Annotated in this window: 57 protein-coding genes (2 of these 57 cut by a window edge); 35 read left to right on the forward strand and 22 right to left on the reverse strand. The window is 71.6% G+C overall.

What is annotated here, in order from left to right; translation table 11 throughout:
- On the forward strand, window positions 1–488 hold the 3' portion of the coding sequence (locus ACWEIJ_RS14715) for a class II glutamine amidotransferase (protein WP_449837669.1). 352 nt of this gene lie to the left of the window's left edge; 488 of the gene's 840 nt are visible here — the last part of the coding sequence; its start codon lies beyond the left edge, outside the window; its stop codon occupies window positions 486–488.
- Here the strand turns inward: ACWEIJ_RS14715 and ACWEIJ_RS14720 are convergent.
- Window positions 469–1,278 carry an SDR family NAD(P)-dependent oxidoreductase gene (locus tag ACWEIJ_RS14720; RefSeq protein ID WP_449837670.1) on the reverse strand — a complete coding sequence of 270 codons (810 nt, stop codon included), beginning with the start codon at window positions 1,276–1,278 and terminating at the stop codon, window positions 469–471. The genes ACWEIJ_RS14715 and ACWEIJ_RS14720 overlap by 20 nt on opposite strands.
- Window positions 1,279–1,373: 95 nt before the next feature.
- Here ACWEIJ_RS14720 and ACWEIJ_RS14725 point away from each other — a divergent pair, with 95 nt between their 5' ends.
- Window positions 1,374–1,790 (forward strand): MarR family winged helix-turn-helix transcriptional regulator, encoded by a 417-nt coding sequence (locus ACWEIJ_RS14725; protein ID WP_449837671.1) that lies wholly within the window; start codon window positions 1,374–1,376, stop codon window positions 1,788–1,790.
- On the opposite strand, the gene ACWEIJ_RS14730 is transcribed toward ACWEIJ_RS14725, so the two are convergent.
- The gene (locus ACWEIJ_RS14730) at window positions 1,760–2,716 is read right to left on the reverse strand and encodes an AraC family transcriptional regulator (protein ID WP_449837672.1); all 957 of its coding nucleotides are present in this window, start codon (window positions 2,714–2,716) and stop codon (window positions 1,760–1,762) included. The genes ACWEIJ_RS14725 and ACWEIJ_RS14730 overlap by 31 nt on opposite strands.
- Before the next feature lie 212 nt (window positions 2,717–2,928).
- Between ACWEIJ_RS14730 and fabG the strand changes: the two genes are divergently transcribed.
- A complete protein-coding gene (gene fabG / locus ACWEIJ_RS14735; protein ID WP_449837673.1) occupies window positions 2,929–3,633 on the forward strand; it encodes a 3-oxoacyl-ACP reductase FabG in 705 nt (234 codons plus the stop codon).
- Window positions 3,633–4,259 (forward strand): LuxR C-terminal-related transcriptional regulator, encoded by a 627-nt coding sequence (locus ACWEIJ_RS14740; RefSeq protein WP_449837674.1) that lies wholly within the window; start codon window positions 3,633–3,635, stop codon window positions 4,257–4,259. Before fabG ends, ACWEIJ_RS14740 begins: the two co-directional genes overlap by 1 nt.
- A gap of 360 nt (window positions 4,260–4,619) precedes the next feature.
- Here ACWEIJ_RS14740 and ACWEIJ_RS14745 read toward each other — a convergent pair whose 3' ends face one another.
- Window positions 4,620–5,864 (reverse strand): beta-ketoacyl-[acyl-carrier-protein] synthase family protein, encoded by a 1,245-nt coding sequence (locus ACWEIJ_RS14745; RefSeq protein ID WP_449837777.1) that lies wholly within the window; start codon window positions 5,862–5,864, stop codon window positions 4,620–4,622.
- Window positions 5,865–6,045: 181 nt separating this feature from the next.
- On the opposite strand from ACWEIJ_RS14745, the gene ACWEIJ_RS14750 reads away from it, so the two are divergent.
- Window positions 6,046–7,731, forward strand: a complete 1,686-nt coding sequence (locus ACWEIJ_RS14750; protein WP_449837675.1) for a fatty acyl-AMP ligase — start codon at window positions 6,046–6,048, stop codon at window positions 7,729–7,731.
- On the forward strand, window positions 7,728–9,479 hold the full coding sequence (locus tag ACWEIJ_RS14755; RefSeq protein ID WP_449837676.1) for a fatty acyl-AMP ligase: 1,752 nt from the start codon (window positions 7,728–7,730) through the stop codon (window positions 9,477–9,479). The genes ACWEIJ_RS14750 and ACWEIJ_RS14755 overlap by 4 nt, the downstream gene beginning before the upstream one ends.
- Window positions 9,480–9,552: 73 nt before the next feature.
- Here the strand turns inward: ACWEIJ_RS14755 and ACWEIJ_RS14760 are convergent, their stop codons facing one another.
- Window positions 9,553–10,122, reverse strand: coding sequence for a hypothetical protein (locus ACWEIJ_RS14760; RefSeq protein ID WP_449837677.1), 570 nt, complete (start codon window positions 10,120–10,122; stop codon window positions 9,553–9,555).
- Between the two features lie 255 nt (window positions 10,123–10,377).
- Here ACWEIJ_RS14760 and ACWEIJ_RS14765 point away from each other — a divergent pair, with 255 nt between their 5' ends.
- A complete protein-coding gene (locus ACWEIJ_RS14765; protein WP_449837678.1) occupies window positions 10,378–11,583 on the forward strand; it encodes an extracellular catalytic domain type 2 short-chain-length polyhydroxyalkanoate depolymerase in 1,206 nt (401 codons plus the stop codon).
- On the opposite strand, the gene ACWEIJ_RS14770 is transcribed toward ACWEIJ_RS14765, so the two are convergent.
- Together ACWEIJ_RS14770 and ACWEIJ_RS14775 are read right to left on the reverse strand one after the other, a co-directional pair.
- Window positions 11,565–11,975 carry an SRPBCC family protein gene (locus tag ACWEIJ_RS14770; RefSeq protein ID WP_449837679.1) on the reverse strand — a complete coding sequence of 137 codons (411 nt, stop codon included), beginning with the start codon at window positions 11,973–11,975 and terminating at the stop codon, window positions 11,565–11,567. The two genes, ACWEIJ_RS14765 and ACWEIJ_RS14770, sit on opposite strands and share 19 nt — an antisense overlap.
- The gene (locus ACWEIJ_RS14775) at window positions 11,972–13,048 is read right to left on the reverse strand and encodes a VanZ family protein (RefSeq protein WP_449837680.1); all 1,077 of its coding nucleotides are present in this window, start codon (window positions 13,046–13,048) and stop codon (window positions 11,972–11,974) included. The genes ACWEIJ_RS14770 and ACWEIJ_RS14775 overlap by 4 nt, the downstream gene beginning before the upstream one ends.
- Window positions 13,049–13,236: 188 nt before the next feature.
- Between ACWEIJ_RS14775 and ACWEIJ_RS14780 the strand changes: the two genes are divergently transcribed.
- From ACWEIJ_RS14780 to ACWEIJ_RS14790, 3 genes are read left to right on the forward strand one after another with little or no spacing between them, the layout of a single operon-like run.
- Entirely contained in the window at window positions 13,237–14,064 is an 828-nt protein-coding gene (locus ACWEIJ_RS14780; RefSeq protein ID WP_449837681.1) for a CPBP family glutamic-type intramembrane protease, read from the forward strand.
- Window positions 14,061–15,233: a sensor histidine kinase gene (locus ACWEIJ_RS14785; RefSeq protein WP_449837682.1), complete on the forward strand. Its 1,173-nt coding sequence runs from the start codon at window positions 14,061–14,063 to the stop codon at window positions 15,231–15,233. Before ACWEIJ_RS14780 ends, ACWEIJ_RS14785 begins: the two co-directional genes overlap by 4 nt.
- The gene (locus tag ACWEIJ_RS14790) at window positions 15,230–15,880 is read left to right on the forward strand and encodes a response regulator (protein ID WP_449837683.1); all 651 of its coding nucleotides are present in this window, start codon (window positions 15,230–15,232) and stop codon (window positions 15,878–15,880) included. Before ACWEIJ_RS14785 ends, ACWEIJ_RS14790 begins: the two co-directional genes overlap by 4 nt.
- 1 nt (window position 15,881) lies before the next feature.
- Here ACWEIJ_RS14790 and ACWEIJ_RS14795 read toward each other — a convergent pair whose 3' ends face one another.
- The 3 genes from ACWEIJ_RS14795 to ACWEIJ_RS14805 are packed head-to-tail and all read right to left on the reverse strand — an operon-like array spanning window position 15,882 to window position 18,031.
- Window positions 15,882–16,736, reverse strand: coding sequence for a PaaX family transcriptional regulator (locus ACWEIJ_RS14795; RefSeq protein WP_449837778.1), 855 nt, complete (start codon window positions 16,734–16,736; stop codon window positions 15,882–15,884).
- Entirely contained in the window at window positions 16,733–17,584 is an 852-nt protein-coding gene (locus ACWEIJ_RS14800) for a fumarylacetoacetate hydrolase family protein (protein ID WP_449837684.1), read from the reverse strand. Before ACWEIJ_RS14800 ends, ACWEIJ_RS14795 begins: the two co-directional genes overlap by 4 nt.
- 33 nt (window positions 17,585–17,617) lie before the next feature.
- On the reverse strand, window positions 17,618–18,031 hold the full coding sequence (locus ACWEIJ_RS14805) for a RidA family protein (RefSeq protein WP_449837685.1): 414 nt from the start codon (window positions 18,029–18,031) through the stop codon (window positions 17,618–17,620).
- Between the two features lie 40 nt (window positions 18,032–18,071).
- On the opposite strand from ACWEIJ_RS14805, the gene ACWEIJ_RS14810 reads away from it, so the two are divergent.
- The 4 genes from ACWEIJ_RS14810 to ACWEIJ_RS14825 are packed head-to-tail and all read left to right on the forward strand — an operon-like array spanning window position 18,072 to window position 23,404.
- Window positions 18,072–18,554 (forward strand): cupin domain-containing protein, encoded by a 483-nt coding sequence (locus ACWEIJ_RS14810; RefSeq protein ID WP_449837686.1) that lies wholly within the window; start codon window positions 18,072–18,074, stop codon window positions 18,552–18,554.
- The gene (locus ACWEIJ_RS14815) at window positions 18,551–19,438 is read left to right on the forward strand and encodes an acyl-CoA thioesterase (protein ID WP_449837687.1); all 888 of its coding nucleotides are present in this window, start codon (window positions 18,551–18,553) and stop codon (window positions 19,436–19,438) included. The genes ACWEIJ_RS14810 and ACWEIJ_RS14815 overlap by 4 nt, the downstream gene beginning before the upstream one ends.
- Before the next feature lie 25 nt (window positions 19,439–19,463).
- A complete protein-coding gene (locus ACWEIJ_RS14820) occupies window positions 19,464–21,047 on the forward strand; it encodes an AMP-binding protein (RefSeq protein WP_449837688.1) in 1,584 nt (527 codons plus the stop codon).
- A complete protein-coding gene (locus tag ACWEIJ_RS14825) occupies window positions 21,044–23,404 on the forward strand; it encodes a bifunctional salicylyl-CoA 5-hydroxylase/oxidoreductase (protein WP_449837689.1) in 2,361 nt (786 codons plus the stop codon). Before ACWEIJ_RS14820 ends, ACWEIJ_RS14825 begins: the two co-directional genes overlap by 4 nt.
- On the opposite strand, the gene hypF is transcribed toward ACWEIJ_RS14825, so the two are convergent.
- The 6 genes from hypF to ACWEIJ_RS14855 are packed head-to-tail and all read right to left on the reverse strand — an operon-like array spanning window position 23,394 to window position 30,069.
- On the reverse strand, window positions 23,394–25,601 hold the full coding sequence (hypF, locus tag ACWEIJ_RS14830; protein ID WP_449837690.1) for a carbamoyltransferase HypF: 2,208 nt from the start codon (window positions 25,599–25,601) through the stop codon (window positions 23,394–23,396). The genes ACWEIJ_RS14825 and hypF overlap by 11 nt on opposite strands.
- Window positions 25,598–26,230 carry a DUF6084 family protein gene (locus ACWEIJ_RS14835; protein ID WP_449837691.1) on the reverse strand — a complete coding sequence of 211 codons (633 nt, stop codon included), beginning with the start codon at window positions 26,228–26,230 and terminating at the stop codon, window positions 25,598–25,600. Before ACWEIJ_RS14835 ends, hypF begins: the two co-directional genes overlap by 4 nt.
- Complete coding sequence (locus ACWEIJ_RS14840) at window positions 26,227–26,847, reverse strand: DUF5947 family protein (RefSeq protein ID WP_449837692.1); 621 nt, start codon at window positions 26,845–26,847, stop codon at window positions 26,227–26,229. The genes ACWEIJ_RS14835 and ACWEIJ_RS14840 overlap by 4 nt, the downstream gene beginning before the upstream one ends.
- A complete protein-coding gene (locus ACWEIJ_RS14845) occupies window positions 26,844–27,323 on the reverse strand; it encodes a NifU family protein (protein WP_449837693.1) in 480 nt (159 codons plus the stop codon). Before ACWEIJ_RS14845 ends, ACWEIJ_RS14840 begins: the two co-directional genes overlap by 4 nt.
- Window positions 27,320–29,083, reverse strand: coding sequence for a nickel-dependent hydrogenase large subunit (locus ACWEIJ_RS14850; RefSeq protein WP_449837694.1), 1,764 nt, complete (start codon window positions 29,081–29,083; stop codon window positions 27,320–27,322). Before ACWEIJ_RS14850 ends, ACWEIJ_RS14845 begins: the two co-directional genes overlap by 4 nt.
- Window positions 29,080–30,069, reverse strand: a complete 990-nt coding sequence (locus tag ACWEIJ_RS14855) for an NADH-quinone oxidoreductase subunit B family protein (RefSeq protein WP_449837695.1) — start codon at window positions 30,067–30,069, stop codon at window positions 29,080–29,082. The genes ACWEIJ_RS14850 and ACWEIJ_RS14855 overlap by 4 nt, the downstream gene beginning before the upstream one ends.
- Window positions 30,070–30,245: 176 nt before the next feature.
- Between ACWEIJ_RS14855 and ACWEIJ_RS14860 the strand changes: the two genes are divergently transcribed.
- From ACWEIJ_RS14860 to hypB, 11 genes are all read left to right on the forward strand, one after another.
- Window positions 30,246–30,752 carry a helix-turn-helix domain-containing protein gene (locus ACWEIJ_RS14860; RefSeq protein WP_449837696.1) on the forward strand — a complete coding sequence of 169 codons (507 nt, stop codon included), beginning with the start codon at window positions 30,246–30,248 and terminating at the stop codon, window positions 30,750–30,752.
- Between the two features lie 191 nt (window positions 30,753–30,943).
- Window positions 30,944–31,462 (forward strand): D-sedoheptulose-7-phosphate isomerase, encoded by a 519-nt coding sequence (locus tag ACWEIJ_RS14865; RefSeq protein ID WP_449837697.1) that lies wholly within the window; start codon window positions 30,944–30,946, stop codon window positions 31,460–31,462.
- A complete protein-coding gene (locus ACWEIJ_RS14870; protein ID WP_449837698.1) occupies window positions 31,459–31,671 on the forward strand; it encodes a HypC/HybG/HupF family hydrogenase formation chaperone in 213 nt (70 codons plus the stop codon). The genes ACWEIJ_RS14865 and ACWEIJ_RS14870 overlap by 4 nt, the downstream gene beginning before the upstream one ends.
- The gene (locus tag ACWEIJ_RS14875) at window positions 31,668–32,300 is read left to right on the forward strand and encodes a D-sedoheptulose-7-phosphate isomerase (protein WP_449837699.1); all 633 of its coding nucleotides are present in this window, start codon (window positions 31,668–31,670) and stop codon (window positions 32,298–32,300) included. The genes ACWEIJ_RS14870 and ACWEIJ_RS14875 overlap by 4 nt, the downstream gene beginning before the upstream one ends.
- Window positions 32,301–32,433: 133 nt before the next feature.
- Window positions 32,434–33,636 (forward strand): hypothetical protein, encoded by a 1,203-nt coding sequence (locus ACWEIJ_RS14880; protein ID WP_449837700.1) that lies wholly within the window; start codon window positions 32,434–32,436, stop codon window positions 33,634–33,636.
- On the forward strand, window positions 33,633–34,103 hold the full coding sequence (locus ACWEIJ_RS14885) for a hydrogenase maturation protease (protein WP_449837701.1): 471 nt from the start codon (window positions 33,633–33,635) through the stop codon (window positions 34,101–34,103). Before ACWEIJ_RS14880 ends, ACWEIJ_RS14885 begins: the two co-directional genes overlap by 4 nt.
- 3 nt (window positions 34,104–34,106) lie before the next feature.
- Complete coding sequence (locus ACWEIJ_RS14890) at window positions 34,107–34,379, forward strand: HypC/HybG/HupF family hydrogenase formation chaperone (protein ID WP_449837702.1); 273 nt, start codon at window positions 34,107–34,109, stop codon at window positions 34,377–34,379.
- Window positions 34,380–34,390: 11 nt separating this feature from the next.
- Window positions 34,391–35,503 carry a hydrogenase formation protein HypD gene (hypD, locus tag ACWEIJ_RS14895; RefSeq protein WP_449837703.1) on the forward strand — a complete coding sequence of 371 codons (1,113 nt, stop codon included), beginning with the start codon at window positions 34,391–34,393 and terminating at the stop codon, window positions 35,501–35,503.
- Window positions 35,503–36,585 carry a hydrogenase expression/formation protein HypE gene (hypE, locus tag ACWEIJ_RS14900; protein WP_449837704.1) on the forward strand — a complete coding sequence of 361 codons (1,083 nt, stop codon included), beginning with the start codon at window positions 35,503–35,505 and terminating at the stop codon, window positions 36,583–36,585. The genes hypD and hypE overlap by 1 nt, the downstream gene beginning before the upstream one ends.
- A complete protein-coding gene (locus tag ACWEIJ_RS14905) occupies window positions 36,586–36,951 on the forward strand; it encodes a hydrogenase maturation nickel metallochaperone HypA/HybF (protein ID WP_449837705.1) in 366 nt (121 codons plus the stop codon). It begins immediately after the preceding gene.
- Window positions 36,921–37,592, forward strand: a complete 672-nt coding sequence (hypB, locus tag ACWEIJ_RS14910; protein ID WP_449837706.1) for a hydrogenase nickel incorporation protein HypB — start codon at window positions 36,921–36,923, stop codon at window positions 37,590–37,592. The genes ACWEIJ_RS14905 and hypB overlap by 31 nt, the downstream gene beginning before the upstream one ends.
- Here the strand turns inward: hypB and ACWEIJ_RS14915 are convergent.
- Window positions 37,589–38,578: an anti-sigma factor RsbA family regulatory protein gene (locus ACWEIJ_RS14915; RefSeq protein WP_449837707.1), complete on the reverse strand. Its 990-nt coding sequence runs from the start codon at window positions 38,576–38,578 to the stop codon at window positions 37,589–37,591. The two genes, hypB and ACWEIJ_RS14915, sit on opposite strands and share 4 nt — an antisense overlap.
- A 198-nt stretch (window positions 38,579–38,776) precedes the next feature.
- The gene (locus ACWEIJ_RS14920) at window positions 38,777–39,553 is read right to left on the reverse strand and encodes an SDR family NAD(P)-dependent oxidoreductase (RefSeq protein ID WP_449837708.1); all 777 of its coding nucleotides are present in this window, start codon (window positions 39,551–39,553) and stop codon (window positions 38,777–38,779) included.
- A gap of 86 nt (window positions 39,554–39,639) precedes the next feature.
- On the opposite strand from ACWEIJ_RS14920, the gene ACWEIJ_RS14925 reads away from it, so the two are divergent.
- Window positions 39,640–40,479: a helix-turn-helix transcriptional regulator gene (locus tag ACWEIJ_RS14925; RefSeq protein ID WP_449837709.1), complete on the forward strand. Its 840-nt coding sequence runs from the start codon at window positions 39,640–39,642 to the stop codon at window positions 40,477–40,479.
- Here ACWEIJ_RS14925 and ACWEIJ_RS14930 read toward each other — a convergent pair.
- Genes ACWEIJ_RS14930 through ACWEIJ_RS14940 form a run of 3 tightly spaced genes read right to left on the reverse strand, consistent with a single transcriptional unit; the run spans window position 40,398 to window position 44,853 of the window.
- A complete protein-coding gene (locus ACWEIJ_RS14930; RefSeq protein WP_449837710.1) occupies window positions 40,398–41,489 on the reverse strand; it encodes an acetate/propionate family kinase in 1,092 nt (363 codons plus the stop codon). The two genes, ACWEIJ_RS14925 and ACWEIJ_RS14930, sit on opposite strands and share 82 nt — an antisense overlap.
- Window positions 41,486–43,807 carry a phosphoketolase family protein gene (locus ACWEIJ_RS14935; RefSeq protein WP_449837711.1) on the reverse strand — a complete coding sequence of 774 codons (2,322 nt, stop codon included), beginning with the start codon at window positions 43,805–43,807 and terminating at the stop codon, window positions 41,486–41,488. Before ACWEIJ_RS14935 ends, ACWEIJ_RS14930 begins: the two co-directional genes overlap by 4 nt.
- Window positions 43,808–43,854: 47 nt before the next feature.
- Window positions 43,855–44,853: an Acg family FMN-binding oxidoreductase gene (locus ACWEIJ_RS14940; RefSeq protein ID WP_449837712.1), complete on the reverse strand. Its 999-nt coding sequence runs from the start codon at window positions 44,851–44,853 to the stop codon at window positions 43,855–43,857.
- 140 nt (window positions 44,854–44,993) lie between these two features.
- Here ACWEIJ_RS14940 and ACWEIJ_RS14945 point away from each other — a divergent pair, with 140 nt between their 5' ends.
- Window positions 44,994–46,658: a GAF domain-containing protein gene (locus tag ACWEIJ_RS14945; protein WP_449837713.1), complete on the forward strand. Its 1,665-nt coding sequence runs from the start codon at window positions 44,994–44,996 to the stop codon at window positions 46,656–46,658.
- 2 nt (window positions 46,659–46,660) lie between these two features.
- On the opposite strand, the gene ACWEIJ_RS14950 is transcribed toward ACWEIJ_RS14945, so the two are convergent.
- On the reverse strand, window positions 46,661–47,317 hold the full coding sequence (locus tag ACWEIJ_RS14950; RefSeq protein WP_449837714.1) for a response regulator: 657 nt from the start codon (window positions 47,315–47,317) through the stop codon (window positions 46,661–46,663).
- 158 nt (window positions 47,318–47,475) lie between these two features.
- Between ACWEIJ_RS14950 and ACWEIJ_RS14955 the strand changes: the two genes are divergently transcribed.
- Window positions 47,476–48,162: a hypothetical protein gene (locus ACWEIJ_RS14955; protein ID WP_449837715.1), complete on the forward strand. Its 687-nt coding sequence runs from the start codon at window positions 47,476–47,478 to the stop codon at window positions 48,160–48,162.
- 216 nt (window positions 48,163–48,378) lie between these two features.
- Here ACWEIJ_RS14955 and ACWEIJ_RS14960 read toward each other — a convergent pair whose 3' ends face one another.
- Complete coding sequence (locus tag ACWEIJ_RS14960; RefSeq protein ID WP_449837716.1) at window positions 48,379–48,822, reverse strand: universal stress protein; 444 nt, start codon at window positions 48,820–48,822, stop codon at window positions 48,379–48,381.
- A 147-nt stretch (window positions 48,823–48,969) separates the two neighbouring features.
- Between ACWEIJ_RS14960 and ACWEIJ_RS14965 the strand changes: the two genes are divergently transcribed.
- The 7 genes from ACWEIJ_RS14965 to ACWEIJ_RS14995 all read left to right on the forward strand — a co-directional run.
- Window positions 48,970–49,167: a DUF1918 domain-containing protein gene (locus tag ACWEIJ_RS14965; RefSeq protein WP_449837717.1), complete on the forward strand. Its 198-nt coding sequence runs from the start codon at window positions 48,970–48,972 to the stop codon at window positions 49,165–49,167.
- Window positions 49,168–49,171: 4 nt separating this feature from the next.
- Entirely contained in the window at window positions 49,172–50,368 is a 1,197-nt protein-coding gene (locus ACWEIJ_RS14970) for an MgtC/SapB family protein (RefSeq protein WP_449837718.1), read from the forward strand.
- A gap of 78 nt (window positions 50,369–50,446) precedes the next feature.
- Entirely contained in the window at window positions 50,447–50,881 is a 435-nt protein-coding gene (locus tag ACWEIJ_RS14975) for a universal stress protein (RefSeq protein ID WP_449837719.1), read from the forward strand.
- The gene (locus ACWEIJ_RS14980; RefSeq protein WP_449837720.1) at window positions 50,878–53,457 is read left to right on the forward strand and encodes a bifunctional acetate--CoA ligase family protein/GNAT family N-acetyltransferase; all 2,580 of its coding nucleotides are present in this window, start codon (window positions 50,878–50,880) and stop codon (window positions 53,455–53,457) included. Before ACWEIJ_RS14975 ends, ACWEIJ_RS14980 begins: the two co-directional genes overlap by 4 nt.
- 13 nt (window positions 53,458–53,470) lie before the next feature.
- Entirely contained in the window at window positions 53,471–53,923 is a 453-nt protein-coding gene (locus tag ACWEIJ_RS14985; RefSeq protein ID WP_449837721.1) for a universal stress protein, read from the forward strand.
- Window positions 53,920–54,315 (forward strand): CBS domain-containing protein, encoded by a 396-nt coding sequence (locus ACWEIJ_RS14990; RefSeq protein WP_449837722.1) that lies wholly within the window; start codon window positions 53,920–53,922, stop codon window positions 54,313–54,315. Before ACWEIJ_RS14985 ends, ACWEIJ_RS14990 begins: the two co-directional genes overlap by 4 nt.
- Window positions 54,296–54,664 carry the 5' portion of a cation-translocating P-type ATPase gene (locus ACWEIJ_RS14995; protein WP_449837723.1) on the forward strand. The gene runs 2,151 nt beyond the window's last position, so only the first 369 of its 2,520 coding nucleotides appear in the window; it begins with the start codon at window positions 54,296–54,298; the stop codon falls past the right edge of the window. Before ACWEIJ_RS14990 ends, ACWEIJ_RS14995 begins: the two co-directional genes overlap by 20 nt.

Genomic DNA, 54,664 nt, shown 5'->3' on the forward strand with positions numbered 1-54,664 from the left:
TCCCGTTGGTGCGCAGGGAGCTCGCGTTGCGCGTGGACCCGTCGCTCTACGCCGGGATCGAGGGGTCGACGGACTCCGAGATCCTCTTCCACCTGGCCCTGACGTTCGGCCTGGAGACCGACCCGCCGGCGGCGGTGGCCCGCGCGGTCGGCTGCGTCGAGGAGGCGGGCGCGGAACAGGGGATCGTGCATCCGCTCCAGATGACCGTCGCGACGACCGACGGCGAGACCACCTGGGCGTTCCGCTACTCCAGCCAGGGCCGGTCGCGGAGTCTCTTCCACAGCAGGGACGTCACGACGCTGCAGGAGCAGTACCCGGACAACCCGACGCTGCACTCGCTGTCCGCGGGCACGCGGCTGGTGGTGTCGGAACCGCTGGGCGACCTGCACGGCGCGTGGCGCGAGGTGCCCGAGTCGTCCTGCGTGGCGATCAGCGGCGAGGACGAGGAGATCCGCGCGTTCGAACCGGTCAGAGCCAGCCGGTGGTGAGCTTCTGCACGGCGGTGCCGTCGGTGTCCGCGAGCTTGGTGGCGACGAACGCGCGGGCCGAGTCGGAGGTCTGCAGACGGAACGGCGGCCGCTCCTCGGTGAGCGCGCTGATGATCGTCGCGGCGGCTTCGGCCGAGGTCTGCGCGCCGCTGAACGCCGACGCGGTGCGGTTGAGGTAAGCCTGCAGCAACGCGCCGTACGGGCCGGCCGCCTCGATCGCCGACTCGCGGTCGACGCCGACGTTCGAGACGAACTCGCTGGCCACGGCACCGGGCTCGACGACGGACACGGTCACGCCCTGCTGGGCGGCGACCGGGGCGAGGGACTCCATCATGCCCTCGACGGCGAACTTCGCGGCGCAGTAGGCCTCGTTGAACGGCTGGCCGAACACTCCGCCGACGCTGCTGACCGTGACGACCCTGCCCTTGGCGGCACGCAGGTGCGGCATCGCGGCCTTGGTCATCGCGACCACGCCGAAGTAGTTCACCTCCATGACCTTGCGGTAGTTCTCGATCGAGTCGGTCTCGACGGTGCCGAGGTGCCCGGCGCCCGCGTTGTTGACCAGGGCGTCGAGCCGGCCGTAGTCGCGCACGACGCTCTCGACGACCTCGGCCACCGACGCGGGGTCGGTGACGTCGAGCCGCCGGACGTCCATGTCCTTGAGCCGATCGTCCGCACGGGAGGTGTCGCGCATCGTCGCCACCACGCGGTAACCGGCCTGCTGGGCCTGGACCGCGGCGGCGAGGCCGATGCCGGAGGACGTGCCGGTGATCAGGACAACGGGAGACATGGTGCTCCTTGATTCATGGGGTGGATAGTTATTGACATGAACTAGTTTGCCAGACGATGGTTCATGTCGTCAACTATTTCCGGTAGGCTGGTGGCATGGACGCGCTCACAGCCGAGGTGATCGGGCTCATCGCGCGGATCGTCCAGCGCTACACCAAGGAGTACGAGCAGGCCGCCTCGTCGCTGGAGCTGACGTCGATCCAGGCGAAGGTGCTGGTCGCGCTCGACGAACCGAAGCCGATGCACCAGATCGCCGAGAAGCTGGGCTCGGAGCGGTCGAACGTGACCGGGATCATCGACCGGCTGGAGGCGCGCGGGCTCGTCGAGCGCCGGCCGGGGGAGACCGACCGCCGCGTCAAGTACATCGTGCGCACCGGACTGGGCCAGGAGCTCACGGTGAAGTTCCAGCGGCAGCTGAGGTTCGCCGCCGACCCGCTGGCCAGTTTCGGCACCGCGGACAAGAAGCAGCTGCGCGACCTGCTTCAGCGCATGCTGGGCGAAGACCTCGCGTAGGCGGCCGGGGTGGTGCCCGTCCACCTGCGGAACGCGCGGATGAACGCGGCCGCGTCCGCGTAGTCCAGGCGCAGCGCGACCTGCTCGACGGTCAGCTGGTGCAGCGTGATGAGCTCGATCGCCCTGACCCGCCTGGCCTCGTCGACGAGCTGCCGCAACGACGTCCCCTCCTCGGCGAGGTGGCGGCGCAGCGTCCGGGTCGACAGGTGCAGGCGCGCGGCGATCTCACCGGCGTCGGTCACGCCCTCCGCGATGATCTTCCGCACGTTCTGCGCGACGCACGGGGAGCAGCGTTCGAGCAGCAGCGACCGGCACGCGCGTTCGCAGGCCGTCATGGTGAGCGGATCCGCCTGCGGCAGCGGGAGGTCCAGCACGGCGGCGTCGGTGACGATCGCGTTGTGCGGCGCGCCGAACCTCACCGGTGCGCCGAGCGCGCGTCCGTAGTCGACGGACGTGGGATCGCCGCGCAGCTCCACGCGCATCGACGGCGGCGGCCGGTCCAGGATGGTGCGCAGCATGCCCGCCGTGACGGCGATCTCCCGTTCGACGAGAAAGGGCCGCAGCCCCGCCAGGTCCTGTCCGTCCTCCACGACCAGCTGGGCCTCGTCGCCGCGCATCCGCAGGCTCAGTCCGGTCACCGCGTAGGTGAGCGGCAGGTAGCGCAGGCCGAACTCGACGGCGGCCCGCACCGTCGGGCAGGTCAGCAGCGCGAAACCCCAGACCCCGTAGGCGCGCAACGAAAGCCGCTCGCCGACCGCGAGGCCGACACCGGGCGCGTGCCCGGTCGCGCGGACGAGGTTCGCCGCCACGGCCAGCTCCTGCGTGCCGCGCACCACCGCGTCCCCGGTCAGCATCTCGGGTGAGATCCCGGTGTCCTGCAAGCACTTCCGCGCGTCGACACCGTGCTCGGCGCCCACCTCCACCATGGCGCGCACCCCGGCCGTGCCGCGGTGGAACCGGACCGGTTGGCCGGAAAGGTCAACACGTCGGCCGCGATGGCCATCAGGCGACACCGTTGATCTCCCTAACGTCGAACCAGGTTGAGGGCGCCGGTGCCCGAGGCCGTTCCCACGATAGGGGCGGCCGGGTGACCGACTGGCGGCATCACCCGGACGCCGATGATCCAAAAGGAGCACCTATGACCCGCACGGTTCTGGTGACAGGCGGCAACCGGGGCATCGGCAGGTCCGTCGCCGAGGCGTTCCTCGGCAACGGCGCGAAGGTGGCGGTGACGCACCGCGGCGGCGACTGCCCGGACGGCGCGTTCGGCGTGAAGTGCGACGTGAGGGACCGCGAGCAGGTCGACGCGGCGTTCACCGCGGTGGAGGCGGAGCTGGGCCCGGTGGAAGTGCTGGTGGCCAACGCCGGCGTCACCGACAGCACGCTCATCACCCGCATGACCGAGGACACGTTCACGTCGGTCGTGGACACGAACCTCACCGGCGCGTGGCGGTGCGCCCGTCGTGCCGCCACGGGGATGGTGCGCGCCCGGCGCGGCCGGATGATCTTCATGTCGTCGGTGGTCGGCATGTACGGCAGCGCGGGCCTGACGAACTACGCGGCCAGCAAGGCGGGCCTGATCGGTCTCGCCCGCTCGCTGGCCCGCGAGCTGGGCAGCCGCGGCGTCACGGCGAACGTCGTCGCGCCCGGCTACGTCAACACCGACATGACCGCGACCCTGCCCGAGCACTACGGCAAGCAGTACCGCGACGCGATCCCGTTGCGCCGCTTCGCCGAACCGGACGAGGTGGCGGCCACGGTGCTGTGGCTCGCCAGCGACGACGCCCGGTACGTGACGGGCGCGGTGATCCCGGTCGACGGCGGGCTCGGGATGGGGCACTGATGTCGTCCGTCCTGCTGATCGACGACGAGGTGCTGGTCCGCCGAGGGTTCCGGCACGCGCTGGAGGAGGCCGGCGACCTCGTGGTGGTGGGGGAGGCCTCGCACGTGGCCGAGGGACTGCGGCTCGCCCAGCGCCACCGGCCGCGGGTGGTGATCACCTCGGACGTCGCGGAGCTGGCGCGGCTGCGGGCCTGTGCCGGTGGAGTCATCGCGCTGGCCGGGGAGGGGAGTGACGCGCAGCTGCACCAGGTGCTGACCGATGGCGCCCGCGGGTTCCTGTTGAAGCGGGCCAGTCACGAGGAGCTGCTGGCGGCGGTGCGGGCGGTGGCGCGGGGGCACGCGTATCTGTGTGCCGAGGTGACGGGGCGGCTGCTCGACCGGTTCGACATCCTGCCCCCGCCCGAGGAGGTGGACCGCGGGCTGGGGCTGTTGAGCGAGAGGGAACGGCAGGTGCTCGCGCGCATGGCGCGGGGGCGCAGCAACGACGAGATCGCGCGCGAGCTCTACCTCACCTGTGCCACGGTCAAGTCCCACGTGTCGCACATCCTGGCGAAGCTCGGGCAGCCCAACCGGATGCACGCGGCGCTGTTCGCACAGCGGCTGGGACTGCTGAGCCGGACCGGGTGAAGCCGCTGAGCCGGGCGGGGTGAGCGTGGGCCACGCCGTTGTGGCCGCGCAACGCCTCGCTCCGCTCAGCCGGACCGAGTGAGCGAGAACCACGGCGTTGTGGCCGCGCAACGCCGTGCGGCGCGGAGCCGGACCGAGTGAGCGTGGGCCACGGCGTTGTCGCCGCGCAACGCCGTGCGGCGCGGAGCCGGGCGGCGCGAGCGTGGGCCACGGCGTTGTGGCCGCGCAACGCCGTGCGGCGCGGAGCCGGACCGAGTGAGCGTGGGCCACGACGTTGTGGCCGCGCAACGCCGTGCGGCGCGGAGCCGGACCGAGTGAGCGTGGGCCACGACGTTGTGGCCGCGCAACGCCTCGCTCCGCTCAGCCGGACCGGGTGAAGGCGAGCACCACGTTGTGGCCCCCGAACCCGAAGGAGTTGGAGATCGCCGCCCCGATCCGCGCGTGCCGCGGCCGGTCCGCGACGATCTCCAGCTTCACGTCGGAGTCCTGGTCGTCGAGGTTGCGCGTCGGCGGCACCACACCCTCCCGCACGGCGAGCACGGTGAAGATGGCCTCGACCGCGCCCGCGCCGCCGATCAGGTGGCCGGTCACCGACTTCGTCGCGGTGACCAGCGGGTGCGGGCCCAGGGCCTCCAGGACGGCGGCCGCCTCGACGCGGTCGCCGACCTGGGTTCCCGGTGCGTGCGCGTTGACGTGCGTGATGTCGTACGGGCTCAGGCCCGCCGAGCGCAGCGCGTGCCGGATGGCGCGGATCTGGCCGTCCGGCGACGGGGCGGTCATGTCGTGCGCGTCGGAGGTCATGCCGATGCCGGCGAGCTTCGCGGCGATCTTCGCCCCTCTCGCGCGGGCGAACGAGCCGCGTTCCAGCACGAGTGCGCCCGCTCCTTCCGCCATGACGAAGCCGTCGCGGGCCGAGTCGAACGGCCGGGACGCGCTTTCGGGGTCGGAATGCTTGCGGGACAACGCCCCCATCCGCGCGAACGCCGCGATGGACAACCTGCCCAGGCACGCCTCGGTGCCGCCCGCGACGACGATGTCCGCGAGACCGCGGCGCAGCAGCGCGGCACCGAGCGCGATCGCCTCCGCGCCGGACGCGCACGCGCTGGTCGGCGCGTGCGCCCCGCCCCGCGCGCCGAGATCCATGCTCACGGCGGCCGCGGGGCCGTTGGGCATGAGCATCGTGACGGTGAACGGGGAGACGCGGTCCGGGCCGAGCTCCTGGCAGCGTTCGTACTGCTCGACGAGCGTGCCGCCGCCGCCCAGTCCGGTGCCGAACACGACCGCCAGCCGTTCGGACTCCACCGCGGGCGCGCCCGCGTCCGCCCACGCCTGCCGGGCCGCGACGACGGCGAGCTGCTGGCAGCGGTCCATGCGGCGGCGGGCCACGCGGTCCAGGTACTGGCCGGGATCCTCGTGCGCCGGCGCGCCGATCCGCACCGGCAGGTCGGCCGACCACGGCGTGTCCAGCACGCGAGCGCCGGAACGACCGGCGAGCAGTCCGTCCCAAGTGGACTGCACGTCCCCGCCCTGGGGAGTGGACATGCCCAGTCCGGTCACGACGATCTCCTCCTCCCCGCCGGGTAGCGGGGGCAGCGACGGGTGCATCAGGGAGAAGTCGAGGAAGGTGCTCTCGTATGACATGCATCGAGAACACCACCGCGAACGCCGCCGCGGCAGCGGTCGCGCGACGGATCCGCGCCTCCGTCGCGCGACTGATCACAACGGAGCCGGATCTCCGTAACGTCCGCCCCGCAAGGGAAATCGGTGATGGCGGGGAGTGGTGCGCATGTCAGCGGAAGTGGCGGCCGACGTGGCCAACCTGGCGGACCTGTGCCGCAGGCAGGTGGCGTTGAGAGGAGAGGAACGCGCGTTCGTGTTCCTGGAGAGCGGGGTGGTCGAGTCGGCCACCATCACCTACGCGGAGCTCGACCGCCGGGCGCGGGCGATCGCCGTGCGGTTGCGGGAGCTGGCGTTGCCGGGATCACGCGCGCTGCTGTGCCATCCACCGGGGATCGAGTTCGTGGCGGCGTTCCTCGGATGCCTGTACGCGGGGATCATCGCCGTGCCAGCCCCCTCCGTGCGCCGGGCCACCGGCGACGCACGGCACAGCCGGTTGATCGCCATCGCCGACGACTGCCGGCCGGCGCTCCTGCTGTCCACGAAGGACACGATCGTGTCGATGCACGTGATCCTCGGCGACCGGCCGATCACGCCGCTCGCCACGGACGAGGTCGTCGACGGTTCCGACGAGTTCCGGGAGATGCACGAGTCGAACGAGGTCGCGTACCTGCAGTACACGTCCGGCACGACGGGCAGGCCCAAGGGGGTCGTCCTGACGCACGCGGGTGTGCTGCACAACCTCGCGCTGATCGTCCGCGGCGGCTCGCGGCCCGACGAGGACTTCGGGCGGGTCGCGCCGACCGTGTCGTGGCTGCCGGTGTTCCACGACATGGGGCTGATCGGCGGCGTGCTGCAACCGCTCTACCTCGGCCAGCTGTCCGTGCTGATGTCCGCGCAGTCCTTCGCGCGGGTGCCCGCCAACTGGTTGCGCGCGATCTCCCGGTACGGCGCGGAGATCGCGGCGGCGCCCAGCCTCGGCTACGAACTGTGCCTGCGCCGGGTCAGCGACGACCAGCGCGACGGCCTGGACCTCAGCCGCTGGCGCATCGCCGCGATCAGCGACGAACCGTTGCGCGCGGCCACGATCGACCGGTTCGCGGCGCGGTTCGCCCCGTGCGGGTTCCGCCGGGAGGCGTTCTTCCCCAGCTACGGCATGGCGGAGTCGACGGTGCTGGTCAGCGGCGGCCCGCTGGAGGGACAGCCGGTCGTGCGGCCGTTCGACACCAACGCGCTGGAACAGGGACGGGTCGCGCGGGCCAAGAGCGGTGCCGGCGCGCGCAGCCTGGTCGGCTGCGGCGAGCCCGATCCGTCGCTGGAGGTGGTCATCGTGGACCCGGAGACCCGCGAGCCCCTCGGCGACGACGAGGTCGGCGAGATCCTCGTGTCCGGGCCCAGCATCGGTGCGGGCTACTGGGCCGACCCCGCCGGCACCGAGCGGACGTTCGGCGCGCAGGTCGCGGGCCGGAAGTTCCTGCGCACCGGGAACCTGGGGTTCCTGTTCGAGGGCCAGCTCTTCGTCACCTGCCGGATCCCGGACCTGCTGGAGGTCGACGGCCGCCAGCTCTACCCGTACGACGTCGAGGCGACCGCGGTGGGCGGCCACCCGTCGTTGCGGGCGGCGTGCGCGGTGATGGACGGCGAGGACGTGGTGGTGCTCGCCGAGGTCGAGCACCGGTACCGCGCCACGCCGCGAGACGAGATCCGCAACGCCGTTTCGGCCGCGGTGCAGGCCGAACACGGGGTCGTGCTGGGCCGGGTCGTGCTGCTCTCGCCCGGCACCCTGCCGCTCACCACGAGCGGGAAGCTGCGCAGGGCCGCGTGCCGGACGCTGATGTTGGGAGACAGGGGATGAACCTCCGCGACGGAGTGCGGCTGCCGAAGGGTGTCGCCGGCGGCAGGCGCAAGTTCACCACGCTGGTCGAGCTGTGCCAGGCCCGTGCCGCGGCCGAGCCCGACATGAGGGCGTACACGTTCTACGCCGACGGACGCACCGAGTGGGACGCGCTGACGCTGTCCGACCTCGACCGCCGGGCGCGGGCGCTGGCGGTGCACCTCACGGCGCTCGCGCAACCGGGCACCCGCGCGTTGCTGTGCTTCGAACCCGGCCTGGACTTCCACATCGCGTTCCTCGGCTGCCTGTACGCGGGCCTGATCGCGGTGCCGGTCGCACCGCTCGACGGCACCCGCACCAGCGTGAAGGTGAGCCGCATCGAGTCGATCGTCGCGAGCTGCCGGCCGGACCTGCTGCTCTCCACCGGGCTCACGTTCGCCAAGTGCCTGCCGGTGATCGAGGAGTCGCTCCCGGACCTGGTGCGCCTCGCCGTCGATGAGATCGACCCGGGGCTGGCCGACCGGTGGACGCCGCCGTCCATCGGCATCAACTCGCCCGCGTACCTGCAGTACTCCTCGGGATCGACCGGCGAGCCCAAGGGCGTGACGCTGACCCACGGCAACGTGCTGCACAACCTCGCGTTGATCCACGACAACCTCTACCGCGCGTCCGACGAGGAGGGCCTGCCGCGTCCGACGAGCGTGTCGTGGCTGCCGTCGCACTACAACATGGGCCTGATCGGCGGCGTGCTGGATCCGTTGTACGCGGGGAGGTCCGCGCTGCTGTTCCCGGCCGGGGTCTTCGTGCGCAGCCCCATCAGCTGGCTGCGGCTGATCTCGCAGGTCGGCCGGGCGGACAGCTGCGCGCCGAACTTCGCGCTCGACCTGTGCGTGCGGCGCATCTCCGAGGTCCAGCTCACCGGCCTCGACCTGAGCGGCTGGGAGATGGCGCTGATCGGCGGCGAACCGGTCAGGGCGCAGACCCTGGACCGGTTCTGCGAGGTGTTCGCGCCCGCCGGGTTCCGCCGGGGCACGCTCGTACCGGGCTACGGCCTCGCGGAGTCGACCGTGATGGTCACCAGCGCGGTCGTGGGCGAGGGCCCGATGACCTTGCGCTGCGACGCCGAGGCGCTGACGCAGGGCCGCGCCCGCCCGGTCGACCCACCCGGCGGCAGGCGGCTGGTGAGCTGCGGTCCCGTCCCGTCGTCGATCACCGTGGTGGTGGCTGCGGAGTCCACTTTGGAGGAATGCGCGGAGGGTGAGGTGGGCGAGATCTTCGTGCAGGGCCCGAGCGTCGGCACCGGCTACTGGAACCGGCCCGACCAGGTGTTCCACGCCGAGCTGCCCGGCAGGCGCGGCCCGTTCCTGCGCACCGGCGACACGGGGTTCCGCTGGGACGGCGAGCTGTTCGTCACCGGCAGGGCCAAAGAGGTGATCATCGTGGCCGGCGCGAACCACCACCCGCACGACCTGGAGGCCACCGCGGAGACCGCACATCCGGCGGTGACCGGGTGCTGCGTGCTCGGGGTCGAGGACGGGCAACGGGAACGCGTCGTCGTGCTGGTGGAAGCGATCGGTGAGGTCGACGCCGACGAGGTGGCGATGGCGGTGCGCCGCACCGTCCACACCGGACACGGGGTGCGGGTGGACGACGTGGTGCTGCTCGCGCCGGGCACGTTGCCGCGCAGCGCCAGCGGGAAGCTGTTGCGGGGTGGGTGCCGGGAGGCCTACAGCGCGGGCAGGCTGGAGGGTCGGGTGCCGGGTGTGTGAGCTGTCTGGTCGCGGGCGGTGGAGGCGTGCGGCGTGGGCGGGGCTTTGGTGTCGGGTGCCGTGTGTGAGCCGGTCATGGACAGGGATGTCCAGGCGGCGGGTCGTCGTTCACCGCAGTGACGACGTTGGGCAGGTAGGTGCTGAACCGCGCGCGAACGTTGATGCGGAACATTTCCTGCGCGGCCCCCGGACTCGGGTAGTCCATGAGGTTGGTGGCCGCGGCGGCGTCCGACAGGAGGTCGCGCAGGCGTGTCTCGGACACCGCCGTGCCGGTGGCCGGATCCGGTCCGACCGTCAGCCAGGTCGGCTGCCAGTCGCTCGCGACGACGTTGTGCCGGTTGCCGATCCAGATCCGGCAGTTGTAGGCGACCCGGTACCCCGTGGTCCCGGCCGGGAGCGGGCGTGGCCCGTACATGCCGCGGGCGTCTATCCGGAACAAGGTCCTGGACGGCAACCCCAGCCCGGTGAGCGTGCGGTACACGCTGCGGGTGACGCCGACGTTGCGCTGCACCGAGATGTGGCCGGCGACGGCGCGGTTGCCCGCGGTAGCCTGAAGGCTCAGCAGTCCCCGTTCAGCGGGGGCGGCTGAGGGCAGGCGGTGTGCCCGCGGGCTGGGCTTCTCCTCCGGCAACCGTTCGCGCATGGCAGGCCTCCGCTGCCGAGGATGACGAGCGGTACCGGCACGCGTCAACGCCGATGAGTGCGGGTGACGATGCCCTTGCGGCCGCCCGAAAGGGCATCGTCCGGCGGTGTCCGCCATATTCGCGTCGACCGCTCAAGTCAATGGGGCGGTTCACCGTCGGCCGCGCGTGCGCGGTGGTGGCCGCACACGTGGTGCGGTCCATTGATCGGCTCCTAACCTCGGTGCCGTCCTGCCTGCGACGACGGAGGCGAGCACATGCGGTGGAGCAACGCGTTCCTGGCACTCGCGGCGGCCACGGGCCTGGCCGCCGCGTCCCTGTCGACGTCGGTCGCGGCGGTTCCGCCGCCGCAGACCGGCACGCTCGGCAAGCACGACATCACCGGCACCTACGTGAGCGGGGTGTCGTCGGGCGGCTACCTGGCCAACCAGCTGCACGTCGCCTATTCCAGCGTTTTCCAGGGCGCGGGCATCTTCTCCGCCGGTGCCTACGACTGCGCGCAGAACAACGTCAACACCGCCCTGTACGCGTGCATGGACACGTTCCAAGCCCGCAAGACGCCGGCCGAACTGGAGCAGCTGACCCGCAACCGCGCGGCGGCGGGCACCGTCGACCCGCCGCAGAACCTGTCCGGTGATCCCGTGTGGCTGTTCCACGGCACAGCCGACCAGACCGTGGACCGGGCGGTGAACGACGATCTCGCCACGTACTACCGCGACTTCGGCGCGCGCGTGGTCTACGACAACAGCAGTGCGGCCGGGCACGCGTGGGTCAGCCCGATCGGCCCGAACAGCTGCGGTGCCACGTCTTCGCCGTACATCAACAACTGCGGGACGGCCGATCCGGTGAAGGAGATGCTCACGCACCTGTTCGGTCAGGTGAACCCGGCCGCGGCCGGGGTGTCGGGCAGGCTCGTCCAGTTCGACCAGGGCCTGTACGTGCCCGGCGGGAACCCGGCGGCGGTCAGCATGGGGCGTGAGGGTTTCGCTTACGTGCCAAGGGCGTGCGACAGCGGGCCGTGCAAGCTGATGGTGACGCTGCACGGGTGCTACCAGTACTACGGCCTGGTCGGGAACGCGTTGCTGGACAAGAGCTATCTCAACGAGTACGCCGACACCAACAACATGATCGTGCTGTACCCGCAGGCCACCACGATGACGGGCAACCCGCGCGGCTGCTGGGACTGGTGGGGTTACCAGTCCGCCCAGTACCCGCTCAAGTCCGGTCCGCAGATGACCGCCATCGTGAACATGGTCAAGGCGCTGAGCACCGGAGGGCCGACCACGCCACCGGTTCCGGACTGCGTCACCGCGAGCAACTACGCCCACACCACCGCCGGTCGCGCCTACGCCTCGTTGGGGCAGACCTACGCGTTGGGCTCGAACCAGCCCCTTGGCCTGTGGAACACGTTCACGACCAGCAGCATCCGGCAGACCTCATCGAACTACTGGGTGAAGTGCTGATCGTCGGCGGTCGCGGCCCGGGCGAGCGCGGCGACGGTCTCCTCCAGGCCTCGCTGCACCTCGTCGCCCTGCGCCTCCCGCACGCTGTGCAGGCTCACCGTGATGCGCGACCGGTCCGGCGCCAGCTCCTCGATCTGCAGCTCGCCGTGGTAGTCGTCCGGACCCTCGGCACCCCATTCGAGGCGCCGCCGCCGCGGGTCCGGCCGCACCCACGCCTCGCCGTCCACGTGGTGGCCGTGCACCTCGGCCTCCACGTGCACCTGCTCGCCGCCCTCCGGCTCGGCGGCGGTCATCTGCGGGAAGTAGCGGGGGAGGTTCCTGGGCTCGGCCAGGAAACCGAACAGCGTGTCGGCCGCGATGTCGGCCTCGGCCGTGTGCGTGTAGGTCGTCATGGGACGCGGGGTACCCGATCGGCGGCCGCGGCGAACTGCGGGACGTCGCGCGTGCGGGCCGCGCGTTCGTGCCACCCGCGCTGGTCACGCCGGAACACCGGGTCGACGAACGCCCCGAGCGCGAAGAACGCCACCACGACCAGGTCCAGCCGGCCGAGATCGACCAGCGGTGACACGACGGTCGCGTAGGTCAGCAGGCCGGTCGCGCCGAGCAGTTCGCGCAACGCCAGCCGGGCCGGGTCGGCGCGGGAACCGTCCTCGGCGCGGATCCGGTAGCGCATCAACCACCCGCCGACCGTCCACCCGCCCGTGACGGCCGGCAGCACGACGCGCATCGCCGCCAGCACGCACAGGGCCCAGCGCGGATCGGAGTGCAGCACCAGCTTCGTGAACGAGAGCACCAGCACGAGCTCGGCGGCCAGGCCGAGCAGCCGGCGCGGCACCGTCACGGTCCCTTCCGGCGCGGTCGCGTCGTCGGACGACGGCACCCTGGGCACTACCAGCGCGGCGGGCGCGAGCATCCACCCCACCAGGGCGCCGGCGGTGTTCGAGATCAGGTCGTCCACGTCGGCGATCCGGTACGGGCACGGGTAGAAGCCGAGGTTTCCGGTGTACTGCACGACTTCGACGGCCAGCGAGAGACCGAACCCGATGGCGATCACGGCGAGCGGCCCCTTGCCGTACGCCTTGCGCAGCACCACACCGAGCGGGACGAACAACGCCACGTTGAACAGCTGCTGCAGGAACACCTGCGACCGCACCATCGCGGCGATGCCGTACCGCCCGTTGGCCGCCAGGTTGTTGTTCATGTCGGTGACCCACTGGAACGGGACCGTGGACAGCATCTGCTCGCCGTGGCACGTCCGGGCCGGGTCGTCGGGGAACGGGAGGAAGATCAGCGCCAGCGCAACGAGCCCGTAGGCCAGCAGCCCGTACAGCACGAACGCCCGACGCGGTTCCACGCGGCCGAACCGAAGGTAGTGCAACAAGACCAGCGGGATGAGCACCAACAGCCCGATACCCACGAACGCCAGGAATCCGGTCCGCGCGGAGTCCCAGTACGACGCCATCATGAGCGGTCCAGTGCCCGTTGGCGTCCCCTCCCCAAACCAGGTGAGGCGAAGATCCATCGGACGGACCACGCGGATGGCGCCGGTCGGTGTCCCCCGAGCGAGCTACCGGCAGATGTCCACCGCGTGGTGACGATTTCCCGCCGCGAAGCCCATAACTTTCAGCGCGACGTCTCACGGGAGGAATGATCATGCGCCTGTTGTGGCAGCTCGGTGCGGTTGTGCTGATGGCCTTCGCCGGTAGTGCGGCCGTCGGCCTGATGCAGTGGAACGCCCCGCTCACGCTGGTGGCCGGCCTGGCGGTGGCCGCGGCGTCGCTGCTCGTGTACGCGCGGGTGGTGCGGTGGACCGAACGGCGGGAACCGGCCGAAGTGGCCGTGCGGGGAGCGCGCGCCGCGTTCGGACGAGGGGTGCTGATCGGTGGCGGGATGTTCACCGCCGTGATCGCGACCATCGCGCTGTTCGGCGGCTACGAGGTTCATGGCTGGGGTTCCGCGGCAGGAGCGGTGGCGCTGCTCGGCTTCCAGGCCGCCGCCGTCGTCGCGGAGGAGCTGATGTTCCGCGGCGTGCTCTTCCGCCTGGCCGAACGCCGGCTCGGCACATGGGTGTCGCTCGCGCTCACCGGCCTGCTGTTCGGCGCGGCGCACCTGTTCAACCCGCACGCCACGGTGTGGAGCGCGCTCGCCATCGCGATCGCGGGCGGTTTCATGCTCGCCGCCGCCTACACCGCCACGCGCAACCTGTGGGTGCCGATCGGCGTGCACTTCGGCTGGAACTTCGTGCAGGGCGGCGTTTTCGGCGCCAGCGTCTCCGGCACGGACGCTCCGCGCGGCGTGCTGGACGGCGTGACGTCCGGCCCGCTGCTGATCGGCGGCGGCGAGTTCGGCCCGGAGGCGAGCGTGTTCTCGGTGCTGGCGGGCGTGGTGGTGACGATCGCGTTCCTGCGGCTGGCACGGCGCCGCGGCACCGTCGTGCCCTTCCGCCGCCGGTCCACCCCGACGGCTACGCTCACCGCGTGATCCGGCAGATCGCGGAGCTGTGGCGACGGTCGGGCGTCGTGGTCCGGGACGTCCCCATCGCGCTCGCACTGGCACTCGCCTCGCTGGTGCCCGCGCTGCAGCACCGCGGCACGCAGCTGGGCGACCTGCCGAGCCGCCCGATGGACACCCTCGCCGTGGCCGTGATCGCGCTGGAATGCCTGCCGCTGGTCGTGCGCCGGCGGTGGCCGCTCGTCAGCCTCGCCCTGGTGTCCGCCGGGTTCGCGGCCGACCAGCTCCTCGGCTACCACTCGGTCGCGGGCACCGCGCTGCCCATCGCACTGCTGAGCACGGGCCTGCACCTCGGCCACCACCGGCGCACCATCGCGGTGCTCGCCTCCGCCGCCTACGTGCCGCTGGCTCTCGCGCTCGACCGGCAGGGCTCCGGTGAGGGCGTGGCCGGGTTCGTGACCTTCTACCTGGCGCTGGCCGCCGCGTGGGTGATCGGGGCGTGGCTGCGGCTGTCCAGGTTCGCCGAGGAGGAGCGCCGCCGGCACGTGGCCGAGGCGACGCGCCTCGCGGAACGCACCCGCATCGCGCGAGAGCTGCACGACGTCGTCACCCACCACGTGACGGCGATGGTGGTGCAGGCGGAGGCGGCGCGGTACCTGACGTCCGCGCCGGACCGTCTCGACCAGACGCTGACGGCGATCACCGACACCGGCCGCAGGTCCATCGCGGACCTGCGGCACCTGCTGGATCTGCTGAACCCGGACCACGGCGTCGGTTCGCGCGTCCCTGCCGCCGCCGATGGGCACGTCGCGTCCGCCGGCGACCTCGGCGTGCAGCCGATCGGTGACCTGGCCACGCTGGTGGAGCAGACCAGGCAGGCCGGGCAACCCGTCGAGCTCGTCGAGGAGGGCGCGCCGGTGCCGAGCAGCGCGAAGGTGGTGGCGTACCGGGTGGTGCAGGAGGCGTTGACCAACGCCCTCAAACACGCGCATGGCAGGCCGACGACAGTGCACGTCCGGCACGGCGAAGGCGAGATCGTGGTGGAGATCCGCACCGAAGGCACGAGTTCGTTCGCCTCACCGGGTGGCAGCGGGCGGGGGCTCGACGGGCTGCGCGAGCGGGTCGCCCTGCTCGGCGGCGAGTTCCGCGCGGACCGGCGGGACCGCGCTTTCGTGGTGCGGGCGAGGATTCCGGCGTGACGACACGGGTGCTGGTCTGCGACGACCAGGCGCTGATCCGCACCGGGTTCGCGACGATCATCGACGCGCAGCCCGACCTCGAGGTGGTCGGCGAGTGCGGCGACGGGCGCGCGGCGGTCGACCTGGCGGCGCGGCTGCAGCCGGACGTGGTCGTGATGGACGTCCGGATGCCGGTGCTCGACGGCATCGAGGCCACCCGGCTGCTGGCGGGCGCCGGCGTCGCCAGTCCCGCGAAGGTGCTCGTGGTGACGACGTTCAACCTCGACGAGTACGTGTACGAGGCGTTGCGCGCGGGCGCCAGCGGGTTCCTGCTGAAGGACGCGCCGCCCACCCAGTTGCTGCACGGCATCCGCACGGTCGCGGCCGGCGCGGCGTTGCTCGCACCCGAGGTGACCCGGCAGCTCGTCGGCCGGTACGCCGAACGCATCCGGCCGGCCGGCGCACCGCGGGAGGCGCCGCTGACCGCGCGGGAGCTGGAGGTGCTGCGCCTCATCGCGGAAGGCCTGTCCAACAGCGAGATCGCGGCCGCGCTGGTGCTCAGCCACGAGACGGTCAAGACGTACGTGTCGCGCATCCTCACCAAGCTGGACCTGCGCGATCGCGTCCAGGCCGTCGTCTACGCCTTCCGGCACGGCCTGGTGGTCTGACTCAGCGCCCGTGGATCACCGTCAGCGCGTGCTCGCGCGCGGGGGCGCTCAACGTGCCGTTGAGCTCCTCGAACAACGCCTCGGCCGTCACGCCGTTCCACCCGGGCGGCAGCAACGACAGCGGTAGGCCGGGATCGCTGTAGGGCAGCCGCCGCCACTGGGTCAGCATCGGCACGTACAGCTGGAACGCCTGCTCCGGCGACCCCGTCGGGAGCGCTTCGAGCACGGGCCGATGGCGGCGCACGAAGTCCGCGTACAGGTCGGCCAGCTCGTCCAGGTCCCACCAGGACCGCACCTTCGACCGCAGGTCCCCGAACGCGAAGTGCTGCCCGGTGAAGATGTCCACGTACTCGGCCAGGCCGCGGCGTTCCAGGGTGCGGCGGGTCTCGGTGGCGAGGTTGCCCGGCGCCACCCACACACCCGGCGCGGCGGTGCCGAAACCGAGCTGGGTCAGGCTGGTGCGCAGCTCGTGGCGCTTCTCGCGTTCCGACTCCGGCACGGAGAACACGACCACGAGCCAGCCGTCCTCGGTGGTCGCGCGGCGGCGTTCGAAGATCCGCGCGTCGCCCTCGGCGAGCGTTTCCAGGGTCTGTTCGGACAGGGCGTAGCCGGCGGCGCCGTCGCGGCGGTCGCTGCGGACCACGCCGCGGCGCTTGAGGCGGGAGATCGAGGACCGGGCGGCCTGGCCCTCCACGCCGAGGTCCGCCATGAGCTGCACGACGGACGCGACGGAGAGCCAGTTGTCCTCGCCCCGCGCGTAGAGGCCGAAGATCGTGACGATGAGCGGGCCGAGCCGGTCGCGTCCGGCCGCCGGTTCTGTGGTCAGCGCGACGTTCAGTGCCCTGCTCCTTGTCAGCCGAGATCGGTCAGGGTGACAGTGTTGCGCAGCTCGCCCAGCCCGCTCACGCGAGTCACCACGACGTCGCCGTCGTCCAGGAAGACCTGCGGCTCACGGGCGTTGCCGATGCCGCTGGGCGTGCCGGTGAGGAGCACGTCCCCGGCGCGCAGGGTCATGCCGTGGCTGAGCTCGGCGATGATCCGGGCGAAGGGGAACGCCATCTGCGCGCTGGAGGCGTTCTGCCGCAGCACGCCGTTGACCTCGCATTGCACCTGGAGATCGGTCAGGTCGACCTCGTCCGCTGTGGTGATCCACGGGCCGAGCGGCATGGTGGCGTCGATGCTCTTGCCCTTGAGCCACTGTCCTCCGTGCGCGCGTTGGAGATCGCGTTGCGAGACGTCGTTGGCGACCAGGAGACCGAAGACGTGGTCGAGCGCCTTCTCCTCCGGGATCGACCGGCCGTCGCGGCCGATGACCAGGGCGATCTCGGCCTCGTAGTCCCACTTCGAGGAGATCCGCGGGTCGTAGGCGATGTCGTCGGTGGGGCCGATGACGGTGTCCGGGCCCTTGGTGAAGAACGTCGGGCGTTCCGGCGGGGACGCGGGATCCTGTCCGTCGCGCCTGCCCTTCGACTCCTCGAAGTGGTCGAGGTAGTTCCAGCCGGTGCACAGCACGTCGCGGTTGAAGCGGTGCAGCGGTGCCTCCAGCCGGATGCCGGACAGCGGCAGGACCTCACCTCGCTCGCCCGTCGGGCCGCCGCGGACGATGTCGTCCACAGTGGACGGCAGCAAGGTGATCGTCTGCTCGGTCACGTCCACGACACCGGCGCGGCGAACCCCGTCGACGACGACGGCAGCGAGCTTCACTATCGCGTCTTCATTTCGCTGATCATGAAACCGCTATTTCTGGATCACGCGCTCTTGCGGGATCACCGCGACCCCGAGGATCTCGATCAGGGCCTCGGGCTGCCACAGCGCCGTGCAGCCGATGCCGGCCATGGCCGGGTAGACGGGTCCGGCGAGCTCGCGCCACACCTCGCCGATCTCCTTGCCGTGCGCCTGGTAGCCGGGGATGTCGGTGAGGTAGATCGTGATGCTGACCAGGTCCTCCGGTTCGCCGCCCGCCTCGCGCAACGTGGTCAGCACGTTGCCGAACGCCTGGCGGAACTGCTCGACGATGCCGCCGGGGACGATCTTCATGTCCGCGTCGAGGGCGGTCTGGCCACCCAGGTACAGCGTGGTGCCGGCGAGCGTGCCGTGCGAGTAGCCGCTCGGCTTGGGCAGGCTGGCTGGGTTCACCGCTACGGGCCTCATGAGTATTGACAATATCTGACGACGGTGAAGAATGCGATATATGGAGCCTGACCTCGGCAAGTACCGCCTCGAAGGCGACAATTCGATGTACCGGCTGCCCAGCGGACTCGTCGCGCCGGTGGTCACGCGCGGTGGCATGGAGAACCCGGACACCGCGAACTCCGGTGGCGCGATCCGGGTCTCGGGCGTGAGCATTCAGCACACCCCGGCCACGAAGCTGTGGTTCGGCAAGGTCACCAACGAACCCGGCTACCGCTCCGTCACCCACCACCACGGCGAGGCCGAGACCGGCGGGTACGTCCTGTCCGGCCGGGCGCGGATCTACTTCGGCGAGAGGTTCGAGGACTACGTCGACATGGAGGAGGGCGACTGGGTGTTCGTGCCGCCGTTCATGCCGCACATCGAGTGCAACCTGTCGCGCTCCAAGCCGCTCACGTGGATGACGACGCGCACGCCGGAGAACATCGTCGTCAACCTGGCCGACGTGCCGGACGAGGACCTGCGCGACTGGCTGAGCCGATGACCTCGGCCGTCTTCACGGACGCGATCAGGCTGGAGAAGGCCGATCCGGAGCACTTCGACCTGGCGTTCACGGCCGTCACGCAGCCGTGCCCGTGGCCCAAGGCGTACGGGGGAGATCTCGTGGCCGCCGCGGCCGCCGCCGCGATGCGGTCGGTGACCGACGGCAAGACGCTGCACTCGATGCACAGCTACTTCCTGCGTCCGGCCGACATCGGCGCCCAGGTGCGCTACGAGGTGGAGCTGCTGCGCGACGGACGCGGCTACAGCACCCGGCAGGTCCGCGGCTACCAGAACGGCAAACCGCTCTACGTCTGCCTCGCGAACTTCGCGGCCGGCGAGCCCGGCGGCAGCTTCGAGGCCGAGTTCACCGACGACGTTCCCGGCCCGGAAACCCTGCCCAGCTCGGAGGAATACCTCGCCGGCCGCAGCGGCGGCACGATGACCGAGGGCTCGAAGGCCTACTGGTCCGGTGGCCGCGGCTTCGACATGCGGCACGTGCCCGGTCCGGTCTACCTCTCGGTCGAGGGCGAACGGGTGCCGCACCAGGCGGTGTGGCTCAAGCCGTTCGACCCGCTGCGCCCGGTCGACGGGCTGACCGACGCCCAGCGCGACCTGGCCGCACTGGCGTACATGTGCGACTACACGATCCTGGAGCCGGTCCTGCGGGTGCTCGGCCTGCCCTGGGCGCAGCCGGGACTGGTCACCGCGAGCCTCGACCACGCCATGTGGTTCCACCGCCAGGCGCCGGTCGGCGACTGGTTGCTGTACGTGCAGGAGGCCGTCGCCGCCGACGGCGGGCGCGGTCTGGGTCACGGGCGCTTCTTCACCCGCGACCGGCGTCACCTCGCCACCGTTGCCCAGGAGGGCATGATCCGCGCTTCCTGACCCGCCGCCCGCGGAAGGACTGACCATGGACACCTTCGCTCGCGACCACCTCCCGCCCGCCGCGCTGTGGCCGACGATCGAGTTCACCACGCCCGAGCTGCAGTACCCGCAACGCCTCAACGCCGCCGGTGAGCTGATCGACGTGGCGGTGTCGCGGTTCGGGCCGGACCGCCCGGCGCTGCGCACGCCCGCCGGTGAGATCTGGTCGTACGGCGAGCTGCGCCGGCGCTGCGACCAGGTGGCCGAGGTGCTGACCGAGGACTTCGGTCTCGTGCCGGGACAACGGGTGCTGCTGCGGTCGCCCAACAACCCGTGGACGGTGGCCGCCTGGCTCGGCGTGCTCAAGGCCGGTGGTGTCGTGGTGACGACCATGGCGGCGTTGCGTGCCCGCGAGCTGATGCCCATTGTGGAGCGCACCTGTCCGTCGATTGCGTTGGTGGACAACAGGTTCGTCGAGGACGTGCGCGCCCTGCCGTCGCTCGCGGTGGTGCCGTACGACGACCTCGTGGCACGCGCCGGGACCAAGCCGGGGGAGTTCACCGCCGTGGACACCGCGGCCGACGACGTGGCGCTGCTGGCGCCGACGTCCGGGAGCACCGGCTCGCCGAAGATCACCGTGCACTTCCACCGGGACGTGCTGTCCATCGACAACACCTTCGGCCGGCACGTGCTGCGGTTGCGCCAGGACGACCTCGTCGCCTGCACCGCGCCGTTCGCGTTCACGTTCGGCCTGGGCATGCTCGTGGTCTTCCCGCTGCGGGCCGGTGCCTGCGCCCTGCTCACCGAGGCCGCCACGCCCGCTCAGGTCGCGGAGTTCGTGGAACAGCAAGGGGTGACGGTGCTCGCGACGGCGCCGACGGCGTACAAGGCGATCCTGCGCGACGGCGTCGAAGGCAGGCTCCGCGGGTTGCGCACCGCGGTGTCGGCCGGTGAGCACATCCCGCTGGAGACCTGGCTGCGGCTGGAGGAACGGCTGGGGCTGCGGGTGATCGACGGCATCGGTGCCACGGAGTTGTTGCACATCTTCATCTCCGCCGCCGGTGACGACATCCGGCCCGGTTCGACCGGCAGGCCCGTGCCCGGCTACCGCGCCACCGTGCTCGGTCCCGACGGCGAGGAGCTCGGCCCCGGTGAACCCGGACGGCTGGGTGTGATCGGCCCGGTCGGCTGCCGCTACCTCGACGACGCCCGCCAGAAGGACTACGTCGTGGGCGGGTGGAACGTCACCGGCGACGTCTTCCACCGCGACGAGGACGGCTACTTCCACTACCACGCGCGCAGCGACCACATGATCGTCTCGTCCGGCTACAACATCGGCGGCCCCGAGGTCGAGGAGGCCATCGACAGCCACCCCGACGTGCTGGAGTCGGCCGTCGTCGCCAAGCCCGACGAGGAACGCGGTTCGGTCGTGTGCGCGTTCGTGGTGCTGCGGGACGGCGTGACGGGCGATGCCGCGAAGGCCAGGGAGATCCAGGACCACGTGAAGCGGACCATCGCACCCTACAAGTACCCGCGCGACGTGCGGTTCCGGACGTCGTTGCCGCGCAACGCGAGCGGCAAGCTGCAGCGGTTCGCACTGCGCCAGATCGTCGAGGAGGAAGCGCGGTGAAGATCGCTGTCGTCGGCGGCGGCCCCGGTGGGTTGTACTTCGCCGCGCTGATGAAGCAGCTCGACCCGGCGCACGACATCACCGTGTGGGAACGCGACGCACCGGACGTCACCTTCGGGTTCGGCGTGGTGTTCTCCGACGAGACCCTCGGCGGCATCGAGAACGCCGACCCGGAGTTCGCCGAGGCCATGTCGTGCCGGTTCGCCCGGTGGACCGACATCGACATCCACTACCGCGGTGCGTGTCACACCGTCGGCGGGCAGGGGTTCGCCGCGATGAGCCGCAAGGACCTGCTCGGCCTGCTGCAGCGGCGGTGCCGCGATCTCGGCGTGGTGGTGCACTTCTCGACGCCCGCGCCCGACGCCGCGCTGCTGTGCGGCTCGTACGACCTGGTGGTCGGCGCGGACGGCGTCAACTCGCTGGCCCGGCAGTCCTTTTCGGACGTTTTCCGGCCGATGCTGGACTGTCGGCGCAACAAGTACATGTGGCTCGGCACGGATCGGGTCTTCGAGGCGTTCCAGTTCTTCGTCAAGGACACCGAGTGGGGGACCGTGCAGGTCCACGGCTATCCCTACTCCGACAGCGGTTCCACGTTCATCGTCGAGATGCACGAGGACGTGTGGCGCCGGGCCGGTTTCGACACCGGTGAGGAGTTCCCGCCGGGCGTCTCCGACGAACGGGCCGTCGCGCGGATCCGCTCGTTGTTCGCCGAGGAGCTGGCGGGCCACGAGGTGTTCGCCAACAACTCGAAGTGGCTGAGCTTCACCACCGTGCGCAACGAGCGGTGGCACCACGGCAACCTCGTGCTCGTCGGCGACGCCGCGCACACCGCGCACTTCTCCATCGGCTCCGGCACCAAGCTCGCGATGGAGGACTCGCTCGCCCTGGCCGCCTGCCTGCACGAACACCCGGACGTGCCGGCCGCGCTGACGGCCTACGAAGCCGAGCGCCGCCCGGTCGTCGAGTCCACCCAACGCGCCGCGCAGGCGTCGCTGGAGTGGTTCGAGAACATCGGCATGTACACGGCCCAGGAGCCGACCCGGTTCTGCTTCAACCTGCTCACGCGGTCCCGCCGGATCACCTACGACAACCTCCGCACCCGCGACCGCGAGTTCGCCGACCGCGTCGACGCCGCTTTCGCGGCCTCCCAGGGACTTCCCGGCCCGGCCCCGGCGATGTTCCAGCCGTTCCGCCTGGGACGGCTGGAGCTGAAGAACCGCGTGATCGTCTCGCCGATGGACATGTACTCGGCCGTCGACGGCGTGCCGGGCGACTTCCACCTGGTGCACCTGGGTTCGAAGGCCATGGGCGGCGCGGGTCTGGTGATGACCGAGATGGTGTGCGTGTCGCCGGAGGGCCGGATCACGCCCGGCTGCACCGGTCTGTGGAACGACGAGCAGCGCGACTCGTGGGCGCGGATCGTGTCGTTCGTGCACTCGCGCAGCACCGCCCGCATCGGCCTGCAGCTGGGCCACTCCGGCCGCAAGGGCTCGACCCGCCTGATGTGGGAGGGCATGGACGAACCGCTGCCCGACGGCTGGGAGGTCGTCGGCCCGTCACCGCTGCCGTACGGACCGGGATCGGCCGTCCCGCGCGCGCTGGACCGCGACGACCTGGACCGGATCACCGCGTCGTTCGTCGCCGCCGCCCGGCGTGGCGCCGAGGCGGGGTTCGACCTGCTCGAACTGCACTGCGCGCACGGCTATCTGCTGTCGTCGTTCCTCTCGCCGATCGCCAACCAGCGCACGGACTCGTACGGAGGCTCGCCCGCCAACCGGCTGCGATACCCGTTGGAGGTGTTCGACGCCGTCCGCGCGGCATGGCCGTCCGAGCGACCGATGATCGTGCGCATCTCCGCGATCGACTGGGCGGAGGGCGGCAACACCGAGCACGACGCCGTGGAGATCGCCCGCGCGTTCATCGCCCACGGCGCGGACGCGATCGACGTGTCCTCCGGACAGGTCACGGCGGACGAGCACCCGGCGTTCGGCCGCTCCTACCAGACCCCGTTCGCCGACCGGATCCGGCACGAGGTCGCGGCGAACACCGGCACGGCGGTCATCGCGGTCGGCGCCATCGCCTCGTACGACGACGTGAACTCGATCCTGCTGGCGGGCCGGGCGGACCTGTGCGCGATCGGCCGGACCCATCTGTACGACCCGCACTGGACCCTGCACGCGGCGGCCGAACAGGACTACCGCGGGGCCGAGTGGCCCGTCCAGTTCCGGGCGGGCAGCCGTAAGCCACCGAGCGCGCGCACCGATGCCGTGCGGCCGCGATTGTCGTTGGTGCGGGCGGAGGATGTGGACCGGAACGTCCACGTGCGGTGGCGGCCGCACAGCCTGCTCAGGACGTGAGGCCGAGCAGGCTCGCGGCCACCGCCGCCTGCCCGAGGCTGATGCCACCGTCGTTCGGCGGCACCAGCCGATGCGTCAGCACCCGGAACCCGCTGCGCCGCAACCCGTCGACGACCCGGTTCAGCAGCAGCGAGTTCTGGAACACGCCCCCGGACAACGCCACCGACCCCAGCCCGGTCTCCTCCCGCGCGACCTCGCAACACCTCACCACCGCGGCGGCCACCCCGTTGTGGAACCGGGCGGCGACCACGCCCGGTGAGATCCCGGCCAGCCGGTCGGCGACCAGGGCGCGCAGCAGGTCCGAGCCGTGCACCACCATGCCGTCGGTCCGCGCCGGATAACCGTCCACAACGGACGGATCGGCGCGCTGCTCCAGCTCGGCCGCCGCCTGCCCCTCGTAGGTGATCACGTCCCGCACGTCGAGCAACGCGGCCGCCGCGTCGAACAGCCTGCCGGCGCTGGAGGTCAGCGGCGCGTTCACGGCGTTGCGCGCCATCGCCACGACCGTTCCCCACTGGGCATCGTTGCGGTGCGCCACCGGTGCCGCGACGTCGGGCAGGTACGCCGCTGCCATCCGCCACGGTTGCCGGATCGCCGCCGCACCGCCGGGCATCGGTACCGGTGCGAGGTGCCCGATCCGCTGGTAGGAGACGAGGTCGGCGAGCAGGAACTCGCCGCCCCAGATCGTGCCGTCCGGTCCGTAGCCGGTGCCGTCGAACGCGACCCCGATGACCGGGCCGGTCTCGCCGTTCTCGGCCAGGCAGGACGCGAGGTGCGCGTGGTGGTGCTGCACGGGGACCAGGCGGACGCCGGTGAGGTCGGTGGCGTACCTGGTGGAGCGGTAGTCGGGGTGCAGGTCGTGCGCCACCACCCGCGGCGTGATGCCGAACAGGCGCCGGAAGTGCTCGACACCTCTGGTGAACGCGGCGAAGGTCTCGTGGTTCGCGAGGTCGCCGAGGTGCGGTGACAGGAACGCGTGCTCGTCGCGGACCAGGCAGAAGGTGTTCTTGAGGTCGGCACCGCAGGCGAGCACCGGCCGCGGGCTGCGCACGGGCAGCGCGATCGGTTCGGGGGCGTAACCCCTGGCGCGGCGCAGCACCCGGCCGGCGCGCAGCACCGAGTCGTCGGCGGGGGAGCGGATCGGGCGGTCGTGGGTGAGCACCGCGTCGGCCACGCCCGACAGCGATCGGGCGTGCCGGTGGGCGATCGGCTCGTCGGTGACGTTGCCGCTGGTGAGCACGATCGGTTCGGCGAGCTCGCGCAACAGCAGGTGGTGCAACGGGGTGTAGGGCAGCAGCAGGCCCAGTTCGTTCGTTCCCGGCGCGACCGCGTCCGCCACGGGTGCGTCCCCGCGGCGGGGCAGCAGCACGATCGGGTGGCGGGCGTCGATCAGCGCCGCCAGCCCGGCGTCGTCCACCTCGCACAGCGCGGCCGCCTGCCGCAGATCGGCCGCCATCACGGCGAACGGCTTGTCCGGACGGTGTTTGCGGGCGCGCAGCACGGCCGCTGCGGTGGGATGCCCGGCGAGGACCGCGAGGTGGAAGCCGCCGAGGCCCTTGATCGCCACGACCTGGCCGTCGGCGAGCCGGGACACCGCCTCGGCCAGCGGGTCGGTGCTCTCGCCGAGCGCCAGGCGCGGTCCGCAGTCTCGGCAGCACGTCGGTTCGGCGTGGAAGCGCCGGTTCGCCGGATCGGTGTACTCGGACCGGCAGGCCGGGCACATCGGGAAGCGCAGCATGGTCGTGCGCGCCCGGTCGTACGGCATCGCGCGCACGATGGTGTACCGCGGGCCGCAGTGGGCGCAGTTGACGAACGGGTACCGGTGGCGGCGGTCGGCCGGGTCGAACAGCTCGCGCAGGCAGTCCGCGCACGTGCCGATGTCCGCGGGCACCAGCGTGGCGCGCGGTCCGCCGGTCCGGCTGGTGGTGATCTCGAACCCGGTCAGGCCGCGCACCGGGCAGTCGGTCACCTGGACCCGGTCGACGCGCGCCCGCGGGGGCAGGTCGCGGGGCAGTGCCGTGAGGAACTCCGCCACGTTCTCGGGCGCGCCCTCGACCTCGATGAACACCCCGGCGACGTCGTTGCCCACCCGGCCGGACAACCGCAACCGGGTCGCCAGCCGGTGCACGTAGGGCCGGAAACCGACCCCCTGCACGACACCGGCGACCCGGAGGTCTCTGCCGACCGGCGCGCTCACGCCCCGGCCGCCCCGAGCAGCGCGGCCACGGCCTCGTCCCAGCTCGTGAACGCGTGCTCGGACCTGAAGCGCTGCAAGGAGTCCATCGTCTCCTGCCGCACCCGCAACCACGCGCTGCCGGGGAAGTGCAGGTTGACCGCCTCGCGCCACACGGCCACCGGCAGGGAGAAGGACTCCTCGTTGCTCCACGGCACCTGCTGGACCCGCAACCTGCCGTCACGGGAGCAGAAGACCGTGCCGCTGAACAACAACAGCAACGGGATCGAGCCCGCGTCGAGCGCGTTGAAGTACTTGGTCGAGGCGATCTCCAGGTCGTAGCTGCACGGCACGTCGAGGTCGACGAGGGTGCTGCCGGTGAAGCCGGGCACCATCGTCGACAACGTCGCGAACGACACGGGTTTGAGGGTGCGCGTCCAACGGCCGGTGTCACCGAACAGGTCAACCAGCCGCCGTGCCTCTTCCGGCGAGTAACGGCGGCGGTGCGGCTCGATGCGGATCTGGCAGCGCAACGCCATCGCGTCGACCGGCTCGCCGGAACCCTGGGTGATGCGCAGCCGCAGCGTGACCGCCGGCGCCGCGGTGTAGGGGTTGGCCTGTGCGCCAACGCATTCGAAGTCCAGCAGCTTCATGACACAGCCCGTGCCCTGTCCTTGATCTCGGCGAACAGCTCGTCGATGTGGTCGTGCAGGAGGCCACCGCCGTCGAGCCCGGTCCAGTACCGCCGGACGGTGCCCACGAGCCGGTAGCAGGCGTCGATCGGCACGAGGAAGCAGTCGGCGCCGTTCCCGGTGCGGCGGAACAGGATCGCCTCGACGTCGGACTCGGCGATCGTCAGCAGGGGATGGGCGGCGGCCAGCTCGAACCACACGCGTGCGTCCAGCGCGCGTTCGGTCGCCCCGGCCGGGCTCGGGTGGAACACCGTGACACCGGTGTCCGTGCGCAGCAGGAACGCCGCGTCGACCGGGATGCCGAGCGCCTCCCACTCCTGGGCGGAGACCGGTCGTCCCGGATCCGCCAGGTACCGCTCCGGCACGGCCCGGTACCTCGCCCGATGCGCCCGGTGCCGGGTGAACAGCAGGAAGCACGCGCGGCAGGCGCACATCAACGCGCGGCGGTGGACGTCCACCACGTGCCCGTGCCGGGACGCGACCGGGGTCGCGCACATCTCACACCGTTCCAGCTGCTCCAGCTGCTCCTGCGGCGTGCCCGGTAAGCCGGTGAAGCGGTGCAGGCCCTGGCGGTTCACGACGCCACACCCCATCCGGGCGGCGGGCCGACGCCGATCTGCAGCAGCGCACCGGCCGTGGTGATCTCGACGCTCGTGACCTCGGGCGCGGCGGCGAGCACGGCCTGTTCGGCGATCCGCGCCAGTGCCGCCGAACCGCATCCGTCCGCGGTGAGCCGCAGCCGTGCCACACCGCCGCCGGTGCCCAGGAGCTCGACGTCGGGCAGCCCGGCCAGCGCCCGGCGGATCCGGGTGTCCGGGTCGTCGGGATGCAGGTCGTGCAGCAGAAGAAGACTCCTCACCAGGTCGTCCGCGGCGATCCGGCCGAGCAGCTGCGCGTCGTGCTCCCGGACGATGGCCACGACGCGGGCGAGCCCGGTGCCGTAGAGGCCCATGAGCTCGCGCACGAGTTCTTCCGCGGTTTCCCGGTCCTCGCCGGACCGCAGGGCGGCGAGCAGTTCCTCGACCCGGTCACCGGTGGCCTCGACGCCGGTCACGACGCACCGGCGAAGGCGTGCGGGGTGTGAATCTTGGTCAGCGTCCTGCCCGCGCCGATGGACATGTGGACGCCGCAGGGCATGCACGGGTCGAAGCTGCGGATCGTGCGCATGATGTCGATGCCCTTGAAGTTCTCCTTGGTGTTCTCCTCGAAGATCGGCGTGTTCTGCACCGCGTCCTCGAACGGTCCCGGCGTGCCGAAGGTGTCGCGCACGCTCGCGTTCCACGGCGTCGGCGGGTACGGCTGGTAGTTCGCGATCCGGCCGTCGCGGATGACCATGTGGTGCGAGAGGCCGCCGCGCACCGCCTCGGTGAAGCCGCAGCTGAACGCGTCGTCCGGCACGGTGAACTCAGACCACGTGTCGGTGCGCCCGCCGCGGACCTCGGCCAGTGCCCGGTCGCAGAAGTGCAGCGCGAGCGCGGCGGTGCAGGCCTGGAAGTAGGTGCGGGCGCGGTTGCGCTCGATCGCGTTGCTCCACCGCGGGATCCGCCACTCGAAGGTGGCCTCGGGCCTGGTCATGGTGCGCGGCAACGTGATCCGCACGCTGTGCCCGGTGGCCTCCACGTGGTCGGTGCGCACCAGCCCGGCCAGCGCGGTGGTCCACAGCCGGGCCAGCGGTCCGCCGCCGGTGTCGAGCGGCAGGTGGTCCTCGCCGTCGAACCAGCGCGGCGACATCGTCCACGAGTACCGGTCGCCGAAGTCGCGCTTGCCGGGCCGGGGGATCGTGTGCTGGTTCCACGGGTGGCGCGCGTCGACCGGGTTGCCCAGCTCGTCGTGGGTGACGAACCTGTCCATGCCCTCCCAGTCGTCGTAGAACGACGAGCCGAGCAGGATCCGCATGCCCAGGTTGATGTCGACCAGGTCGGTGGTGACGAGCTCGCCGTCCACGACGATGCCGGGCGTGATGAACATCCTGCGGCCCCACGACGTCATGTTCCGGTAGGTGAAGTCGCAGTGCTCCGGGTCGTTGAGGCCGCCCCAGCACGCCAGCAGGACCCGGCGCCGGCCGACCTCCTCGTAGCCGGGCAGCGCGGCGTAGACGAAGTCGAAGAGGTCGTCGTGCATCGGCACGACCTTCTTCATGAACTCGACGTAGCGCATCAACCGGGTCAGGTAGTCGGTGAAGAGCTGCAGCGTGGCCACCGTACCGACCCCGCCGGGGTACAAAGTGGACGGATGCACGTGCCTGCCCTCCATCAGGCAGAACATCTCCCTGGCCTGGCGGGAGACCTGCAGCGCCTCGCGGTAGAACTCGCCCTCCAGCGGGTTGAGCGACCGCATGATGTCGCCGATCGTGCGGTAGCCGTGCACGCCGGCGTGCGGAGACTCGGTGCGGTTGGCCAGGTCGAGCACGCCGGGGTTGGTCTCGCGGACCATCTTCTCGCAGTAGTCCACCCCGACCAGGTTCTCCTGGAAGATGTTGTGGTCGAACAGGAACTCGGCGGCCTCACCGAGGTTGATGATCCACTCGGCGAGGTGCGGCGGTCGGACGCCGTACGCCATGTTCTGCGCGTAGACCGAGCAGGTCGCGTGGTTGTCGCCGCAGATCCCGCAGATGCGGCTGGTGATGAAGTGCGCGTCGCGCGGGTCCTTGCCCTTCATGAAGACGCTGTAGCCGCGGAAGATCGACGAGGTGCTGTAGCACTCGACGACGCGCCGCTGGGCCCAGTCGATCCTGGTGTGGATGCCGAGACTGCCCACGATCCTGGTGATCGGGTCCCAGGTCATCTCGACGAGATCGGTGTTCTTGGCGGTCATGGTGCTACCGGGTTCGCTGCCTTCGTTCTGACGTCCCGCAGGACGCGGATGGCGGTGCCGGTCAGGGTTCTGGCCGGTGCGGGGGTGGTGCCGCCGAGCGGGTGCTCCATGAACGGCATGAACTTGTCGGGGAAGCCGGGCATGGTGCAGGCGATGCAGATGCCGCCGACGTTCGGGCAGCCGCCGATGCCGTTGATCCAGCCGCGCTTGGGCACGTTGCAGCGCACCACCTGGCCCCAGCAGCCGAGCTTGACCAGGCACTTCGGCGAGCCGAACCGCTGCGCGAAGTCGTCCTGCTCGTAGTAGCCGGCGCGGTCGCAGCCCTCGTGCACGGTCGTCTCGAACAGCCACCTCGGGCGCAGCGCCTCGTCCAGGTCGATCATCGGCGCGTTGCCCGCGACCTGGTAGAGCAGGTGCAGGATGGTCTCGGAGAGGTTGTCCGGCTGCACGGGACACCCCGGCACGACCACGATCGGGATGCCGTCCTTGGACCGCCAGTCCCAGCCGAGGTGGTCCGGCACGCCCATGGCCCCGGTCGGGTTGCCCTCCATGGCGTGGATGCCGCCGTAGCCCGCGCAGGTGCCGACGGCCAGCACCGCGGTGGCCTTGGGCGCCAAGCGGTCCAGCCACTCGGTGGTGGTGATCGGCTGGCCCGTGACGGGATCGGTGCCGAAGCCGCACCAGAAGCCTGCCGGCTTGTTGGTCTCGTCCGGCACCGACCCCTCGACGACCAGCACGAACGGGTCGAGCTCGCCGCGGTCGGCCCGGTGCCACCACTCGATGAAGCTGTCCGCACCGGCGCTCGGTCCGCTGTCGAAGTCGAGCAACGGCCAGTGCATCGCGACCTTCGGCAGACCGGGCAGGCCGCCGAGGACGATCTCCTCGATGCTGGGCTGGGTCGCGGCGGTGAGCGCCACCGAGTCGCCGTCGCAGCCGAGACCGCCGTTCATCCAGAGGACGTGCACCACCGGTTCGGCCCTGGTCATCTCAGGACACCTCCACTGGGGTGAACAATGGCCCTGGTGATTCGAGAACGTGGAATATTCCACCTTCAGGGCGGTCGGGAGCCGCAACGCTAGACCTTTCCCGCAACCTGTCGCAAGACTGAACTGTCAATGGGGCGGACAATGCTGTCGCGGGCGCGGCGAAAGGGACGGTTTGGGTGGCCGAGTCGATCGAGATCTTCCCCGTCGTCGTGCTCACCAGGGCGTTCGCGGCACGGCCTTCCTCCGTGCCGGAAATACAGGACTTCATCCGCAGGTGCCTGCCGGACGGGCCGTTGCCGGACGCCGATCACCGCGAGCTGAGCAAGACGATCATGGACGTCCTGCTGGCCGCGGCCGGTCCGGGCGGCAAGATCCAGGTTTCCTGCCGGACGTATCCCGACCGGGTCGAGTTCGACGTGCTGCCGTCCGTGGTTCACCCGGATGGAGTGCACCCAAACGAGTCGGCTTCGACCAGATCAGAGTTGTCCGGTGCGGTGCCGTCCAGCTTCGCCGAGTGGATCACCGAGGCGCTGCGCAGAGAGGGCGTCACCAGGGAGGCGGCCGCGCGCCAGCTCGGTGTGTCGGTCAAGACCGTGAGCCGCTGGGCCGGCGGCGAGACCGAGCCCCGGCTGCGCGAGCTGCGGCGGGTGCAGGAGCGGTTCGGCGACATGCCGTTTCGCTGATCGTCGAATCCGGTTCACGTATTTCACGGCCGCCCGGAACAACCGGCTCTTGCGCCGCGCGGTGGTCGTGAAGTAAACCTCACGCCGCTGTGAAAAACAGTTTCCAAGGTGAAGAAGGGCTCGTGCCAAAAGCTTCGACTACAGATCGTGCCGACCGCTTCAACGAATTGTCACGAAGTCGCACGGTCCCTTTGGCTGATCTCGCCGGCGACGCCGAGGAGATCGCTCGCATCTGCCACCGGACGGCCGAGCGGTTCCGCGCGGGAGGAAAGCTCGTCGTCTTCGGCAACGGCGGCCCGAGCACCGACGCCCAGCACGTCGCGGTGGAGTTCGTCCACCCCGTGATCGTCGGCAAACGCGCCCTGCCCGCCCTCTCGCTCGCCGCCGACGTCGCCACCCTCACCGGTGTGGCCGCCCGCGCCGGCTTCGCCGAGACGTTCGCGCACTCCCTGCGCTGCCTCGGCGCGCCGGGCGACATCGCGCTGGGCCTCGCCGCGGACGGCTCGTGCCCGAACGTGGTGCGGGGCCTGGAGGTCGCGCGTGAGCTCGGCATGCTCACGATCGCGCTGTCCGGAGGGGACGGTGGGTTGGTGGCCGACCACGTGCTGGTCGTGCGCTCCTCCGATCCGCTGGTGGTCAAGGAGATCCACGTCACCGCCTATCACCTGCTGTGGGAGCTGACCCACGTGTTCCTGGAGGCGATGGCGTGAACCCCGACAAGTGCCGTGAGGACATCTGCGTGACGTGCTCCGACGTGGCCGCGCCCGGCACCGTGGTGCGCCTGCTCGACGAGGACATGGCGATCGTGTGGGCGGAGGACGGCCGCTTCCAGGAGGTCAGCGTCGCCCTGGTCACCGCCGGGGTGGGCGACGTCGTGCTGCTGCACGCCGGCGAGGCGATCGCGGTGATGTCGGAATGACCGAGGCCCTCTACCCGTTCCTGTCCAGACGTCCGTCCGATGTGGACACCCTGCTGGCACAGGTCGCGGAGTCCACGCGGGAGAAGATCAGGGACGCGATCGCGTTGCGGGAGCGGGTGTTCAGCACCGAAGGCGGCCGCCTGGCGGCCTGCGCGCAGGCGATGGCCGAGCGGTTCGCGCACGGCGGCAGGCTGCTGGCGTTCGGCAACGGCGGCAGCTCGACCGACGCCCAGGACCTCGCGAGCCTGTTCGTCGGCGCGCCGTCCCCGCTGCCCGCCATCGGCCTCACCAACGACATCGCGGTGATCACCGCGCTCTCCAACGACATCGGCTTCGACGTGGTGTTCTCCCGCCAGGTGGCGACGTTCGGCCGGGCCGGCGACATCGCGGTGGGCCTGTCGACCAGCGGCAGCTCCACCAACCTGCCACCGGCGTTCGCCGAGGCGCGGCGGCGCGGCCTGCTCACCGTCGGCTTCGCGGGCGGTGACGGCGGCAGGATGGCCGGGTCGCGCGACATCGACCACCTGTTCGTCGTGCCGTCGCCTTCGGTGCACCGGATCCAGGAGGTGCAGACGACGCTCTACCACGTGCTGTGGGAGCTGACGGTGGCTGCTGTGGGGGCGCGGTGAGGTGGGCGGCGGGGTTGGCGGAGACGGTCGGGGGTGCCGGGTTGGGCGAGCTGGGAGTGGCCGCTGTGGAGCTGGCGAGGGCGATCGCGGACGCTGTGTCGTGCGAGCCGGCGGTGGCCGCCCTGGAGGCGCGATGACCCGCACCATGGAGCTGGCCAAGGCGATCGCCGACGCCGTCCTGTACGAGGGCTACCTGCTCTACCCCTACCGCGCGTCCGCCCAGAAGAACCGGTTGCGCTGGCAGTGGGGCGTGCTGATGCCACCGGAGTTCACGCTCGGCGGGGAGCACCCGGACTCGCGGGCCGAGCTGCTCCTCGTGCCGAGTCCCGGCGCGGTGCTGCACGTGCGGTTGCGGTTCCTGCAGCTGCAGGAACGAGTCGCCGAGGTGGCCGACGGGGACGGCTTCCGGGCGGTGCCGTCGGTGACCGCGTCCGGGCGCGAGTACACGTCGTGGGACGAGGCGGTGGAGCGCGAGGTCGACGTCGTGCTGGCGGTGGGGGAGCTGCTGGGGTCCGGTGCGGAGCTGCCGTTCTCGGTGGACGGTGGCGAGGACGTCGAGGTGGTCGGTGCCGGGGCGCGGCTGGTCCGTCGGCGGTGTGCGTTGACCGGGTCTGTGACGTTGCGGACGGACTTCGTGCCGCCCGGGCTGATGCGGCTCACCGTGCACGTGCGGAACACCTCCGGCTGGGAACAGCCTCGCGCTCAGCGGAATGCGGCGCTGCGGTACGCGTTGCTGTCGGCGCACACGTTGCTTTCGGTCACGGGTGGCGAGTTCCTGTCGCTGGTCGACCCGCCGGACTGGGCTGCCGCCGCCACCGCCGGGTGCCGGAACGAGCGGACCTGGCCGGTGCTGGTGGGGGCGCCGGGGCGGGCGGACACCGTGTTGTGCGCGCCGATCATCCTGTACGACCACCCGGAGGTCGCCGCGCAGAGTCACGGGGACCTGTTCGACGGCACGGAGATCGACGAGCTGCTGACGTTGCGGACCATGACGCTGACCGAGGAGGAGAAGCGGCAGGTCCGGGCGACCGATGCGAAGGTCGCGGACCTGCTGGACCGGGTGGAGGGGTTGCCGGCGGCGTCACTGGAGGCGTTGCACGGCACCATGCGGACGGCCATCGGCAAGGGTGCCAGGGTGCGTCTGCGGCCATCTCGCAACGCCGACGCCCAGGACATGTTCCTGCACGACCGGACCGCCGTCGTCCGCGACGTGCTGTCCGATGTGGACGGCAGGACACATCTCGCGGTGACCCTGGAGGACGACGACGCCGCCGACCTGCTCGCGGAGTGCGGGCTGTACCGGTACTTCACCCCGGACGAGGTCGAACCCCTGTGACGGCGAGGGTGCTGGTGGCGGGCATCGGCAACATCTTCCTCTCCGACGACGGCTTCGGTGTCGAGGTGGTCAGGAGGCTGGCGGGCGTCGAGCTGCCGGAGTGGGTGAAGGTCGTGGACTACGGTGTGCGCGGCCTGCACCTCGCCTACGACCTCGCGGACGCGGACTACGAGCTCACCGTCCTCGTCGACGCCACCGCCCGCGGGGACGAGGCGGGCACCGTGCACGTGATCGAGCTGGACACGGCGAAGACGGAGCGGACGCCGTGCCTCGACGCCCACGGGATGCAGCCCGACGTGGTGCTGAACCTGCTGGCGTGGCTCGGCGAGGCACCGCGCCGGGTGGTGCTCGTCGGGTGCGAACCCGGGGTGCTCGACCACGGGATGGGCCTCAGCCCCGCGGTCGAGCGCGCGGTCGGCACGGCGGCGGGCGCGGTGGTCGACCTCGTCGCGAACCACGGCAGGTGACCCGTGTGCCTCGGCATTCCCGGCGAAGTCGTCGAAGTCCTGACCGGGCACCAGGACCTCGCGAAGGTGGACGTCAACGGTGTCCGCCGGACCATCAACATCGGGCTCCTGCAGGACGAGGGCGTGCGCGTGGGCGACTGGGTGCTGATCCACGTCGGGTTCGCGCTGGCGAAGATCGACGAGGAGGAGGCCCGGTCGGCCCTGGAGTTCCTGGAGACGCTGGGCAAGGCCTACCAGGACGAGCTGGACGCCCTTCGCGACTCCCACCTCGACTAGGCGGTGCAAACGTGCGGTTCGTCGACGAGTTCCGGGACGTGGCCAAGGCCAGGGCACTGGCGAAGGAGATCGCCGGCCTGTGCGAGCCCGGTCGCGAGTACAAGTTCATGGAGGTCTGCGGCGGCCACACGCACACCATCTACAAGCACGGCATCGAGGACCACCTGCCGGAGAACATCACGCTCGTGCACGGTCCGGGCTGCCCGGTCTGCGTGATCCCGATGGGACGGATCGACGACGCCATCCACATCGCGCGGCAACCGGACGTGCTGATGACGTCGTTCGGCGACATGATGCGCGTGCCCGGCAGCGGTGGGAACTTCTTCGACTCCAACGCCGAGGGCACCAACATCCGCATGGTCTACTCGCCGCTCGACGCGTTGAAGATCGCCCGGCAGCGGCCGGACGAGCGGGTCGTGTTCATGGCCATCGGGTTCGAGACCACGGCCCCGTCGACCGCGATGACCGTGCTGCGGGCGGCGAGGGAAGGCCTGGAGAACTTCAGCGTCTTCTGCAACCACGTCACGATCCTCCCTGCGATCAAGGCGATCCTGGACTCGCCGGACCAGCGGCTCGACGGGTTCCTGGGGCCCGGTCACGTGTCGACGGTGATCGGGTGCGAGCCGTACCGGTTCATCGCACGGGACTACGGCAAACCGCTGGTGGTGGCGGGGTTCGAGCCGCTGGACGTGCTGCAGTCGATCCACCGGCTCATGCTCCAGGTGCGCGACGGCCGTGCCGAGGTCGAGAACCAGTACGCCAGAGTCGTGCCGTGGCAGGGGAATCCGACCGCGCTCCGGGTGATCACCGAGGTGATGGAGCCGCGCCCGTTCTTCGAGTGGCGCGGGCTCGGGTTCATCTCGCACTCGGCCCTTCGGCTGCGCGAGGAGTACGCCCGCTTCGACGCCGAGCGGCTGTTCGACCTGCCGGGCGTGCGGGTGGCGGACCCGAAGGCGTGCCAGTGCGGCGAGGTGCTCAAAGGGGTGCTGAAACCGTGGGAGTGCAAGGTCTTCGGCACCGCCTGCACGCCGGAGACGCCGATCGGCACCTGCATGGTGTCCCCGGAGGGCGCATGCGCCGCGTACTACAACTTCGGCCGGTTCAGCAGGGAAGTGAGCGTCTGATGGGCACCTCGGAGAAGGAACAGCAGGTGCTGGACCGCATCGAACGCGCCCGCCGCCGACGTGCTCAGGTGAAGGAGAAGCGGATCACCCTCGCGCACGGGGCCGGTGGCAAGGCGACCAGGACGCTGGTCGACGCGGTCTTCCTGGAGGCGTTCCGCAACCCGCGCCTCGAACCGCTCGGCGACGCGGCCGAGCTGGAGATCGGCTGCTCGCGGCTCGCGCTGACCACGGACTCGTTCGTGGTGACGCCGTTGTTCTTCCCCGGCGGTGACATCGGCGACCTCGCCGTCAACGGCACGGTGAACGACCTGGCCGTGTCCGGGGCCCGGCCGCTCTACCTGACCGCCGGGTTCATCCTGGAGGAGGGCTTCCCGGTCGCCGACCTGGTGCGGATCACCGGCTCGATGCGGGCGGCCGCCGACGCCGCGGGCATCCAGGTCGTCACCGGGGACACCAAGGTCGTGCAACGCGGCAAGGGCGACGGCTGCTACCTCAACACCGCCGGGGTGGGCGTGATCCAGCACGACCGGGATCTCGGGATGTCCCGGGTGCGGCCGGGTGACGCGGTGCTCGTGTCCGGACCGGTCGGCGACCACGGCGTCACGATCATGCTCGCGCGCGACGATCTCGGCATCGAGGCGGAGGGCCTGGTCTCGGACACCGCGCCGTTGCACGACATCGTGAACGCGCTGCTGCAGGCCGCGCCCGGCGTGCGGATCATGCGCGACGCCACCCGCGGCGGTGTCGCGACCGTGCTGAACGAGATCGCCGGCTCGGCCGGTGTCGCCGTGGTCGTGGACGAGGACGCGGTCCCGGTGCGGCCGCAGGTGCGGGGCGCGGCGGAGCTGCTCGGCATCGACCCGCTGCACGTGGCCTGCGAGGGCCGGTTCGTCGCCGTGGTCGACCCGGCGGCGGCGGATCGGGCGCTGGAGGCGCTGCGCGGGCACCCGCTCGGCGCGCAGGCGTCGGTCATCGGGCGGATCGCCGCCGACCCGCCCGGCCTGGTGCTGCTCAAGACCGCGTTCGGCGGCACCAGGATCTGCGACGTGCTGGTCGGGGACCCGCTGCCGAGGATCTGCTGAGTGCACGAGGTGTCGATCACCCAGGAGGTCGTCGCGGCGATCACCGAACGGCTGGGGGACCGCAGGATCGCCGTGGTGCGGCTGGAGATCGGCCGGTTGTCCGGCGTGGTCGCGGACGCGGTGCGGTTCTGCTTCGACCTGGTGGCCGAGGGCACCACCGTCGAGGGCGCCCGGCTGGAGATCACCGAACCGGCCGGACGCCTCCGCTGCCGCGCCTGCGCGGGGGAGCACGAGGCCGAGTGGCTCGTCGTGCCGTGCCCCTCGTGCCGGAGCTTCGACGCGGAAGTGTTGTCCGGCAAGGACGTTCGCATCAAGTCAGTGGAGGTTGTGTCGGCATGTGCGGGACCTGCGGATGTACCACCGTGACCGTCGCGCTGGAGCAGCGCGTGCTGGCCCGCAACGACGACCTGGCCGCGGTCAGCCGCGCGTGGCTGGCGGAACGGGACGTCGTGGCGGTGAACCTGATGAGCTCACCGGGCTCGGGCAAGACGACCCTGCTGGAACGCACGATCGCGGACCTGGCCGGTGATCCCGTGGTGTCGGTGGTCGAGGGCGACCAGGAGACGTCGTGCGACGCCGACCGGATCCGCGCGGCCGGGTGCCGGGTGGTCCAGCTGAACACCGGCACCGGGTGCCACCTCGACGCGGGCGTGGTGGCGGCCGCGTTGCGGGACCTGGCACCGCCCGCGCGTTCGGTGGTGTTCGTCGAGAACGTCGGCAACCTGGTCTGCCCGGCGTTGTTCGACCTGGGCGAGCGGCACCGCGTGGTGCTCGCCTCGGTCACCGAGGGCGAGGACAAGCCGCTGAAGTACCCGCACATGTTCTCCGCCGCGGACGTCGTCGTGCTGACCAAGACCGACCTGTTGCCGCACCTGGACTTCGAGGTGGACGCGTTCGTCCGCAACCTCGGCCGGGTGAACCCGCACGCCACCCTGCTGAGGCTTTCGGCCACCCGAGGCACTGGGGTCGACGAGTGGACGGCACTGGTGCGCGACTGGGCGGGCTAACCGAACGCGAGCCGCGCGCTCTCCGCGTTCCGCAGCTCATCGGCCGTCCCGAACGGCATGGCCAGCTCGATCGTGCACCCGGACGCGTCGGAGGTGACGTCGAGCCACTCGCAGATCTGGTTGGTGAGCCACAGGCCGTCACCGGGCTCCCGCGCCAGGCCCGGCGGCCGGTAGCCGACGAACGCCGGCACGTGGCCGAGCGGCTGGTCGCTGTGCAGCGTGCAGACCACCCGCCCGGCCGCCCGGCGCACCCACACCGCCGCCCGGCCGACGCCCTGGGCCATCAGGTACGAGATCGCCTCACCCGCGGCGATGCCGAACATGCCCACCGCGTCCTCGTTGCGCCACAACAACGCCGAGGCCGCCCTGAGCACGTACCTGCGGACCGCGACCAGGTCGCCCTCGAAGCGGTGGAGCTCGTCCGCGGGGCCGGGACGTGCTTCCGCGTGCGACCGCGCGAAGTCCTCCGGCCGCACGAACTCGCGGGACGGTTCGGCCCGGTGCCCCACCACGCACTCGGGATGGGTGCGGCGGGCGTCGTCCACGACGTCCGCGCTCGCGGTCCTCTCGTCGTACGGGCAGATCATCCAGATGCCGGTGTCGGCCAGCACGACGTTGAGCGCAGCCTCCATCCGCTGCCAGGCGGACACCTCGCGCTCCGACCGGCCGGTCCACTCCGGCTCGGCGAGGACCCGCACCGGTTCGGCCCGCCGGTGCCGGGTCCAGTACCGGTGCAGCGCGGTGGCCCGCTGGGGTGGGCGCACGCCGAAGTGCTCCGGCTCGGCGTACTCCACCGCGGCGTCCGGTCCCAGCTCGTCCCGCAGGAGCTCCCGGTGCGCCGCGGTCGTGGCGACCAGCACGGGTTCGTCGCGGTGCAGTCCGTCGAGCACGAACGGCACGGCCATCGCGAGGAACTCCGCGTCACTGCCGTAGATGCAGCCCTGATGCAGGAAACGCGGCTGCGCGGAGCGGCTCAGCGGGATCACCCTCCAGAATTCGGTCGGACGTGCCGGAACTCGGAGCCTAACGTTCTTGCAACGGTGAGGTAACTCCCATTTGTGGCCGGGCCGGCCGTACCTCTGACCTGCGTGGACGGACAATTGTGGAGCACCGGACACTTGTGTCCCGCAATTTCCGTGCGGCGTGGAAATGCGCCGGTGAGGAAATGCCGGACGGCTTCGAATTCAGGCGCCGGCACCGCCGTCGACCGGCACGATCGCGCCGGTCACCATCGACGCTCGGTCGCTGAGCAACCACGCCGCCACCTCCGCGACCTCACGTGGCTCGGCCATGCGTCCGACCGGGGACGCCGCGTTGATGTGCTCGACGATGCCGGGGGTGGCGGCTTCCCAGTCGTCGATCATCTTCGTGGCGGTGCCGCCGGGCGTGATGCCGTTGACCCGGATGCCCTCGCGGGCCCAGGTGACGGCCGCGGTCTCGGTGATGCTGTTGAGGGCGCGCTTCATGGCACCGTAGGCGGGCAGTGCCGGGTTCGCGCGGCGGCTGCCGATGCTGGAGGTGTTGACGATCGCCCCGCCGCCGTGCCGGCGCATGAGCGCGGCCTCGGCGGTCATCGCGGTCCAGTGGGCGCGGAAGTTCACCTCGAACTGCCGGTCGATGTCGGCGTCGCTGGTGGTGTCGAGCGGGCCGGGCTCCTGGATGACCGCGCCGTTGTTGAAGGCGCCGTCGAGCCGTCCGTGCAGCTCGCCGACGCGGTCCACGGCGGCGCGGACGCTCGCGCGGTCGGCCAGGTCCAGGGCGACGGCGTCGGCGACACCGCCCTTGTCGCGGATGTCCGCGACGACGTGGCCGAGGGCCTCGGTGCCGCGGGAGGCGAGGACGACGGCGGCCCCTTCGGCGGCGAAGAGCCTGGCCGCGGCCGCGCCGATGCCTCGGCTGGCACCGGTGACGAACACGACCTTGCCGGTCAGCAGGCCGATGGGGCTGGTGTTGTTGGTCATGGCCCCAGCTTCGGCCCGGTTCGCGGATCGGATTCAGGTACAGGCGGTACCAGGATCCGCGGTCCCGCCGCGGGCACACTCGGGGTATGAACAAGCAGGAGCTCGGCGCGTTCCTCCGCAGTCGTCGCGAACGACTCCGGCCGGAGGACGTCGGCCTCCCGTCCGGACCGCGCCGCCGCACACCGGGGCTGCGCCGGGAGGAGGCCGCGGTCCTCGCGCACATCTCCACGGAGTACTACGTGCGGCTGGAGCAGGGCAGGGCACCGCGCCCCTCGGGGGAGGTGCTCGCCGGGATCGCGGGCGCGTTGCGGCTCACCGAGGCCGAGACCGACCACCTGCACGTCCTCGCCGGCACCGCGCCCACCCGCGTCCGGCTGCACCGCCGCGACGTCCGCCCGAGCATCCTCGCGCTGCTCGAACGTTTGCCGCAGACCGCGGCCATCGTCATCTCCGCCGCGTTCGAGGTGCTGGCGTGGAACGACCTCGCGGCGGCGTTGCTGGAGGACTTCGGGCGGCTCACGCCGAAGGACCGCAACCTCGCGCGCAAGGCGTTCCTCGGGTCGGAGAGCGCGCCGCCGTACGGGATCTCCGACGCGGCCGAGTTCCGGCACCACGTCGTCCGGCAGCTGCGCGCCACCCTGGCGCGGTACCCGGCCGATCCCGAGGTGAGCGGCCTCGTGGACGAGCTCCGCGCCGGGAGTCCGCACTTCGCCCGGCTGTGGGAGCGGCACGACGTGCAGGTCGCGCCGATGCTCACCAAGACGTTCCGCCACCCGGCGGTCGGGAACGTCACCGTCACCTGCGACACGCTGATGATCGACGATCGCGACCAGCACCTCGTGCTCTACAGCGCGCCGCCGGGCTCTTCCGACGCGGAGGCCTTGGCACTGCTCAACGTGCTCGGCACGGCCGCGCTCGACGCCTGACGTGTCCGTGCGGCGATCTCCACGTCCTCACGCGCCTCGACGACCAGGACCTGCTCGATCCGGAGGAACTCCAAGCCGCTGACGGTGTCCGCTCTGAGCGCGGCGTCGTGCTCGCCCACACCGCCGGTGAACACGAGCAGGTCGATCCCGCCGAGCGAGGCGGCCATGGCGGCGATGCCCTGGCGCAGCCGGTGCACGTACACCCGCAGCGCGAGAGCGGCGCGTTCCTCGCCCTGCTCGGCTGCCCGGCGCACGTCCCGCAGGTCGCCGCCCACGCCCGACAGCCCGGCGAGCCCCGAGTGGTGTTCCAGGCCGTCCTCCAGTTCGTCGAGCCCGAGCCCGGCGCGTTGCAGCCACACCAGCAGGCCGGGGTCGACGTCACCGCTGCGGGTGGCCATCACCAGGCCCGCCAGCGGGGTGAAGCCCATCGTGGTGTCGACCGACCGTCCATTCGCGACGGCCGCGAGCGAGGCGCCGGAACCGAGGTGGCAGCTCACCACGCGGGCACCGGGACGGCCGGCCAGCTCGCAGGCGCGGCGGGAGGCGTAGGCGTGGGAGAGGCCGTGGAACCCGTACCTGCGCAGGTCCCACTTCCGCCGCCACGCCTCGGGCACGGCGTAGGTCGTGGCGGCCGGCGGCATCGTGATGTGGAACGCGGTGTCGAAGCAGGCGACCTGGGGCACGCCCGGCAGCAGCTCCCGGGCCGCGGCGATGCCCGCGAGCGCACGGGGCTGGTGCAGCGGGGCCAGCGCGGTGAGGGCGTCGATGCGCCCGACCACCTCGTCGTCGAGCACGGTGGCGCCGGTGAAGGCGGATCCGCCGTGCACGACCCGGTGCCCGGCCGCGTGGACCTCCGGCGCGGTGGCGATGAAGTCCTTCAGCGGCTGGACTTCTCCCGACCAGCGTTCCACGTGCCGCTCGGCGAGGACGGTGTCGTCCTCGCCGAGCACGCGCAGCTTCAGGCTGGAGGAGCCCGCGTTCACCACGAGCACGTTCCCGGAGAGCGTCACTGCCAGGTCCAGTCGCGGACCTCGGGCAGGTCCTCGCCGTGCTCGCGGATCCACGCGTGGTGGCGAGCCCGCTGGTCCTGCATGAGCTGCCGCAGCCGGGCCGCCTTCTGGCCCAGGCCGGGTACGCGGTCGACGACGTCGATCACCAGCCGGTAGCGGTCCATGTCGTTGAGCACGAGCATGTCGAACGGCGTGGTGGTCGTGCCTTCCTCCTTGTAGCCGCGGACGTGCAGGTTGCGGTGGTTGGCGCGGCGGTAGGTCAGGCGGTGGATCAGCCACGGGTAGCCGTGGTAGGCGAAGATCACCGGCTTGTCGGTGGTGAACAGCGCGTCGAACTCGCGGTCCGGCATGCCGTGCGGGTGCTCGGTGTCGGGCTGCAGCCGCATCAGGTCGACGACGTTGACCACCCGCACCCGCAGCGACGGCAGGTGTTCGCGCAGCAGGCCGGTCGCGGCGAGCACCTCGACGGTCGGCGCGTCGCCCGCGCAGGCCAGCACGACGTCGGGGTCGTCCTCGTCGTTGCTCGCCCACTCCCAGATGCCCGCGCCACGCGCACAATGCAGGGCGGCCTCGTCGGCGGAGAGCCAGTCCGGGGTCTCGTTCTTGCCCGCCACGACGACGTTGACGTAGTCCCTGCTGCGCAGGCAGTGGTCCGCCACCGACAGCAGCGTGTTCGTGTCCGGCGGCAGGTAGACGCGGACGACCTCGGCCTTCTTGTTCATCACGTGGTCGATGAAGCCGGGGTCCTGGTGCGAGAACCCGTTGTGGTCCTGCCGCCACACGTGCGAGCTGAGCAGGTAGTTCAGCGACGGGACCGGCCGGCGCCACTCCAGCCGCCTGCTGGTCTTGAGCCACTTGGCGTGCTGGTTGAACATCGAGTCGACGATGTGGATGAACGCCTCGTAGCAGTTGAACAGCCCGTGCCTGCCGGTGAGCAGGTAGCCCTCCAGCATGCCCTGGCACAGGTGCTCGGACAGCACCTCGACGACCCGGCCGTCGGCCTGGAGGTGCTCGTCGACCGGCAACGTCTCGGCCTGCCACTGCTTTGCGGTCACCTCGTACACCGCGTCGAGCCGGTTCGAGGCGGTCTCGTCCGGTCCGAAGATCCGGAAGTCGCGTGCGCCGGCGTTGAGGCTCACGACGTCGCGCAGCATCCGGCCGAGCACTCTGGTCGGTTCTGAGTGCGTGGTGCCGTGCTTGACGACCTCGGCGGCGTGCTCGCGAATGTCCGGCATCTTCAGCTCCCGCACCAGCAGTCCGCCGTTGGCGTGCGGTGTCGCGCCCATCCGGCGGGTGCCGTCCGGGACGAGCGCGGAGAGTTCCGGACGGGGTGCGCCGTCGGCGTCGAAGAGCTCGTCCGGCCGGTAGCTGCGCAGCCAGGACTCCAGCAGCCGCAGGTGCTCCGGGTTGTCCCGCACGCCGGCCAGCGGGACCTGGTGGGCGCGCCAGGTGTTCTCGACCGGTACTCCATCCACTTCGGACGGACCGGTCCAGCCCTTCGGGCTGCGCAGCACGATCATCGGCCACCGCGGCCGGTCCCGGGTGTCCTTGATCCGGTGGATCTCGTCCACGACCTGGTCGAGCACTTCGGCCATGCGCGCGTGCATCACCTTCGGTTCGTCGCCCTCGACGTAGAAGGGGGCGTAGCCGTAGCCGCGCAGCAACGCGTCCAGCTCGTCGTGCGGGATCCGCGACAGCAGGCTCGGGTTGGCGATCTTGTAGCCGTTGAGGTGCAGGATCGGCAGCACCGCGCCGTCGGTGCGCGGGTTGAGGAACTTGCCGGCGTGCCAGCTGGTCGCGAGCGGTCCGGTCTCCGCCTCGCCGTCACCGACCACGCAGGCCACGATCAGGCCGGGGTTGTCGAACGCCGCGCCGAACGCGTGCGCCAGCGAGTAGCCCAGCTCGCCGCCCTCGTGGATCGATCCCGGCACCTCGGGCGCCACGTGGCTGGGCACGCCGCCGGGGAAGGAGAACTGCCGGAACAGCCGGCGCATGCCGCCGGCGTCGCGCGGCACGTCCGGGTAGGTCTCGCTGTAGGTGCCCTCCAGCCACGTGTTGGCCAGCAGCGCGGGTCCGCCGTGACCGGGTCCGGTCACGAACAGCACGTCGAGGTCGCGCTCCCGGATGACCCGGTTGAGGTGCGCGTAGACGAAGTTGAGGCCCGGTGTGGTGCCCCAGTGGCCGAGCAGCCTCGGCTTGATGTGCGCCGGCGTGAGCGGTTCGGTCAGCAGCGGGTTGTCCATCAGGTAGATCTGGCCCGCCGACAGGTAGTTGGCGGCCCGCCAGTACGCGTCGACCAGCTCCAGGTCGGTGGTCAAGGGTTTCCTCCTCGTCGGTGCCGGCCTTCTCCTGAGGCCGGTCGGCGTCAGCAGGGCGCGTGCTCGCCGGACTCGATCAGCAGCTCGGCGACGGAACGGCGTGGTGTGGGCGGAACCGGGGTGCTGAACCCCAGGCGCAGCACGGTCTGCGGCACGAGCAGGCCGCCGAGCGCGCGCCGCAGGTCCTCGCGGACGCGGCGCACCTCGACCGGCTGGGACAGGAACGACGCGGACAGGCCGTGCGTGGTCGCCGTGAGCAGGACGCGCTGCATCGCCTGGCCCGCCTGCAGATCGCCGAGCGGGCCGTCGTAGAACGAGCAGAGGACCACGACGAGCGGGTCGGACTCGTAGTCCTTGCCCGGCCGGCGTTCCGGGCCCTGGAAGTCGCGGAACACCCACTCGTCCTGCATCGCCGGCCGCACGCCCGCGGACGCGGGAGGCACGCCGTCGGTCGCGCCTGGACGGTGGCCGGTGAACGCCGCGAGCTCGGCCTGCACGCCCTCGTCGCCGAGCTGGATCTCGTGCGCCTGCTGCACGAACTTCTTGAGCCGGGCCCGGTCCTCGCGCGTGGTGACGACGTGCAGCCACGAACGTTCCAGCTCGGCCGCCCGGACCAGCGCGTGCCGCTGCCGGGGGTCGACGGTCGCTTCGAGGAACGGCCTGCGGTTGGTGCGCCGGTGCGGCACGGCCCGCAGCAGCGCGCGGTGCTCGTCGTCGATCTTGAGCGTGCCGCCGCGGCGCACCACCGCGAGCGCGCCGGGCGCGTCGTGCCCGGGCAGCACCGTGACCAGCGGCCGCACGCCGAGGTCCTGCAGCGCGAGGCGCAGGTTGTAGAGCGCGGCACCGCAGGACAGCCGCAGCTCGCGGTCCTCGGGGTCGGTCGCGGCGAGCTTGCGGGACGGGTCCGGGTGCAGCTCGATCCGGTCCTGGCGGACGCGGAACCGCCACGGCTGCGTGTTGTGGACGGAGGGCGCGAGTGACGCGGTCGTGAGCGCCCGTTCGATCTGGTCGGGCGTCAGCCCCAGCGCCGCCATCACCTGAGCCATGTCCTTCACCTCGTCGTGTCACCTGGTCGAACGTGTTGTCCCATCACTGTTCGCGCCACGACCGGGTGGTCCCAGCGTCGAAGGTCCCGACCTGGCCGGGACCGCTTGGCGCCGCACGGCACTCGTGAAAGGCTTGATCGGTGGCCGGACCTGACGAGACACCTTCGCGGAGCCTGCTGGGCGGGCTGCGGCTCGACGAGCTGCTCGACGAGATGCGCGAGCGGCTGGCCGAGATCGGGTCGACCAGGGACAAGATGCAGAGCCTGCTCGACGCGGTGCTCGCCGTCGGCGCCGGTCTGGAGCTGGACTCCACCCTGCAACGCATCGTGCAGGCGGCCGTGGAGCTGGTGGGAGCCCGCTACGGCGCGCTGGGTGTGCTCGGCTCGCGGCACAACCTCTCGCAGTTCGTCTACGTCGGCATCGATCCCGAGACCCGCGCGCACATGGGGCATCTGCCCGAGGGCAAGGGCCTGCTCGGGCTGCTCATCAGGGAGCCGAGGGCGATCCGGCTGCACGACCTGAGCGAGCACGCCGCGTCGGTCGGCTTCCCGCCGAACCACCCGCCGATGCACAGCTTCCTCGGCGTGCCCGTGCGGGTGCGCGACGAGGTGTTCGGCAACCTCTACATGACGGAGAAGACCGACGGCGGCGACTTCACCCCGGACGACGAGGTCGTGCTGGCGGCGCTGGCCGCCGCGGCCGGCGTGGCGGTGGAGAACGCGAGGCTGTTCGAACGGTCGCGGATGCGCGAGCGGTGGCTGGAGGCGACCGCCGAGATCAACGCCCAGCTCCTCGCCGGTGCGACGGCGCAGGACGCGCTGCAGCTCATCGCCCAGCGGGCCGTCGAGCTCGCGTCGGCGTCCTGGGCGGTGGTGCTGCTGCGCGAGCGCGAAGGGCTGCGCAGGGCGGCGTGGGCGGGCGGCGACGCGACTCCCGAGCACTTCGCCGTGGACGAGCCGCTCCTCGCGCAGGTGCTGGAGACGGGCGCGCCCGCGTTGCTGGAGGACGTGGACGGAAGCCTCGGCGACCTGTCCGGTGCCGCGGTGGTGCTGCCACTGCGCGCCGGCACGGCGGTGACGGGCGTGCTGCTCGCGGTGCGGGAGAAGGACGCCGCACCGTTCGGCGCGGACCTGATGCCGTTGCTGGCCTCGTTCGCCGACCAGGCCGTGGTCGCGATCGAGTTCGCGGAGAACCAGCAGGCCAGGCGCATGGTCGACGTGCTGGAGGACCGCGACCGGATCGCCCGCGACCTGCACGACCACGTGATCCAGCGGCTCTTCGCCACCGGGATGAGCCTGCAGGGCGCGCTGACGTGGGTGAACCACCCGGAGGCCCGCAGAAGGGTGACGAAGGCGGTCAACCAGCTCGACCAGACCGTGCTGGAGATCCGCACGTCGATCTTCGACCTGCAGGCCGACTCCGGTGACACGGGCCTGCGGCGCAGACTGCTCGACATCGTCGCGGAGATCACCGAGAACGCCGAGGTGAGCCCGGCGATCCGGATGTCGGGCACCATCGACAGCCTCGTGCCCGACCACATCGGCGAGCACGCCGAGGCCGTGGTGCGCGAGACCGTCACCAACGCGCTGCGCCACGCCCGCGCGACCGAGCTGACGCTCACCGTCGAGGCGGGGGACGCGTTGATCATCTCGATGGTCGACAACGGACTGGGCATGCCGCCCGAGGTCGCCCGCAGCGGGTTGCGCAACCTGGAGCAGCGGGCGGCGTCGTTGCACGGCGCGCTGACGGTCGCGGACGAGCCCGGTGGCGGCACGCGGGTCACGTGGCGGGTGCCGCTGGGCTAGGGTCAGCCGGTCTCGTTGTCGTGGGCCGGCTTGCGCAGCTGTGAGGACAGCACGGCGGCCTGGGTGCGGCGTTCGAGGCCGAGCTTGGCGAGCAGGTGGGAGACGTAGTTCTTCACGGTCTTCTCGGCGAGGAACATCTTCTCCGCGATCTGGCGGTTGGTCAGGCCGTCGCCGATGTACTCGAACACGGTCCGCTCCTGCTCGGTCAGCGCGCGGACCGGGTCGCCCTGCTCGCGTTCCCGGCGGATCCGGTTGAGCAGCGCGGCGGTGGAGCGCGCGTCCAAAAGGGACTGTCCGGCCGCGACGGTCTTCACCGCGGTCGTGAGGTCCGTGCCGAGGATGCGCTTGAGCACGAAACCGGACGCGCCGGCCATGATCGCGTCGAACAGCGCCTCGTCGTCGGTGAACGACGTGAGCATCAGCACCTGCAGCTCGGGCAGCCGCGACCGCAGTTCGCGGCACAGCTCGATGCCGTTGCCGTCAGGCAGTCGCACGTCGAGCACGGCCACGTCCGGGTTGGTCGCCGGGACCATCGTGAGCGCCTCGGTCACCGAGGACGCCTCGCCGACGACCTCCAGGTCGGGGGAGGCGCTGAGCAGTTCCCTGATCCCGACCCGGACGACCTCGTGGTCGTCCACCAGGAAGACTCGCGACACCACTGCCAACCACCTCTTCTCCGACGTTGCGAGATCACGATCTCCCAACCGGACCTCGCGCACACAGGGTCCTAAGTCCCTGTCGCCGGGATTCCAGGGTCCTCCGCGGCCGCGGCAGGTCCGCTCTGTCCGCGCGGCCGGTCGCGGCGAATCGTCGGAGGATGCGATGGAACCCAGCAGAGGCCGCCGAGATCATCGACGCCGCAGGTCAGGCACCCGTGTACAGCGCGGACCGCCCGTGGGTGCTGGAGCTGCACGGCCGCTCGGCGTACCTCTTCGCGGCGGGACACCGTTCGGCGCACGACCCGCTCGGCTTCGACCGGCTGCTCTCGTGCGGCGCCGCACTCGAACACGTCGTGCTCGCCGTCCGGCAGGCCGGGTGGCACCCGCGCGTCGTGTTCCCGACCGACCCGGCGAGCCCAAGCCTGCTCGCCGTCGTGCGCGCGGACCGCCGCCAGCCACCGGACCCGCTGGACCTGGACCTGCACCGGGCGATCAGGCTCGCCGAGGCGTCCGGTGCCGGCGCCGCCTACGAACTCCGCCGTGCCGACCACTGGGCAGGCACGGAACTGCGCGCCCTCGCCGACCACGAGCTCGTCGTCCTCACCACCGGCGACCGCCGTCCCGACCACGTGCGGGGCGGCGCGGCACTGCAGGCCGCCGTGCTGGCCGGGCGCAGCGCCGGGGTGGCGGTCCGGCCGGTCGTGCACGTCGTGCACCGGCCCGAGTGGCGGGCGGGCCTGATCGAACGGCACGGCCTGGCCGGGTTCCCGCAGGCCCTGGCGATCGTGGGCGCTGCGGCCGCACGCGTGGAAGGGGCTCTGCCGCGCGTGTGCGGGACGTCCTGACCGGCCCGGTGGCCGCCCGTGCGGAGGGGGTTTGCCGCGCGTGGGTGCGGCGTCTTGACCGACTCGGCGGCCGCACGCGTGGAAGGGGCTCTGCCGCGCGTGCGCGCGACGTCTTGACCGGCCCGGCGGAAGCACACGCGGAAGGAGCCCTGCCACGTCATGACCGGCCTGGTGGCGGCACGCGCGGAAGAGGCCCTGCCGCGCGTGCGCGCGACGTCACGACCAGTCCGGCGGAACCACCACGACCGGGCATGCCGCATGACGCAGGCACTTCGCGGTCACGCCGTGCGCCAGGAACTCCCGCACGGCCCCGCGCCCGCGCGAGCCGATCACCAGCAGCTCGGCGTGCTTCGAAGCATCGGTCAGGTGGTCGGCCGCGTCACCCACGACCACGCACTCGGCGACGTCCGGCGCGCCCGGCGTCGCGGCCCGCGCCTGCTCCAGGGCGTGGTGCAGCTCGCGCGCCGGGTGCCGGTGCGGCATCTCGCCGTACGGGTTGAGCCCCATCGGCACGGCCGGCACGATCGCCGGTTCCCGGTGGTGGGCGAGCACCGCCTCCACCCGAGCGCCCCGGTGCGCCGCTTCCTCCATCGCCCACCGCAGCGCCGCGCGCGACTCCGGCGAACCGTCGACGCCGACCAGGATCACAGGTGTCCTCATGATTGCTCCCATCACTCACCACGAGCGTGACCGCGCGGGCGGACGTGCTGGCAGGGACCAACGTCACGAGCCGGGCGAGCCCATCCGCACTGCTGACGCGTCCGCGCGTGGCGAACCCTCGTTCGCACAGATCGGATGGAGGGCGCCATGAAGGCGAAGGCGGGCGACTGGCTGGTTGATCCCGGCGGACGGCGTGGGCTGATAACGGGCATCAGACACGAGGACGGCGGTCCGCCGTACGTGGTGCGATGGCTCGACACCGAGCACGAGGCACTGGTGTTCCCCGGCCCGGACGTGCACCTCGTCACGGCCGAGGACGAAGCGGCACGGCTGCGCGCGAGCTGACCCGGTGGACACCGCTGTCGCACTCGGCCACCTCGCGACGGCGCTCGCGATCGGTCTGCTGCTGGGCGTGGAACGGGAGCACGACAACGCCGCCGGTCCCGCGGGCTCGCGGACGTTCCCGCTGATCGCCCTCGCGGGTGCGGTGAGCGCGGCGGTGTCGCCGGTCGCGCTGGGCGTCGCGTTCGCGGCGGTGGGCGCGCTCGTGATCGCCTGGTACCTGCGCACCGAAGAACCCGGCGGCACCACCGAGATCGCCGCCATCGCGACGTTCCTGCTGGGCGCGTTCGCGTGGCACCGGCCGGAGCTCGCGGTTCCGGTCGGGGTCGCGGCGGCCGTGCTCCTGGCCGCCAAACGGCCGCTGCACCGGTTCGCCCGCAAGGTGGTGAGCGACCAGGACGTGCGTGACGCGATGGTCCTGTTCGTGGTGGCGTTCGTCGTGCTGCCGTTGCTGCCCAACCGGCCGCTCGGCCCGTACGGGGTGCTCAACCCTGCGCGCGTGTGGTGGCTCGTCATCGCGGTGACGGTGATCGGCTGGGCCGGATACGTTGCGGCACGGGCGTTCGGGGAGCGCTGGGGGCTGCTGGTCACCGGGTTCGCCGGCGGGTTCGTGTCCGGATCGGCGACGACCGCCGTGATGGCGCGCAAGTACCGGACCGTTGGCGCGGCGGCGTTTCCCGGTGCGGTGGCGGTGAACCTCGCCACGCTGGTGCAGATCGTCGCCGTGACGGCGATCGCGAGTCCATCGGTCGCGCTGAGGCTGCTGCCCGCGGCCGGCGCGGGCGCGGCCGTCCTGCTGGTGGAGGTGGCGTGGCTGGTGTGGCGCACCGAGGCGGTCGAGGCGGAACCCGCCACGAGCAGACCGATGTCGCTCAAGGCGGCGTTGTCGCTGGCCGCGATCCTGGTGCTGTTCCTAGTCGTCACCCGCGCCGCGGCGGACTGGCTGGGTGGCGGGGGCGTGGTCGCGGCCGGCGCGCTGGGCGGGCTGGCCGACGCCCACGCGGCCGCGATCGCCGCCGCTTCCCTTGCGCCGCAGGCGATTTCCGTGCACACGGCGGTGCTCGCGTGTGGAGCGGCGTTGGCGACGAACACCGTCGTGAAGCTCGTCCTCGCGACGGTGGCGGGCGGACCCCGGTTCGCGCTGAAGCTCGCGGGCCGGCTGGCGCCCGCGGTCGTGGCGGTGGCGGTGGGCATGGCCTGGTAGCAGCGGGGACGAAGGTCCCGAGGGGTGCGGGACCGCGGCCACTCACCCCGCCCGCCGCGGGCCGGAAGGCTGAAGTGCATGAGCGAGAAGGAATCCCGGCCCGTCGTGGTCGGCGTGGACGGATCACCCGCCGCGCGGGCGGCACTGCGATGGGCCGTGGAGGACGCGCGGCGGCGCGGGTGCCGGGTCGACGCGGTCTCGGCGTGGCACCCGGACTACGGCGTGATGATCGGTCCGCTGCCGGCCGAGGTCATGATGTCGATGCCGCCGCAGGAGCTGGAAGCCGTGGCGCGCAAGGCACTCGACGCGGCGGTCGAGGGCTTCGACGGCGTGGACATCCGTCCCGTCCTGGTCGAGGGCGACCCGAGGGACGTGCTCGTCGAGGCGTCGCAGGAGGCCGAGTTGCTCGTGGTCGGCAACCGCGGCCACGGCACGATCGTGGGAGCGATCCTCGGCTCGGTCAGCTCCTACTGCGTGCACCACGCCTCCTGCCCGGTGGTCGTGGTCCGATGAACGCCGTCGCGCTGCTCACCGACGGGTCCGCGGTCACCGTGCGCGAACTGGGCCCCGAGGACGTCCCCGCACTGCTGGACCTGCACCGGTCGCTGCCGGTCGAGGACCGCTACCTGAGGTTCTTCAGCACCTCACCGCGGCAGCTGGAGGACTTCGTCGGACGCATGGTGTCGCCGGACGCGCCGGAGCACGTGGTGCTGGGCGCGTTCCGCGGCGACCGGTTGCTCGGCGCGGCCAGCTACGTGATCGTGCGCGACACCGACTTCGCCGAGGTGGCGCTCGTCGTGTCGCACGCCGAGCAGACCCACGGCCTCGGCACGCTGCTGCTGGAACACCTCGCCTCCCTGGCGCGCGGCAGGGGAGTGCGGAGGTTCACCGCCGAGGTGCTCACGATCAACGGCCGCATGCTGCGCGTGTTCACCGACATGGGCTTCGTGACCGGCATCGTGCCCGACGGCGAGGTCATGTACGTCGAGCTGCTGCTGGAGCCCGGCGACCGCTACCTCGACGCGGTCAGCCGGCGCGAGTCGATCGCCGACGTCGCGAGCCTGACCCACGTGCTGCGACCGGGCTCGATCGCGGTGGTGGGCGCGGGCCGGTCGCCGAGCTCGGTGGGCCACGCGGTGCTGCGGAACCTGGCGGAGGGCGGCTTCACCGGTGACCTGTACGCGGTGAACCCGCACGCGAAGTCGGTGGCCGGCGTCGACTGCTGCGCGTCGGTCGAGGAGCTGCCAGAGGCGCCGGAGCTCGCTGTGCTGTGCGTGCCGGCGAAGGCGGTCCCCGCGGTCGCCGAAGCGTGCGGACGCCGAGGCGTGCGCGCCCTGGTCGTGATCTCGTCCGGCGTGGAGCCCACCGCGCTGCGCAACGCCGTTCGCGCGCACGGCATGCGCCTCGTCGGCCCCAACTGTCTTGGCGTGTCGACGAGTTCGCCCGACGTGCGGATGAACGCCACCTTCTCCGCGCACGCCGCGCTGGCGGGCGACATCGGCCTGGTCACCCAGTCCGGCGGCGTCGCGATCGCCGTGCAGGAGGAGCTGCGGCGGCTGGGCCTCGGCCTGTCGACCCTGGTCTCCACCGGCGACAAGCTCGACATCAGCGGCAACGACCTGCTGATGTGGTGGAGCCAGGATCCCGGCACCCGGTTCGCGGTGCTGTACCTGGAGTCCTTCGGCAACCCGCGCAAGTTCGCCCGGCTGGCCCGCCAGGTGGCCCGGCACAAGCCCGTCCTCGCGATCCGGTCGGCCACCAGCGAGGCGGGTCAGCGGGCCGCGGCCTCGCACACCGCCTCGACCGCGACGCCGTCGGTCGTCCGGGACGCGTTGTTCCGCCAGGCCGGCGTGATCGCGGTGAACAGCGTGCCGGAGCTGACGGACGTGCTGATGGCGTTGAGCGGGCAGCCGTTGCCGCGGGGCAGGTCGGTCGCCGTGCTGAGCAACGCGGGCGGGCTCGGCGTGCTGGCGGCGGACGCGTGCGTCCGCGAGGGCCTGCGCATGGCGGAGCTGTCCGCCGACACCGTGCGTGCGTTGAGCACACTGCTGCCGGCCACGGCCAGCAGCGGCAACCCCGTGGACACGACCGCCGTGGTGGACGAGCAGGACTTCGGCCGCTGCCTCGACGTCATCGCCGCGGACCCGGCCGTCGACGCCGTGATCACCATGACCGTGCCGACCGCGCTCGGCGACCCGACCGGCGGCGTGCACCCGTTCCCGGACAAGCCGGTCCTCGCGGTCCGCACCGGACAGACCGAACGGCTCGGCGGAGCGATTCCCTGCTACGCCGAACCGGCACGGGCCGCCGCGGCGCTCGCCCGGCTCGTGGAGCGCGCGGAGTGGCTGGCCCGGCCGTCGGAGTTCCCGCAGCTGACCGGGATCGACCTCGACGCGGCACGGCGCGTCGTCGCGCGACGGGCAGAGGGCTGGCTCACCCCGGACGAGACGGTGTTGTTGCTCAAGGCCTTCGGGCTGCCGGTGCTCGGCGGAACGCTGGTCACGACCGAGGAGCACGCGGTCGCCGCCCAGCGCGCCTACGACGTGCCGGTCGCCCTCAAAGCCGTGGCCGACGACCTGCCGCACAAGAGCAAGGGCGGTGGCGTCGAGCTCGGCCTCGGTGACGCCGGTGCGGTGGCGGAGGCGTTCCGCGCGTTCCAGGACCGCTTCGGCGACCGGCTGCGCGGGGTGTTCGTGCAGCCGATGGCGGCTCGCGGCCGGGAGCTGCTGGTGGGCATCGCGACCGACGAGAGGTTCGGGCCGCTCGTGGTCACCGGCCTCGGCGGCGTCGACACCGACGTGATCGACGACCGGGCGGCCGCGCTCGCCCCACTGTCCACATCGGACGCCGATGACCTGGTGCACGGCTTCCGCGCCGCCGGACGGGTGCTCGCCGAGGCGGACGCCGTGGCGGTGCGCGACGTCCTGCTGCGCGTGGCGGAGCTCGCGAGAGCGCTGCCCGAGATCGTCGAGCTCGACATCAACCCGCTCGTGGTGACCGGAACCGGATGCCTGGTCGTCGACGCCCGCGTGCGGATCGCACCGGCGCACGAGACCGACCCGTTCCTGCGCCGACTGAGGACCAGCTGACAAGGAGAGAGCGATGAACAAGGCAGATCCGATCGTGGTGGGTGTCGACGGGACACCGGCGTCCGACCGCGCGCTGGCGTGGGCCCTGGACGAGGCGATCGTGCGCGGGTGCCCGGTGCACGTGGTCAACGCCTGGCAGTACGAGGCACTGGTGGACTGGGCGGAGACGTCGGCGCAGCGCGAGATCGCCGCGTCGGAGCAGCTGGTCGAGGACGCGCTGCAGCGGGCCGCGCGGGGCCGGGCCGAGCTGCCGGAGATCGAGCGGCGCAGCCTGCGCGGTGACGCCGCCGCGGTGCTGGAGGCCGCGTCGGAGGGTGCCGCGATGCTGGTCGTCGCCTCGCACACCGACCACCGCATCCGGCAGGTGGTGCTCGGCTCGACCAGCATGCACGTCGTCCGGCACGCGCACGCCCCGATCGTCGTGATCCCGGTGACCGACCGCGAGCCGGCGGAGGCGTCGTCGTGAAGACCCGTGAACTGCTGACCCGGCCGCTGGTGACCGTGGGGCCGCGCGACTTCGCCCGGCACGCCGAGGGGCTGATGGACGACTTCGGGTGGACGATGCTGCCCGTCGTCGACGAGGGCGTCTTCCTCGGCGTGGTCACCAAGACGGCCTGCCGGCGCGGTGCGGACGAGCTGCCCAAGGTCGAGCGGGTGATGACGCAACCGGTGCTCACGGTCGGACCGGAGTTCGACGTGGCGTCCCTGCTCGACGCGATGACCCGCTACGAGGTGATCTGCGTGCCGGTGCTGGACGACCGCCAGGTGATCGGCGTGGTCACGCGGCTCGACGTGCTGCGGGCCGTCAGCCACGACGACCCGCACCTGCGGGTGGGTCATGCCGCTGAGCACGGCTGACCGCGAGGACGTCGCCCACCACGGGCTGCCGGTGGCGGAGGTGGTGCTGATCGCGGAGACCGATCAGCACACCGGCCTGTCCACCGCGCAGTGGCGGCGTCGTCTGGCCGAGCTCGGCCCGAACGAGCTGCCTGTCCGGCGCGGACCGGGCTGGGTGGTGCGGCTGCTCGGCCAGCTGCACCACCCGTTGATCTACGTCCTGCTCGCGGCCGCGACCGTCACGGCGGTGCTCGGCGAGGTCGTCGACGCCTCCGTGGTGTTCGGCGTCGTCGTGATCAACGCCGTCATCGGGTTCGTCCAGGAGGCCCGCGCCGAACGGGCGCTGGACGCGCTGGTGTCCATGGTGCGC

It is taken from the genome of Lentzea sp. NPDC004789, from assembly GCF_053601075.1.

What these genes read in the sequence shown, in the direction of transcription:
- ACWEIJ_RS14720 (WP_449837670.1), bottom strand. Translation starts at nt 1,278, where the DNA reads ATGTCTCCCGTTGTCCTGATCACCGGCACGTCCTCCGGCATCGGCCTC.
- ACWEIJ_RS14725 (WP_449837671.1), top strand. Translation starts at nt 1,374, where the DNA reads ATGGACGCGCTCACAGCCGAGGTGATCGGGCTCATCGCGCGGATCGTC.
- ACWEIJ_RS14730 (WP_449837672.1), bottom strand. Translation starts at nt 2,716, where the DNA reads ATGGTGGAGGTGGGCGCCGAGCACGGTGTCGACGCGCGGAAGTGCTTG.
- fabG (WP_449837673.1), top strand. Translation starts at nt 2,929, where the DNA reads ATGACCCGCACGGTTCTGGTGACAGGCGGCAACCGGGGCATCGGCAGG.
- ACWEIJ_RS14740 (WP_449837674.1), top strand. Translation starts at nt 3,633, where the DNA reads ATGTCGTCCGTCCTGCTGATCGACGACGAGGTGCTGGTCCGCCGAGGG.
- ACWEIJ_RS14745 (WP_449837777.1), bottom strand. Translation starts at nt 5,864, where the DNA reads ATGCACCCGTCGCTGCCCCCGCTACCCGGCGGGGAGGAGGAGATCGTC.
- ACWEIJ_RS14750 (WP_449837675.1), top strand. Translation starts at nt 6,046, where the DNA reads ATGTCAGCGGAAGTGGCGGCCGACGTGGCCAACCTGGCGGACCTGTGC.
- ACWEIJ_RS14755 (WP_449837676.1), top strand. Translation starts at nt 7,728, where the DNA reads ATGAACCTCCGCGACGGAGTGCGGCTGCCGAAGGGTGTCGCCGGCGGC.
- ACWEIJ_RS14760 (WP_449837677.1), bottom strand. Translation starts at nt 10,122, where the DNA reads ATGCGCGAACGGTTGCCGGAGGAGAAGCCCAGCCCGCGGGCACACCGC.
- ACWEIJ_RS14765 (WP_449837678.1), top strand. Translation starts at nt 10,378, where the DNA reads ATGCGGTGGAGCAACGCGTTCCTGGCACTCGCGGCGGCCACGGGCCTG.
- ACWEIJ_RS14770 (WP_449837679.1), bottom strand. Translation starts at nt 11,975, where the DNA reads ATGACGACCTACACGCACACGGCCGAGGCCGACATCGCGGCCGACACG.
- ACWEIJ_RS14775 (WP_449837680.1), bottom strand. Translation starts at nt 13,048, where the DNA reads ATGATGGCGTCGTACTGGGACTCCGCGCGGACCGGATTCCTGGCGTTC.
- ACWEIJ_RS14780 (WP_449837681.1), top strand. Translation starts at nt 13,237, where the DNA reads ATGCGCCTGTTGTGGCAGCTCGGTGCGGTTGTGCTGATGGCCTTCGCC.
- ACWEIJ_RS14805 (WP_449837685.1), bottom strand. Translation starts at nt 18,031, where the DNA reads ATGAGGCCCGTAGCGGTGAACCCAGCCAGCCTGCCCAAGCCGAGCGGC.
- ACWEIJ_RS14810 (WP_449837686.1), top strand. Translation starts at nt 18,072, where the DNA reads ATGGAGCCTGACCTCGGCAAGTACCGCCTCGAAGGCGACAATTCGATG.
- ACWEIJ_RS14815 (WP_449837687.1), top strand. Translation starts at nt 18,551, where the DNA reads ATGACCTCGGCCGTCTTCACGGACGCGATCAGGCTGGAGAAGGCCGAT.
- ACWEIJ_RS14820 (WP_449837688.1), top strand. Translation starts at nt 19,464, where the DNA reads ATGGACACCTTCGCTCGCGACCACCTCCCGCCCGCCGCGCTGTGGCCG.
- ACWEIJ_RS14835 (WP_449837691.1), bottom strand. Translation starts at nt 26,230, where the DNA reads ATGAAGCTGCTGGACTTCGAATGCGTTGGCGCACAGGCCAACCCCTAC.
- ACWEIJ_RS14850 (WP_449837694.1), bottom strand. Translation starts at nt 29,083, where the DNA reads ATGACCGCCAAGAACACCGATCTCGTCGAGATGACCTGGGACCCGATC.
- ACWEIJ_RS14855 (WP_449837695.1), bottom strand. Translation starts at nt 30,069, where the DNA reads ATGACCAGGGCCGAACCGGTGGTGCACGTCCTCTGGATGAACGGCGGT.
- ACWEIJ_RS14875 (WP_449837699.1), top strand. Translation starts at nt 31,668, where the DNA reads ATGACCGAGGCCCTCTACCCGTTCCTGTCCAGACGTCCGTCCGATGTG.
- ACWEIJ_RS14880 (WP_449837700.1), top strand. Translation starts at nt 32,434, where the DNA reads ATGACCCGCACCATGGAGCTGGCCAAGGCGATCGCCGACGCCGTCCTG.
- hypE (WP_449837704.1), top strand. Translation starts at nt 35,503, where the DNA reads ATGGGCACCTCGGAGAAGGAACAGCAGGTGCTGGACCGCATCGAACGC.
- hypB (WP_449837706.1), top strand. Translation starts at nt 36,921, where the DNA reads ATGTGCGGGACCTGCGGATGTACCACCGTGACCGTCGCGCTGGAGCAG.
- ACWEIJ_RS14920 (WP_449837708.1), bottom strand. Translation starts at nt 39,553, where the DNA reads ATGACCAACAACACCAGCCCCATCGGCCTGCTGACCGGCAAGGTCGTG.
- ACWEIJ_RS14925 (WP_449837709.1), top strand. Translation starts at nt 39,640, where the DNA reads ATGAACAAGCAGGAGCTCGGCGCGTTCCTCCGCAGTCGTCGCGAACGA.
- ACWEIJ_RS14940 (WP_449837712.1), bottom strand. Translation starts at nt 44,853, where the DNA reads ATGGCTCAGGTGATGGCGGCGCTGGGGCTGACGCCCGACCAGATCGAA.
- ACWEIJ_RS14955 (WP_449837715.1), top strand. Translation starts at nt 47,476, where the DNA reads ATGCGATGGAACCCAGCAGAGGCCGCCGAGATCATCGACGCCGCAGGT.
- ACWEIJ_RS14960 (WP_449837716.1), bottom strand. Translation starts at nt 48,822, where the DNA reads ATGAGGACACCTGTGATCCTGGTCGGCGTCGACGGTTCGCCGGAGTCG.
- ACWEIJ_RS14965 (WP_449837717.1), top strand. Translation starts at nt 48,970, where the DNA reads ATGAAGGCGAAGGCGGGCGACTGGCTGGTTGATCCCGGCGGACGGCGT.
- ACWEIJ_RS14975 (WP_449837719.1), top strand. Translation starts at nt 50,447, where the DNA reads ATGAGCGAGAAGGAATCCCGGCCCGTCGTGGTCGGCGTGGACGGATCA.
- ACWEIJ_RS14980 (WP_449837720.1), top strand. Translation starts at nt 50,878, where the DNA reads ATGAACGCCGTCGCGCTGCTCACCGACGGGTCCGCGGTCACCGTGCGC.
- ACWEIJ_RS14985 (WP_449837721.1), top strand. Translation starts at nt 53,471, where the DNA reads ATGAACAAGGCAGATCCGATCGTGGTGGGTGTCGACGGGACACCGGCG.